The sequence below is a fragment of the Nocardia violaceofusca NBRC 14427 genome (assembly GCF_963869435.1).
GTDB classification, from domain to species: domain Bacteria; phylum Actinomycetota; class Actinomycetes; order Mycobacteriales; family Mycobacteriaceae; genus Nocardia; species Nocardia aobensis.
In genome coordinates this window covers 1-56,309 of the sequence record NZ_CAWMPM010000028.1, presented here as the reverse complement: position 1 = coordinate 56,309, position 56,309 = coordinate 1, and the positions used below count along the sequence as shown (strand labels likewise).

Annotated in this window: 55 protein-coding genes (1 of these 55 running past the window's edge); 27 read left to right on the top strand and 28 right to left on the bottom strand. The window is 68.2% G+C overall.

Annotated features, from left to right (window positions below; translation table 11 throughout):
• The 4 genes from AC5592_RS23110 to AC5592_RS23095 all read right to left on the bottom strand — a co-directional run.
• Window positions 1-792, bottom strand: the 5' portion of a protein-coding gene (locus AC5592_RS23110; protein ID WP_063065416.1) for an ROK family protein. Its footprint begins 171 nt before the window's first position; only the first 792 of its 963 coding nucleotides appear in the window; it begins with the start codon at window positions 790-792; its stop codon lies off the left edge, out of view.
• Window positions 793-871: 79 nt separating this feature from the next.
• On the bottom strand, window positions 872-1,375 hold the full coding sequence (locus AC5592_RS23105; protein WP_369974801.1) for a type III secretion system chaperone family protein: 504 nt from the start codon (window positions 1,373-1,375) through the stop codon (window positions 872-874).
• Window positions 1,372-2,724 carry a D-inositol-3-phosphate glycosyltransferase gene (gene mshA, locus AC5592_RS23100; protein WP_063065415.1) on the bottom strand — a complete coding sequence of 451 codons (1,353 nt, stop codon included), beginning with the start codon at window positions 2,722-2,724 and terminating at the stop codon, window positions 1,372-1,374. Before mshA ends, AC5592_RS23105 begins: the two co-directional genes overlap by 4 nt.
• A gap of 98 nt (window positions 2,725-2,822) precedes the next feature.
• On the bottom strand, window positions 2,823-3,647 hold the full coding sequence (locus AC5592_RS23095; protein WP_063065414.1) for an alpha/beta fold hydrolase: 825 nt from the start codon (window positions 3,645-3,647) through the stop codon (window positions 2,823-2,825).
• A gap of 58 nt (window positions 3,648-3,705) precedes the next feature.
• On the opposite strand from AC5592_RS23095, the gene AC5592_RS23090 reads away from it, so the two are divergent.
• Window positions 3,706-4,440: an SDR family NAD(P)-dependent oxidoreductase gene (locus tag AC5592_RS23090; protein ID WP_063065413.1), complete on the top strand. Its 735-nt coding sequence runs from the start codon at window positions 3,706-3,708 to the stop codon at window positions 4,438-4,440.
• A gap of 16 nt (window positions 4,441-4,456) precedes the next feature.
• On the opposite strand, the gene AC5592_RS23085 is transcribed toward AC5592_RS23090, so the two are convergent.
• Both AC5592_RS23085 and AC5592_RS23080 read right to left on the bottom strand, forming a co-directional pair.
• Entirely contained in the window at window positions 4,457-5,704 is a 1,248-nt protein-coding gene (locus tag AC5592_RS23085) for a L,D-transpeptidase (protein ID WP_036506027.1), read from the bottom strand.
• Between the two features lie 63 nt (window positions 5,705-5,767).
• Window positions 5,768-6,859, bottom strand: coding sequence for a UDP-N-acetylmuramate dehydrogenase (locus tag AC5592_RS23080; protein WP_083871306.1), 1,092 nt, complete (start codon window positions 6,857-6,859; stop codon window positions 5,768-5,770).
• Between the two features lie 41 nt (window positions 6,860-6,900).
• Between AC5592_RS23080 and AC5592_RS23075 the strand changes: the two genes are divergently transcribed.
• From AC5592_RS23075 to AC5592_RS23065, 3 genes are read left to right on the top strand one after another with little or no spacing between them, the layout of a single operon-like run.
• On the top strand, window positions 6,901-7,386 hold the full coding sequence (locus AC5592_RS23075) for a DUF2505 domain-containing protein (protein ID WP_036506029.1): 486 nt from the start codon (window positions 6,901-6,903) through the stop codon (window positions 7,384-7,386).
• Between the two features lie 37 nt (window positions 7,387-7,423).
• On the top strand, window positions 7,424-7,939 hold the full coding sequence (locus tag AC5592_RS23070; protein WP_036506031.1) for a DUF2505 domain-containing protein: 516 nt from the start codon (window positions 7,424-7,426) through the stop codon (window positions 7,937-7,939).
• A gap of 35 nt (window positions 7,940-7,974) precedes the next feature.
• Window positions 7,975-8,760 (top strand): hypothetical protein, encoded by a 786-nt coding sequence (locus AC5592_RS23065; RefSeq protein WP_036506033.1) that lies wholly within the window; start codon window positions 7,975-7,977, stop codon window positions 8,758-8,760.
• Between the two features lie 29 nt (window positions 8,761-8,789).
• Here AC5592_RS23065 and AC5592_RS23060 read toward each other — a convergent pair whose 3' ends face one another.
• Window positions 8,790-9,413 (bottom strand): type IV toxin-antitoxin system AbiEi family antitoxin, encoded by a 624-nt coding sequence (locus AC5592_RS23060; protein WP_036506035.1) that lies wholly within the window; start codon window positions 9,411-9,413, stop codon window positions 8,790-8,792.
• A gap of 115 nt (window positions 9,414-9,528) precedes the next feature.
• On the opposite strand from AC5592_RS23060, the gene AC5592_RS23055 reads away from it, so the two are divergent.
• Complete coding sequence (locus tag AC5592_RS23055) at window positions 9,529-10,284, top strand: LmeA family phospholipid-binding protein (protein WP_083871307.1); 756 nt, start codon at window positions 9,529-9,531, stop codon at window positions 10,282-10,284.
• An 8-nt stretch (window positions 10,285-10,292) separates the two neighbouring features.
• Here AC5592_RS23055 and deoC read toward each other — a convergent pair whose 3' ends face one another.
• Window positions 10,293-10,967 (bottom strand): deoxyribose-phosphate aldolase, encoded by a 675-nt coding sequence (deoC, locus tag AC5592_RS23050; protein ID WP_036506096.1) that lies wholly within the window; start codon window positions 10,965-10,967, stop codon window positions 10,293-10,295.
• A 109-nt stretch (window positions 10,968-11,076) separates the two neighbouring features.
• Between deoC and purU the strand changes: the two genes are divergently transcribed.
• Window positions 11,077-11,964, top strand: coding sequence for a formyltetrahydrofolate deformylase (purU, locus tag AC5592_RS23045; RefSeq protein ID WP_039781213.1), 888 nt, complete (start codon window positions 11,077-11,079; stop codon window positions 11,962-11,964).
• Between the two features lie 218 nt (window positions 11,965-12,182).
• Here purU and AC5592_RS23040 read toward each other — a convergent pair whose 3' ends face one another.
• The 6 genes from AC5592_RS23040 to AC5592_RS23015 form a co-directional block, all read right to left on the bottom strand.
• Window positions 12,183-13,199 carry an alpha/beta fold hydrolase gene (locus tag AC5592_RS23040; protein WP_036506039.1) on the bottom strand — a complete coding sequence of 339 codons (1,017 nt, stop codon included), beginning with the start codon at window positions 13,197-13,199 and terminating at the stop codon, window positions 12,183-12,185.
• A gap of 255 nt (window positions 13,200-13,454) precedes the next feature.
• Entirely contained in the window at window positions 13,455-14,483 is a 1,029-nt protein-coding gene (locus AC5592_RS23035; RefSeq protein WP_063065412.1) for an alpha/beta fold hydrolase, read from the bottom strand.
• Window positions 14,484-14,567: 84 nt separating this feature from the next.
• On the bottom strand, window positions 14,568-14,864 hold the full coding sequence (locus tag AC5592_RS23030) for a DUF2516 family protein (protein ID WP_030516156.1): 297 nt from the start codon (window positions 14,862-14,864) through the stop codon (window positions 14,568-14,570).
• A 117-nt stretch (window positions 14,865-14,981) separates the two neighbouring features.
• Window positions 14,982-15,662 carry a hypothetical protein gene (locus tag AC5592_RS23025; RefSeq protein WP_063065411.1) on the bottom strand — a complete coding sequence of 227 codons (681 nt, stop codon included), beginning with the start codon at window positions 15,660-15,662 and terminating at the stop codon, window positions 14,982-14,984.
• Window positions 15,659-16,276: a helix-turn-helix domain-containing protein gene (locus tag AC5592_RS23020; protein WP_051025211.1), complete on the bottom strand. Its 618-nt coding sequence runs from the start codon at window positions 16,274-16,276 to the stop codon at window positions 15,659-15,661. Before AC5592_RS23020 ends, AC5592_RS23025 begins: the two co-directional genes overlap by 4 nt.
• 106 nt (window positions 16,277-16,382) lie before the next feature.
• Window positions 16,383-17,774: a DUF445 domain-containing protein gene (locus AC5592_RS23015; RefSeq protein ID WP_084507041.1), complete on the bottom strand. Its 1,392-nt coding sequence runs from the start codon at window positions 17,772-17,774 to the stop codon at window positions 16,383-16,385.
• A gap of 183 nt (window positions 17,775-17,957) precedes the next feature.
• Between AC5592_RS23015 and AC5592_RS23010 the strand changes: the two genes are divergently transcribed.
• The 3 genes from AC5592_RS23010 to AC5592_RS23000 all read left to right on the top strand — a co-directional run bounded on the left by AC5592_RS23010 (window position 17,958) and on the right by AC5592_RS23000 (window position 21,490).
• Entirely contained in the window at window positions 17,958-18,680 is a 723-nt protein-coding gene (locus tag AC5592_RS23010) for a TetR/AcrR family transcriptional regulator (protein WP_063002172.1), read from the top strand.
• Window positions 18,681-18,779: 99 nt separating this feature from the next.
• Window positions 18,780-20,222 carry an ABC1 kinase family protein gene (locus AC5592_RS23005; protein ID WP_063065410.1) on the top strand — a complete coding sequence of 481 codons (1,443 nt, stop codon included), beginning with the start codon at window positions 18,780-18,782 and terminating at the stop codon, window positions 20,220-20,222.
• Between the two features lie 20 nt (window positions 20,223-20,242).
• On the top strand, window positions 20,243-21,490 hold the full coding sequence (locus tag AC5592_RS23000) for a saccharopine dehydrogenase family protein (protein WP_036506106.1): 1,248 nt from the start codon (window positions 20,243-20,245) through the stop codon (window positions 21,488-21,490).
• Between the two features lie 45 nt (window positions 21,491-21,535).
• Here the strand turns inward: AC5592_RS23000 and AC5592_RS22995 are convergent, their stop codons facing one another.
• A complete protein-coding gene (locus tag AC5592_RS22995; protein ID WP_063065433.1) occupies window positions 21,536-22,462 on the bottom strand; it encodes an AurF N-oxygenase family protein in 927 nt (308 codons plus the stop codon).
• Window positions 22,463-22,622: 160 nt separating this feature from the next.
• On the opposite strand from AC5592_RS22995, the gene AC5592_RS22990 reads away from it, so the two are divergent.
• The 8 genes from AC5592_RS22990 (at window position 22,623) to AC5592_RS22955 (ending at window position 27,889) form a co-directional block, all read left to right on the top strand.
• On the top strand, window positions 22,623-22,946 hold the full coding sequence (locus tag AC5592_RS22990) for a DUF4873 domain-containing protein (RefSeq protein WP_063065432.1): 324 nt from the start codon (window positions 22,623-22,625) through the stop codon (window positions 22,944-22,946).
• Window positions 22,943-23,578: a class I SAM-dependent methyltransferase gene (locus tag AC5592_RS22985; RefSeq protein WP_063065409.1), complete on the top strand. Its 636-nt coding sequence runs from the start codon at window positions 22,943-22,945 to the stop codon at window positions 23,576-23,578. Before AC5592_RS22990 ends, AC5592_RS22985 begins: the two co-directional genes overlap by 4 nt.
• 156 nt (window positions 23,579-23,734) lie before the next feature.
• Entirely contained in the window at window positions 23,735-24,124 is a 390-nt protein-coding gene (locus AC5592_RS22980; RefSeq protein ID WP_036506110.1) for a hypothetical protein, read from the top strand.
• Between the two features lies 1 nt (window position 24,125).
• Window positions 24,126-24,698, top strand: a complete 573-nt coding sequence (locus AC5592_RS22975) for a hypothetical protein (RefSeq protein WP_063065408.1) — start codon at window positions 24,126-24,128, stop codon at window positions 24,696-24,698.
• Window positions 24,698-25,423: an ESX secretion-associated protein EspG gene (locus tag AC5592_RS22970; protein ID WP_063065407.1), complete on the top strand. Its 726-nt coding sequence runs from the start codon at window positions 24,698-24,700 to the stop codon at window positions 25,421-25,423. The genes AC5592_RS22975 and AC5592_RS22970 overlap by 1 nt, the downstream gene beginning before the upstream one ends.
• Before the next feature lie 54 nt (window positions 25,424-25,477).
• The gene (locus tag AC5592_RS22965) at window positions 25,478-26,326 is read left to right on the top strand and encodes a polyphosphate kinase 2 family protein (RefSeq protein ID WP_063065406.1); all 849 of its coding nucleotides are present in this window, start codon (window positions 25,478-25,480) and stop codon (window positions 26,324-26,326) included.
• A 214-nt stretch (window positions 26,327-26,540) separates the two neighbouring features.
• Window positions 26,541-27,326: a DsbA family protein gene (locus AC5592_RS22960; RefSeq protein ID WP_232329507.1), complete on the top strand. Its 786-nt coding sequence runs from the start codon at window positions 26,541-26,543 to the stop codon at window positions 27,324-27,326.
• Window positions 27,323-27,889, top strand: coding sequence for a vitamin K epoxide reductase family protein (locus AC5592_RS22955; protein ID WP_051025213.1), 567 nt, complete (start codon window positions 27,323-27,325; stop codon window positions 27,887-27,889). The genes AC5592_RS22960 and AC5592_RS22955 overlap by 4 nt, the downstream gene beginning before the upstream one ends.
• Here the strand turns inward: AC5592_RS22955 and AC5592_RS22950 are convergent, their stop codons facing one another.
• Both AC5592_RS22950 and AC5592_RS22945 read right to left on the bottom strand, forming a co-directional pair.
• Window positions 27,890-29,002, bottom strand: a complete 1,113-nt coding sequence (locus tag AC5592_RS22950) for a S1C family serine protease (protein ID WP_063065405.1) — start codon at window positions 29,000-29,002, stop codon at window positions 27,890-27,892. It lies immediately after the preceding gene.
• An 82-nt stretch (window positions 29,003-29,084) separates the two neighbouring features.
• Window positions 29,085-29,903 (bottom strand): ZIP family metal transporter, encoded by an 819-nt coding sequence (locus AC5592_RS22945; protein WP_232329506.1) that lies wholly within the window; start codon window positions 29,901-29,903, stop codon window positions 29,085-29,087.
• A 20-nt stretch (window positions 29,904-29,923) separates the two neighbouring features.
• On the opposite strand from AC5592_RS22945, the gene AC5592_RS22940 reads away from it, so the two are divergent.
• Window positions 29,924-30,976 (top strand): NAD(P)-dependent alcohol dehydrogenase, encoded by a 1,053-nt coding sequence (locus tag AC5592_RS22940; protein ID WP_063065404.1) that lies wholly within the window; start codon window positions 29,924-29,926, stop codon window positions 30,974-30,976.
• Here AC5592_RS22940 and AC5592_RS22935 read toward each other — a convergent pair.
• Window positions 30,954-32,468, bottom strand: coding sequence for a phthiocerol/phthiodiolone dimycocerosyl transferase family protein (locus AC5592_RS22935; RefSeq protein WP_198163916.1), 1,515 nt, complete (start codon window positions 32,466-32,468; stop codon window positions 30,954-30,956). The two genes, AC5592_RS22940 and AC5592_RS22935, sit on opposite strands and share 23 nt — an antisense overlap.
• Window positions 32,469-32,553: 85 nt before the next feature.
• Between AC5592_RS22935 and AC5592_RS22930 the strand changes: the two genes are divergently transcribed.
• Complete coding sequence (locus tag AC5592_RS22930) at window positions 32,554-33,117, top strand: TetR/AcrR family transcriptional regulator (protein WP_063065402.1); 564 nt, start codon at window positions 32,554-32,556, stop codon at window positions 33,115-33,117.
• 85 nt (window positions 33,118-33,202) lie between these two features.
• Here AC5592_RS22930 and AC5592_RS22925 read toward each other — a convergent pair whose 3' ends face one another.
• Complete coding sequence (locus tag AC5592_RS22925) at window positions 33,203-34,114, bottom strand: SMP-30/gluconolactonase/LRE family protein (RefSeq protein WP_063065401.1); 912 nt, start codon at window positions 34,112-34,114, stop codon at window positions 33,203-33,205.
• 541 nt (window positions 34,115-34,655) lie between these two features.
• Here AC5592_RS22925 and AC5592_RS22920 point away from each other — a divergent pair.
• Complete coding sequence (locus AC5592_RS22920; RefSeq protein WP_063065400.1) at window positions 34,656-36,287, top strand: GMC family oxidoreductase; 1,632 nt, start codon at window positions 34,656-34,658, stop codon at window positions 36,285-36,287.
• A complete protein-coding gene (locus tag AC5592_RS22915; RefSeq protein WP_063065399.1) occupies window positions 36,284-37,783 on the top strand; it encodes an aldehyde dehydrogenase family protein in 1,500 nt (499 codons plus the stop codon). The genes AC5592_RS22920 and AC5592_RS22915 overlap by 4 nt, the downstream gene beginning before the upstream one ends.
• A gap of 71 nt (window positions 37,784-37,854) precedes the next feature.
• On the opposite strand, the gene AC5592_RS22910 is transcribed toward AC5592_RS22915, so the two are convergent.
• From AC5592_RS22910 to aceA, 4 genes are all read right to left on the bottom strand, one after another.
• A complete protein-coding gene (locus AC5592_RS22910) occupies window positions 37,855-38,052 on the bottom strand; it encodes an Rv0909 family putative TA system antitoxin (protein WP_036506129.1) in 198 nt (65 codons plus the stop codon).
• Between the two features lie 43 nt (window positions 38,053-38,095).
• Window positions 38,096-40,423 (bottom strand): 5-methyltetrahydropteroyltriglutamate--homocysteine S-methyltransferase, encoded by a 2,328-nt coding sequence (metE, locus tag AC5592_RS22905; RefSeq protein ID WP_036506130.1) that lies wholly within the window; start codon window positions 40,421-40,423, stop codon window positions 38,096-38,098.
• A gap of 283 nt (window positions 40,424-40,706) precedes the next feature.
• Window positions 40,707-41,576 carry a 3-hydroxybutyryl-CoA dehydrogenase gene (locus AC5592_RS22900; RefSeq protein WP_036506131.1) on the bottom strand — a complete coding sequence of 290 codons (870 nt, stop codon included), beginning with the start codon at window positions 41,574-41,576 and terminating at the stop codon, window positions 40,707-40,709.
• A 309-nt stretch (window positions 41,577-41,885) separates the two neighbouring features.
• Window positions 41,886-43,178 (bottom strand): isocitrate lyase, encoded by a 1,293-nt coding sequence (gene aceA, locus AC5592_RS22895; protein WP_030518801.1) that lies wholly within the window; start codon window positions 43,176-43,178, stop codon window positions 41,886-41,888.
• A 503-nt stretch (window positions 43,179-43,681) separates the two neighbouring features.
• On the opposite strand from aceA, the gene AC5592_RS22890 reads away from it, so the two are divergent.
• Complete coding sequence (locus AC5592_RS22890) at window positions 43,682-44,827, top strand: lipase family protein (protein ID WP_063065398.1); 1,146 nt, start codon at window positions 43,682-43,684, stop codon at window positions 44,825-44,827.
• Window positions 44,828-45,028: 201 nt separating this feature from the next.
• Complete coding sequence (locus AC5592_RS22885) at window positions 45,029-46,030, top strand: XdhC family protein (RefSeq protein ID WP_036506133.1); 1,002 nt, start codon at window positions 45,029-45,031, stop codon at window positions 46,028-46,030.
• Between the two features lie 23 nt (window positions 46,031-46,053).
• On the opposite strand, the gene AC5592_RS22880 is transcribed toward AC5592_RS22885, so the two are convergent.
• The 5 genes from AC5592_RS22880 to AC5592_RS22860 form a co-directional block, all read right to left on the bottom strand.
• Complete coding sequence (locus tag AC5592_RS22880) at window positions 46,054-46,530, bottom strand: hypothetical protein (protein ID WP_063065397.1); 477 nt, start codon at window positions 46,528-46,530, stop codon at window positions 46,054-46,056.
• A gap of 254 nt (window positions 46,531-46,784) precedes the next feature.
• Window positions 46,785-47,729, bottom strand: coding sequence for a hexose kinase (locus tag AC5592_RS22875; protein ID WP_063065396.1), 945 nt, complete (start codon window positions 47,727-47,729; stop codon window positions 46,785-46,787).
• Window positions 47,726-48,883 carry an N-acetylglucosamine-6-phosphate deacetylase gene (nagA, locus tag AC5592_RS22870; protein WP_063065395.1) on the bottom strand — a complete coding sequence of 386 codons (1,158 nt, stop codon included), beginning with the start codon at window positions 48,881-48,883 and terminating at the stop codon, window positions 47,726-47,728. The genes AC5592_RS22875 and nagA overlap by 4 nt, the downstream gene beginning before the upstream one ends.
• On the bottom strand, window positions 48,880-49,803 hold the full coding sequence (locus tag AC5592_RS22865; RefSeq protein ID WP_063065394.1) for an ROK family protein: 924 nt from the start codon (window positions 49,801-49,803) through the stop codon (window positions 48,880-48,882). The genes nagA and AC5592_RS22865 overlap by 4 nt, the downstream gene beginning before the upstream one ends.
• Window positions 49,800-50,729 carry an SIS domain-containing protein gene (locus AC5592_RS22860; protein WP_063065431.1) on the bottom strand — a complete coding sequence of 310 codons (930 nt, stop codon included), beginning with the start codon at window positions 50,727-50,729 and terminating at the stop codon, window positions 49,800-49,802. Before AC5592_RS22860 ends, AC5592_RS22865 begins: the two co-directional genes overlap by 4 nt.
• Window positions 50,730-50,916: 187 nt before the next feature.
• Here AC5592_RS22860 and AC5592_RS22855 point away from each other — a divergent pair, with 187 nt between their 5' ends.
• The 4 genes from AC5592_RS22855 to rpoB form a co-directional block, all read left to right on the top strand.
• On the top strand, window positions 50,917-52,161 hold the full coding sequence (locus tag AC5592_RS22855) for an extracellular solute-binding protein (RefSeq protein ID WP_063065430.1): 1,245 nt from the start codon (window positions 50,917-50,919) through the stop codon (window positions 52,159-52,161).
• Complete coding sequence (locus AC5592_RS22850; protein ID WP_063065393.1) at window positions 52,158-53,054, top strand: carbohydrate ABC transporter permease; 897 nt, start codon at window positions 52,158-52,160, stop codon at window positions 53,052-53,054. The genes AC5592_RS22855 and AC5592_RS22850 overlap by 4 nt, the downstream gene beginning before the upstream one ends.
• A complete protein-coding gene (locus AC5592_RS22845; protein ID WP_051025216.1) occupies window positions 53,051-53,902 on the top strand; it encodes a carbohydrate ABC transporter permease in 852 nt (283 codons plus the stop codon). The genes AC5592_RS22850 and AC5592_RS22845 overlap by 4 nt, the downstream gene beginning before the upstream one ends.
• Window positions 53,903-54,235: 333 nt before the next feature.
• Window positions 54,236-56,309, top strand: a 2,074-nt coding sequence (gene rpoB, locus AC5592_RS22840; RefSeq protein ID WP_084507031.1) for a DNA-directed RNA polymerase subunit beta, incomplete at its 3' end; no start/stop codon positions are given.

The following is a 56,309-nucleotide window of genomic DNA, read 5'->3' as shown; positions in this document are numbered from 1 at the left end:
ACGGTCGATGTCGAGCATCGCGGCGGCAGACGAAATGGCTTGTCCCAGAGCTGTCCCCGCGCGCGACAGCGCGGCCGCGGCGACGGCGTCACCCGCTCCGGCGGAGCGCGCCAGTTCCATCCCGGTCGTTCCCGTCCAGCCCTGTGCGCGTGCCCACCGGACCGAGGACATGCCACTCGCGACGGCCTCCACACATCCGACACCGCCGCAGGCACACGGCACATCCCAGCCCGGTACCACGATATGGCCGACGTGCCCGGCATTTCCGGTGCGGCCCACGAGAACTCGGCCGTCGCTGACGATGCCGCCGCCGATTCCGGAGGAGACCGTCATCGCCAATCCGGAACGGACACCGCGTAAACCACCGACGCGATACTCCGCCAATGCCAAGGCCGCGCCATCGATCGCGAATCGAATATCGGCCTCGGGGAACAATTCTCGCACCGCGGCGACGATCGAGAAGCCATCACGCCACTCGGCAATGTTCAAGGGCGCGGTGCTACCGGCACCGACATCCACCGGGCCGGCGGCGGCGATCCCGATCGAGGTCACCTCGAATTCGCCGGTGCCACAGGTGTCGTCGGCCGATGCGGCAGCTACCACCTGCCGCAGCAGCTCGCGGCAGGCATCCCAGGCTCCCCGGGAAGGCACGTCGACCCGGCGCATGTGCCGCAACAGGGACAGCGAACGGGGTCGCAATGCGGGGTCGTCGTACGGAACTGCCTCGATCGGCGCCGTCGCGACGGCCGCGGCGAGTTTCGTCGCGCCGATATCCACAGCCAGCACGCCCATCTCGCCACCGCCTCCTCAGCGCATCACCCGATCGGATGCACGGTACCCGGCGCCGGACATCGGGCGGGGCGGACGGTCCTCAGGACTCCTCGGTGTCGACCAGATGCTCGAACGCCCGCAGGTTCTTCAGCGATTCGCCACGCGAGACACGCCATTTCCATTCGCGCCGAATGGATTCCGCGAAGCCGAGCTCCAGCAGCACGTTGAAGTCGCCGTCGACCGCCTCCAGGATCTGACCGAAGACGCGGTCCAGTTCGTCCGGGGTCACGGCATGGGTCGCGATACGGCCGACCAGATAGATGTCGCCGACCCGGTCCAGGGTGTAGGCGACACCGTAGAGGCGGCGGTTGCGGCGCAGCAGGTACTTGTAGACGCCCTCGAAGTTCTCGTCGGGCTTGCGGCAGACGAAGCATTCGACGCGCACGCCGTGCTTGCCGACCGTCAGCATGACCGTCGTCTTCAGCTTGCGCTCACCGGGCAGCACCACGACGAAGGTGTCCCGGCCCTCGCGGGTGTAGTCGATCTCGCGCTCACGCACGGTGTCGTCGATCAGCTGCGCGGTCTGCGCGATGGTGTCACTCACCGGCGTACCACTCCCATCCGGCGCCGCCACAGCGCCCGCGACCTGGCTTGACTGCCCTCTGTCAGCAACGTACCCGGCATTCGCGAACGCACACCCCGATGTCCGGCCAACGCCTCGCCGTAGCAGTCGAGCAAACCGTCGGCCGTGTGTTCCCAGGAGAAGCCGGCCGCATGATCCACCGCGGCCGCGCCCATCCGCCGCAGCCGTTCCGGATCGTCGAGCAGGCCGCGCAGGGCCGCCGCCCACTCGTCGGCCCGGTGGCCCGACACCAACATGCCCGAAACACCGTCTCGCACAGCCGTACTCAACCCGCCGACGTCGGCGGCCAGCACCGGCGTGCCACTGGCCTGCGCCTCGATGGCGACCAGGCCGAACGACTCGTTGTAACTCGGCACCGCGACCATATCCGCGGCCCGGTACACCTGCACCAGACGATGGGGCGGCTGCGGCGGCAGGAACGTCACCCGATCCGAGATGCCGAGCGTGGCGGCCAACTCGATCAACGCGTCCGGACGATCCATACCCGTCCCCGAGGGCCCGCCCACGATGAGCACGCGTAGCTTGCGCTCGGGTTCGGCGCGCAGCACCTCGGCCGCCGCGAACACGAGCACATCGGGAGCCTTGAGCGGCTGGATCCGGCCGACGAAGGCCACCACCTGCTCGTCCGGCTCGATACCGAATTCGGCGCGCGCGGCCGCCCGGTCTCCGGGTCGATAGCGGGACAGATCCGCACCCGGCGGCACCACGTCGATGCGCCCGGATTCGGCGCCGTACAGCTCGACGAGCTGGCGGGCCTCCTCCGCGGTATTGGCGACCAGCCGATCCGATTCGGCGATGATCTGCTTCTCACCCACCACCCGCGACAGCGGTTCCGGTGAATCCCCCTCGGCCAGGAATGCGTTCTTCACCGCGGCCAGCGTGTGCGCGGTATGCACCAGCGGCACCCGCCACCGATCCCGGGCCAGCCAGCCCACCTGCCCCGACAGCCAGTAGTGCGAATGAATCAGGTCGTAGTAGCCGGGCAGCTGCCGGGCCTCCTGACGCAACACCTCCGCCGCGAACGGACACAGCTGAGTCGGCAGATCGTGCTTGTCCAGCCCCTCGAACGGTCCCGCCACCACATGCCGCACCAGCACCCCCGGCGCGGCCTCGACCACCGGCTCGTCGTTGGAGGACGTCGCCCGCGTGAAGATCTCCACCTCCACGCCGCGGCGAGCCAGCTGGAGCGCCGACTGCAGCACGTAGACGTTCATCCCGCCCGCATCGCCGGTACCCGGCTGCGCGAGTGGAGAGGTGTGCACCGACAACACCGCGATCCGATGCGGACGTTGATCCGGGCGATAACTCACACACTCCAGTGTGCACGCCTCGACGCGTCAACCGTTACGCGCGCGAGGCTCGAGTGAGCGTAGTCACACCCACCGCTGGGAGGTGGGTGTGCGCGGGATCACCGCAGCGACGCAACGAATTCGGTCAGTTCATCGGCGAAGCGCTGGGGGTCCTCGACGAACAGGCCGTGCTGGGCGTCGTCCCAGAACGAGGTGCGCGACTCGGGGGCCTGTTCGGCGATGTAGCGGCCGTTCTCGACGGGGACCACCGGGTCGGCGGTGCCGTGCATGACGAAGACCGGAACGTCCAGGTCGCGCAGGGTCTCGGTGTTGTCGACGGTGCGGTAGAACAGCGCCTTGCGAACCCGCGGCGGGGTCGCGAGGCTGCCGCCGAACAGGCGCTGGGCGTCCTCGCCCTTGTCCCGGCCCGGCCCGGTGTTGGCGTTGCCGAAGGCGGCGAATCCACGCATCGCCCGGCCGGCGCTCTCCTCGAACACGTCGGGAATGGCCTTCTGCATCGCCGGCCCGGGCTGGGCACCCTCGACGCCCCGGCCGATACCGGCCTGCGATCCGCAGTACACCACCCCGGCCAGAGCGCCGGTGCCGTACGCGGTCAGATAATCGCTGAGCACGATGCCGCCGTAGGACCAGCCCAGCAGCACCGCACCGGCCGTGATGTCTTCGGCGGCCAGCACCGCGGCGACGTCGGCCGCCCAGTTCTTCGGATCGTCGTAGCCGGCCTCGGGCGCACCGGAGTAGCCGTGTCCGCGCAGATCGACGGCGATCACCCGGAACGTCTCGGCCAGAATCTCCGCCGCACGACCCCAGCACCGCAACGTGCCGGCCCACCCGTGCAGCAACACCAGCGGACGTCCCTGTTCGGGTCCGGAGACCTGATACACGATATTGGTTCCGTCCGCGCTGACCACTTCCCGAATCGCCATGCTCGCCAGGCTAACGGGCCGGAATTCCGGCAATGCCCGCACGCTAGGCTCGGTTCCCATGAGCACCCGTCATGCCGTCGTCACCGGAGCGAGCTCGGGAATCGGTGAGGCCACCGCCCGCGAGCTCGCCAAACAGGGCTATCACGTCTACGTGGGGGCGCGCCGGATGGATCGGCTGCAGGCGCTGGCCGACGAAATCGGCGGTACCGCAATCGAATTGGATGTCACCGACGAGTCGTCGGTGCGCCTGTTCACCGATGCGGTCGAACGCGCCGACGTGCTGGTCAACAACGCCGGCGGAGCCAAGGGGCTGGCACCGGTCACCGAGGCCGATCTCGACGACTGGCGGTGGATGTGGGAGACCAACGTGCTGGGCACGCTGCGGGTGACCAAGGCGCTGCTGCCGAAACTGATCGACTCCGGTGACGGACTGATCGTCACCGTCACCTCGGTCGCCGCCCTGCAGCCCTACGACAACGGCGCCGGCTACACCTCGGCCAAACACGCGCAGGCCGTCCTGCACCGCACGCTGCGCGGCGAACTGCTGGGCAAGCCGGTGCGGCTCACCGAAATCGCGCCGGGCGCGGTCGAAACCGAATTCTCCCTGGTCCGGTTCGGCGGCGACACCGAGCGCGCGGCCAAGGTCTACGAGGGCATCGACCCGCTGTTCGCCACCGACATCGCCGAGATCATCGGCTTCGTCGCCAGCCGCCCACCGCATGTCAACCTCGACACCATCGTGGTGAAGCCGCGCGACCAAGCCGACGCCGGCCGCTTCGCCCGCCGCAGCTGAGCCGGGGCGGTGAGCGCTAGCTCCCGCCGCGAACCGGTCCCGGCGCCACCGGAGTCGCCGAGACCACCGGTGCGGGCTCGCCCTGGATCGCCGACATGGTCTTCCAGGTGTCCCAGTCGATGGTCCAGTCGTAGAGGTCGCCGTCGGCGGCGGACAGGGCGATCGATGTGCCGGTGACCTCGACCGGGTCGCCGTACATGGCCGTCGGGAAGTACTGCTGGGCGTCGCTGGTGCTCAGGTTGATGCAGCCGTTGGTGACGTTGGTATTACCTTGCGCGGACGCCGATTCCGGGTTCGCGTGGATGAATTCGCCGTTGTTGGAGATGCGTACCGCCCAGCGTTCGCGAACGTTGGTGTAGAACGGCGGATTCGACATCAGGAAGTCTTCGTACTTCTCGGTCACCACGTGGATACCCGAACGCGTCACATTGCGCGCCTCGTTGCCCTCGCCGTAACTGCACGCGAAGTCGAACAGCGTGGACCCGTCGCGGATCACCTGCACCCGGTGGCTGGGTGCGTACCCCTTCACGATCTGGCTGCGGCCGATGGTGAACTGCGAGGACAGATCCGAGTTGCCGTAGGCGCCGCCGCCCAGGTCCAGGCCGTACAGCTTGGCCGCGAAGGTCACCGCCGTGCCGGGCGCCCAATAGTTGCGCGGACGCCAGTGCGCGCGGGAGCCACCGTTCTCGTCCGGCAGCCAGGCCCAGCCTCCCTCGGCTGCCGGGGTGGTCGTCACAGTCAGCGCCTTCTCGACCGCTTCCTTGTTCTCGACGTGCTTCTTGAACTGCAGGATGATCGGCGCGGCGATGCCGACCTCCTGACCGTCGCCGATGTTGATGGTGGCCGACACGGTCTGCTTGGGGGCGAGGGTGGTGAATTTCGACTCGATCGACACGGGCTTGTTGTCGGTGCCGACCGCCGTGCCCGACCAGGTGTAGGTGACGCCGTAACCGAGCGGCTCGGTGACCGTGAAACTGCTCTTGTCGGGCGACAGGGTGCCGGTGACCTGCTTACCGTCCGGATTGGTCAGCGCGACCCGGTCGATGCGGCCGCTGGCGACCGTCACCGAGACGGGTGCGACCGGGTTCACGTCGGCGGCACCGCCGCCGGGCTCGAATGTCAGCTTCGCGACCGGGCCGGACTCCTTCGGCGCGGACGAACCGCCCCCGCCACTGCCCGAACATCCGGCCACCAGCGCGGCCACAGCCAGCTGGCCGGCCCCGGCCAGTACGGCCCGGCGGCCGGCAATTCCTCGAATGTTCACTTCCGCGAATTTACCGCGCCCCTCCGACAGCCCGGCCCGTTCGCGACGTGGCGCCCGCCACCCCTAGAGCTCGAGCCCGACGGTCACCGGTTCGGGTTCCAGCCTGATTCCGAAGCGCTGTTCGACGCCCGCCCGCACGGTGCGTGCCAGGTCCACCAGGTCCGCCGCGCGGGCAGAACCCCTGTTGGTCAGGGCGAGCGTATGTTTCGTCGACAACCGGACGGGAGCCTCCGGACCTGGGAAACCCTTACCGAAACCCGCCCGTTCGATCAGCCAGCCCGCGGAGAATTTCACCCCGCCCTCGGCGGCATAGGTCGGAATAGTGATATCTCCCACATGTGCCCGGATCGCGTCGAGGACGGCCGGCGCCCGATCCTGCGCCACGACGGGGTTGGTGAAGAACGAACCGGCACTCCAGGTGTCGTGGTCGGCCGGATCGAGCACCATGCCCTTACCGGCCCGCAGTGCGAGCACCGCCTCGCGCACGGCCGCGGCGGGACGGGACTCGCCGTCGGTGGCGTCGAAGGCGCGGGCCAGTTCGCCGTATCGCAGCGGCGCGCTGGCACCGTCCGGATTCACCGCGAACTCCACCGCCAGCACCACCGCTCGATCGGAATGCTTGAGCACGGAGGTGCGGTAACCGAAGCCGAGTTCCTGCGGTGCGGCCCAGCGGATTTCGCCGCTCACGCGATCCAGCAGCCGAATCCGGCGCAGCACCTGGGCCACCTCGACGCCGTAGGCGCCGACGTTCTGCACCGGCGTCGCACCGGCAGAACCCGGAATTCCGGACAGGCACTCGAGTCCGCCGAATCCGGCCGCCACCGTCGCGGCGACCACACCGTCCCAGTCCGCGCCCGCCTCGGCCGTCACGCTGCCGGATCCGAGTTCGACCGCATCGGTGGCGATGCGAACGACCACGCCGGCGAACCCGCTGTCGGCGATCAGCAGATTGGAACCACCGGCGACCAGCAACACCGGAACGCCCGCGGTGTCGAGGGTGCGCACCGTCTCGACGAGTGCCTCCGTGGTGCGACATTCGGCGACCGTCGCGGGTCCGCCGACCCGCAGCGTGGTCAGCTGGGCCAGCGGCACCGATTCGCGCACCCGCGCGCCGGTCGCGCTCAGCAACTCACGCACGTTGTCGAATGCCACCACTCGAGATGTCTGCACATCGAAAGACGGTAGCGTGTCACACCATGGCGACACCCCTGGCGTACACGGCTCACTACGCGCACCCCGCCGCGGCGGTGCGTGCTGCGCTCGCCGACGAGCAGTACTGGAAGGACCGCATCGCGGAGGTCGGCGGGCCCGGTGCGCGGCTGGACTCCTTCTCGGCCGACGGTGATCGGCTCCGCGTGGAGATGGTGCAGACCATCCCCGCCTCCGAACTGCCCCCCGCCATCACCTCGGTGCGCCCGGGCGATCTGATCATCCCGCGTACCGAGAACTACGAGGGCCTGTCCGGCGTTTTCGAAGCCCACGTCGAGGGTGCGCCCGCGAAGGTGCGCGGCACGGTCACCCTGACCGGTTCCGCCACCGCCTCCCAGGCCGTCGTCGACGGCTCGGTCGAGGTGACGATCCCGTTGTTCGGCAAGAAGATCGAGGCCGTGGTGGCCGAAAAACTGCTGGAACTGCTGGCCTCGGAGACCGACTTCACCAACACCTGGATCACCAACCACTGATCCGGGGCCGCGCCGGGGACCAGTACCCTGGTCCCCCATGGCCCGCCGACTGGACTATTCCGCTCGCTATCCGCTGCACACCACCGAAGAGGTGTACGCGGCGCTGTCCAACCGTGCCTACTGGGATGCGCGGATGGAGGAGATGCGCAAGCACTCGCCGAACGAGGTGGTCCACCTGCAGGCCGACGGAGACGGTATCGAACTCGAACTCCGGCACATCCTGCCGCGCGACATGCTGCCCGAAATCGCGCAGACCGTGATGCGCAAGGATCTCGTGATCACTCGCAAGGAGAGCTACGGACCGTTCGGCCCCGAGGTCGAGGGCGAGTTCAGCGCCTCGGTTCCGGCCGGTCCGGGCACGCTGACCGGCACCGTGCGATTGTTTCCCACCGAGACCGGCTGCACCCTGCGCACCTCACCCGTGGCGAAGGTCTTCATTCCGATGCTGGGCCCCAAACTCGAGCAGATGATGCTGGTCAACCTGGTGGACCTGTTCCGCGCCGAAGCCGAATTCACCCAGCAGTGGCTGGAAGAGCAGCGCCCGACGGTCTGAATCTCGTTGTTCCACCGCACGCCCGCGTCACCGCGATGACATCTCGAGCCCGGACCGCCCCGGTGGGCGCCATCACGCGCGGAACCACCGGAATCAATCGGCTGCGCCGCAGCGACCGCTGGCTGACCCACGACCCGCTGGTGGTGCGGCGGCTGCGGTCGGCCGCGGACCCGCTGGTGGTCGATCTGGGCTACGGGGCGAGTCCGGTGACCACGCTGGAGTTGGCGGCCCGGCTACGCCGCGTTCGCGGCGACATGCGTGTGGTCGGTCTGGAGATCGATCCCGCCCGCGTCGTTCCCGATCGCGACGGCGTGCGCTTCGCCCGCGGCGGATTCGAACTCGCGGGCCTGCGACCGGTGCTGGTGCGGGCGTTCAACGTGCTGCGGCAATACGACGAGAGCGAGGTCGCGGGGGCGTGGGCGACCATACTCGGCGGATCGGCGCCCGAGGGACTCCTGCTCGAAGGCACCTGCGACGAACTGGGCCGCCGCTGCGCGTGGATTCTGCTCGACCGCGAGGGACCGATCTCGCTGACGCTGGCCTGGGATCCGTTCACCGTCGACAAACCCTCCGATATCGCCGAACGCCTGCCGAAGGCGTTGATCCACCGCAATATTCGCGGCGAACGCGTGCACACACTGCTGACCGCCGCCGATCGCGCGTGGTCGCATGCCGCGCCGATGGCGGTGTACGGTCCGCGCGTGCGCTGGCGGGCGGCGGCGCAACTGTTGCGGGAGCAGGGTTTTCCGGTGCGGAACTATCGCCGCCGGATGCGTGACTGTGTGCTCTCGGTGCCGTGGGAGTGCGTGCGGCCCGGTTGAATCGGAAGGTCTTCGGACGACGGTGCGCCCTATGCCGCGGCGAGGGCCCGGCGCACCCGCGCGGCCGCGTGCGGCGCCAAACCCGCACTCGCCGAAGCGATTTCGTGCGGAATGCAGCGATGGATGGCGACCGCGTCGGCGACCACCTCGTCCAGCGCACCCTGACCGATCCCGGTCTCGGCGAGATCGAGGACGGTCCGCACGGGTGTGGTCACCAGGAACGCACCGGCCGATTCCACATCATCGCGGTGCAGCTCGCGGCGCAGGACCACCAGCCGGGGCGCCGCGGGCGGGCGGCCCGCACTTACGGACAGGTGCAGGAAGCGCGGGCGCAGCCGGCCCAGGCCGTGCAGTTCGGCGGCACTGTGGTGGGAGACGGCGGCGGCGCCGTCGAACCAGGCCGCCCACATGGCGTATTCGTCGAGTGGACCGTCCGGCCAATCGGCCATCCGCAGGATGCCGAGGCCGACGCGGATCACCGAACCGTCGGAGAGGGCGCCGCGGATCCGGTGCTCGCATCCGGCCCGCAACACGATGCGCGTGGTGAAGTATCCGGCGTGCCGGTCGGCGAGCTGGCGCAGCACCCACCACCCTTGCTCGGAATCCCCCGGTCGGCGCGCAGCCGCGGCATCCTCTGCATCGTGCGCGGACATGGGACCAGATTACGCCGGACCGATGTGCCTCATGTCACAATCGGCATGCCTCTGCATGACAAGCCTCACAGGCTCCACAGAGCGGGCTCAGAAAGCTCGGGAAGAATCGGTTGCCATGACCACTCCGGACACCGCGGTACCCGCTCCCGCACCGGCGGGTGAACCCCGACGCCGCAACGGGCGGCGCATAGCACTGATCGTCGGACTCGTCGTGCTGCTCGCACTGGTCGGCACCGCGGCGGGCGCCGAAACCTATCTGCGGCACAAGAATCAGCAGTGCATGGCCTCCCAGGTCGAGAAGGAGCTGGGATCGAAGGTCGATGTGGGATTCGGGCCGAAGCCGTTGCTGTTCACCGCTGTCGACCACAAGGTCCAATACATCACCGTCGACAGCGACGACGCCAAGTTCGGCCCGGCCGTGGACATGAAGGTGCACGCCAAGCTCAACGACATCACCCTGCTCGACGGCGGGCGGGGCGGCGCGAAGGTCGGCAGCAGCTCCGCCGACGCGACCTGGAGCAACGAGGGCATCGCCCAGACCCTCAGCGGTCTCGTCTCCGGCGTGGAATCGGATCCGGCCGGCGGCACCCTGGACCTGAAGGTCCTGGGCGGGATCGCCGATCTGAAGGTTCAGCCGCACATCGTCGACGGCAAGATCGAGGTCAGCACGCAGTCGGCGTCACTGCTCGGGCTGGGGCTGCCCACCGACCTGGTCGACAGCATCGTCGGTTCGATGACGCAGAGCCTGCAGAACTACCCGCTGGGTATGCAGCCGACCAGCATGAAGGTCACCGACAACGGGATCTCGGTGTCGTTGCGCGGCGGGCCGACCACCCTGCAGGGCGGTGGCGACACGGAGATCCGCTGCTGATCGCGGGCCTACTCCGGGAAACCGGCGAGGACATCCGCCGATCGGGACAACCCCAGCCGGGTCGCACCGGCGGCGATCAGTTCGGCGGCCGCGGCGGCGGTACGAATGCCGCCGCTGGCCTTGATGCCGAGCCGCCCGCCCACGGTCTCGTGCATCAACCGGACGGCTCGCACCTCGGCTCCGCCCGCGGGGTGGAATCCGGTGGAGGTCTTCACGAAGTCGGCGCCGGCGCGTTCGGCGGCGCGGCACACCTCGACGATCGCCGCGTCGGACAGCGCCGCGGATTCCATGATCACCTTGAGTAGCGCCCGGTCCTCGACCGCCTCGCGCACGGTGACGATATCGGCGAGCACCGCGTTGTAGTCCCCCGCGATCGCCGCGCCGACGTCGATCACCATGTCGACTTCGGCCGCGCCCTGCTCTACCGCGAATCGAGCCTCGGTGCCCTTCACCAGGGAGTGGTGTTTACCCGAGGGGAAGCCTGCGACCGTGGCGACGGCCAGCCCGGGAGCGGTCACCGGCAGCATCGACGGCGACAGGCACACCGCGTAGACGCCCAGGGCGCGAGCCTCGGCGATGGTGTTCGCGACATCGGCGGCGGTCGCCTCGGGGGCCAGCAGCGTGTGATCGATCATCGCGGCGACCTGGGCACGGGTGTAGGCGGTGGGGGCGGTGTCGGACATGAGGACCAAGTCTGGCACAGCACGCGAATTCGACCACCCCGGACCGGCTTTGCGGCCCGCCGCCCGGGTGCCGTGATCGAACTGCGCGCGACCTGCGAGGATCGTGCGCATGAGTGGCACCGTGTCAGCCGATGATCGGCGTTTCGTCCTGAGCCTGGGCTGTCCCGACCGACCGGGCATCATCGCCCGCATCACTTCGTTCATCGCCGAATTCGGCGGGTCGATCGTGGAGGCCGGTTATCACTCCGATCCCGACACCGGCTGGTTCTTCACCCGCCAGGCCATCGCGGCGGCGACCGTGCCGTTCGGCATCGATGAGTTGCGCGAGCGGTTCACCGTCGTCGCCGCCGAACTGGGCCCGCAGACCGACTGGCAACTGCTGGATTCCGGGCGGCGCCGCCGCGCCGTCCTGCTGGTCAGCCGCGACGGGCACTGCCTGCACGATCTGCTCGGGCGGGCCGCCAGCGGTGAGTTGCCGGCCACCATCGAAGCGGTGATCGGCAACCATCCGGATCTGGGCGAGATGACCCGCGCGCACGGTATTCCGTTCCACCACGTGCCCTTTCCCGCCGATCCGGCCGAACGCGGCCCCGCCTTCGAGCAGGTACGCGAACTCACCGACGCCCACGATCCGCACGCGGTGGTGCTGGCTCGGTTCATGCAGGTGCTGCCGGCCGACCTGTGCGAGCACTGGGCCGGGCGGGCGCTGAACATCCATCACAGCTTCCTGCCCTCGTTCGTGGGGGCGCGCCCCTACCATCAGGCCTTCGCGCGCGGCGTGAAGCTGATCGGCGCGACCTGTCATTACGTCACCGCCGACCTGGATGCGGGACCGATCATCGAACAGGACGTCAGCCGCATCGACCATGCCGACACCGTGCGCGACATGGTCCGGCAGGGCCGTGACATCGAACGGGTGGTGCTGGCGCGCGGACTGCGCTGGCATCTGGAGGGGCGAGTGCTGGTGCACGGGCGGCGCACCGTCGTCTTCTCCTAGCGGGGCCTTCTCGTCACGCGGCGGGCCAAGACCGGGCGCCCTTGACCGGCCTTGGCGGACAACACGATTCAGCATCGTGTTGCCGTCCTCGCCGCGCGGAGCCGGCAGTGCGGCTCCGCTACGACAGGTCTGGTGGCGACTTCCCGATCCGAACGTGGGTCACCAGGATGCACCCGCGCCGCGAGTACGTCCAGCCCCGGCGGGCCGTCGCGGGGCGCTCAGCCCGCCACCGCACGGCGGCCGAAGCGAGTGACCTCGATCAATCGGCGCAGTTCGGCGTTGAACTCCGCGCTCGCTTCGATATTCGCCAGATGTCCGGTGGCCAGGACCGAATAGCGATCCAGATTTCCCGCCGCGGCGAGCTCGTCGGCGATCTTGCGCGACATACTCTCCGGCAGCAGATTGTCGTAGGCGCCGGCCATGACGCTGGTGGGAATGCACAGATTCGCTGCGGCGCCGTGGATTTCGAGTTCGATCAGCGCCACGGCGTACTTCGCCCGCACCAGCGGACGGCAGGAGCGCACGATCGAGAGGCCGAAATCCACCTGGTCCGCCGTGGCGTATCGATTCATGATGCGCGCCTTGAAGATTCCGCGCACCGGGGCCCCGGCCGGGAACGGCACGGGCTGACCGAACAGGGCACGTCCCAGCCAGTTGGGGGCCGGGACGATGTCGTTGAAGATGGGGAGCACTCGCGTTTCGGCGGCGATATCGCCCGCCGTCGTGGTCAGCAGCAGGGCCGCGCTCGCGCGCTGCGCCACCTGTTCCGGGTGGAATTTGGCCCAGGCCTGAATCGTGATGCCGCCCATGCTGTGTCCCACCAGCACGGCCTTACGTCCCGCGGGCACCGCCGCGTCCAGGACGGCGCACAGATCGTCGGCAAGCTGTTCGGCGTCGAACCGGCCGGTTCCCAAGGTGCTGTCGCCGTGTCCGCGCTGGTCGAACGCGATGACGCGGTAGTCGCCGGCGAAGGCGTTGATCTGCGGGTTCCAGTACTCGAGACAGCAGGACCAGCCGTGCACGAAGACGATCACATCGCCGTCGGCCGGGCCGTACGCGTGGACGCGCAGCCGGGCACCGTCGGTGGTCGTGACCGAGAGGACCTCGGGGTCGGGTGCGCAGTTCAACTCGGCCGTGCGGTAGGTGCGCGAACGCATCTTCGCGCGATATCCGCCGGTCAGCGCGCCGATGCCGGTCCGCAGATCGGCAACGTTCTCGGGCAGGTTCACCAGCATGAGCACTCCTTTGTGTCCTACCGCACGTTACCGCGCTAGCAACGGTGCTTGCTAGTGCAAGCAGCGAAGAATTTCCGGTTTCGCACTTTTGTCCGGCCAAGCCGGCCATCAGCGCTGCTCGCACCCCCGCGTAGACCGAATACCCATTCCGCCCAACGGCATTCACGTCCGCCGACGCAACGTCCCACTACCCGCATCTATCGCTCGGCGCCACGGAAGTGCTACGCCGAATTCGCCACGTGATTGCCGAACCGGCTAAGCGGTCGCCTCGCGCAGGCGCCGCGCGACGTAGGTTTCGGCCAGTACCTCGGCGAGTTCGTCGTTGAACGCCTCGTATGCCTCGACGTTGCCCAGGTGGCCGGTCGGCAGTTCGACCAGCTTGCGGAACGCGCCGACCGAGCGCAGTTCCTCGGCCAAGCGCTCGGAGTGCACCGGCGGCGTCATATCGTCCGCGGAACCGGCGATCACCGTGGTCGGCACGGTCACGCAGCGGGTACAGCTCTGCAGGGCCAGTTCGGCCAAGAGGAAACCGAATCGCGAACGCACCATCGCCGGGCACGAGCGCACGATCGCCAGCGCGAAGTCGACCACCTCGCCGGTCGACGTCAGACTCATGATCTGGCGGCGGAAGATCCACTTCACCGGCCCGATCGGCGGGAACACCACCGGCAGGCCGAGCCCGAGGCGACCGACCGGGAACGGCAGCGCGAGCGGACCCCGGTTGAATCGCGGGACCACGGTGGTCTCGGCGATCAGGTCGCCCGAGGCGGTATTGGCCAGCACCACCGCATCGGCCCGCGCGGCGACCTGGCGCGGATACCGGCCGGCCCAGGCCTGAATGGTCATCCCGCCGAGACTGTGCCCCACCAGGACCGCGCGCTGACCGGGACGCAGGGTGGCGTCCAGCACGGCCGCGAGATCGTCGGCCAGCAGGTCGGTGGACAGCGGCGCGGTGCCGGATTCGCTTTCGCCGTGACCGCGCTGGTCGTAGGCGATCACGCGGTATTCGCCGGCGAAGGCGTTGATCTGGGGATTCCAGTATTCGATGCAGCAGGTCCAGCCGTGCGCCAGCACGATCGCCTCGCCGTCGGCGGGACCGTAGCTGTGCACGCGCAGCCTGGCGCCGTCGGAGGCGGTCACCGTCGTCACCTCACACGGCACCGCGGGCGGATTCAGTGCGGGCAGGTCGTAGGACCGGGTGCGCAGGGCGGCGCGATGAGCGGACAGCAGCCCGCGGAGACGCTGCGCGATCCCCGCCACCGTGCTGGGCAACGTTGCCTGCATGAGAACACTCCTTTGTGTGTTACTGATCGATACAGTAACCCGAAGGAGTGGGTGCTTGCTAGTGCAAGCGCGGGGACGGTGGGTTCACCAGCGCGGACCGCGCTGGATTTCGTCGACCTTCGGCCGCACATCGGCCAGATAGATGCCCGTGGCGATCACCGCGGCGATCCCCAGCAATCCGACCGGCGTGCGGGCGAGCAGCAGGAAACCGAGGGCGACCGCGAGGATCGAGACCCAGATGGGTTTGGTGAGCTTGTCCACGGCCGTGAACGCGTCGGCACGCTGCCGAATCGCGTGCACCAGCGCGAAGATGGTCGCAGCCATCGCGGCGAGCCAGAGCAGCCACAGGATTGCACTAGTCAGCTGGTACACAGCACCCATGATAGAAGCAACGCCCGCATGCGGCAGTGTGCATGCGGGCGTTGCGGGATCCGGTACGACCCGGATCCGTGTGACGGTTCCGGATTACCCCTCGGCCGGTTTTCTCCTGCGGCCGAATTACTTCTTGGCCGGAGTGGTCTTCTTCGCGGCGGTGGTGGTGGCGGGCTTGGCCGGCGCCTTCTTGGCGGGGGCCTTCTTCGCCGGGGCCTTCTTCGCCGGGGTGGGCTCCTCGGCGGCGGCCTCGGTGGTCACCGCGACGACCTCGGCGTCGACGACCGCGGCGGCCTCGTCGGCCTCCTCGGCCGCTTTGCCCAGAAACCCACGGGCCTGATCGGACACCTTGCTCAGGACGTCCTCGGCGCGAGTGACGACATCGGTGTAGATGCCCTCGACCTTGTCGAAACGCTCGTCGAAGCCGGGGTTGGAACGCAGCCGGTCGACGGTCTCCTCACCGCGCACGGCCAGATCCGAGTACAGATCCACCAGCTGGCGGTAGTACTGGTCGACCAGCTTGCGCAGCTCCTCCGGGGTGAACTTCTCGCGCAGTTCGGCGAGGTCGTCCGGCAGCTCGGAGGGCAGTCCGGTCAAGCGGCCGCGCAGCGTCTCGATCTGGTCCTGCACATCGGCAGGCAGATTCGACAGGCGCTCGCGAGCCTCCTCGACGCGGGAGTTCACATCGACGGTGGCGGCGCGGTCGCGGACACGGTCGACGATGTCGTTGACCGCCGCGTAGAGCGCGTCACCGGCTCCGACGGTCGCGTAGATCGGCTTGGTGACAGTGACGTTGGGCTGGGTCATGGTTGTTCGTTCTCCTGGCGTGGCGAGATTTCGGTAGTACTGCCATCGGTGGCATGGTGCGGAACCTCGTTGTCCCTTGGGCTTTCGGGTGCACCGCCCCTCGGGCTCTCGGGCACACCGCCCCTGCTCCCCCCTGGAACGCCCCCCTCGGATTCCCCCTGAACGGATTCCGAGACGTTCCCTCCGTCGTCGTTCCCACCGTTTTCGCGGCGGAACGACTCGTAGATGTCCAGGAGCACCTGCTTCTGCCGCTCCGTGATGTCGGTATCGGCCAGCAGTGCGTCCCGCACCGGGCTGTGCTCCCTCTGTTCGAGGTAGCCGGCCCGGACGTACAAGACCTCCGAAGACACGCGCAGACCCTTGGCGATCTGCGTGAGTACCTCGGCGGACGGGTTGCGCAATCCGCGCTCGATCTGACTCAGGTACGGATTGCTCACCCCCGCCAGCTGTGCGAGCTGACGCAACGAGACCTGAGCGGCCTCCCGCTGCGCCCGGATGAAGCCTCCGATGTCGTGCGCCGCGTTGGCTACGCGACCCACCCGGTCTCCGGGAACCGCAGACGTCTCTGCGGTTTCCCCCGTGTTCCGATCAGAAACCTCTGGTTCCTGTGCCATCACACTGCTCACCTTCCGGCGGTTGTACGGTCGATTCTAAATGAGGGTGCTAACTCTTGCAAGCACCCCTGTTAGCACTATTTCGGCAAACTTCCGGCAGCGGTTGTCAGAAGCCTGGGAACAGTAAATGCGATACGGCGTAAATCGCCAGGCCGGCAAGTGATCCGACGACGGTGCCGTTGATCCGGATGAATTGCAGATCGCGCCCCGCCTGCAATTCGATCTTGCGACTCGCCTCATCGGCATCCCACCGGGCAACCGTGTCGCTGATCAGGGCCGCGATCTCGGAACCGTAGTTGGCGACGAGATATCTCACACTGCGTTCGACCCAAGCGTCCACTTGTTTTGTGAGTTCGGGTTCGTCGACCAGACGCTGACCCAACTGCTGTACATTCTCCGAGATCTTGCGGCGCAAGGTGCTGCCCGGATCGTCGGCCGATTCCAGGATCATCCGTTTGGCCGCACGCCAGGTCGCGCGCGCCATTCCGGTAATTTCCTCGCGGCCCATGATCTCGGTCTTCACCCGCTCGGCCTTGGCGATCATCGCCTCGTCGTACTGCAGATCGCGGGCGAAATCCTCGAGAAATCGGTTCGCCGCCAATCGCACCTCGTGATCGGGTTGCGAGCGAATCTTCCAGGTGAATTCCACCAATTCCCGGTAGATCTTCTCCGACAGCAGGATATTGGCGAATTTCGGCGCCCACGACGGGGCATCGCGCATGACGATCCGGTCCAGGGTCTCCTGACTCGCCAGCGCCCACTGGTGGGCGCGCTCGGCCAGCAGATCCAGCAGCGGCTCCTGCCGGTTCTCGGCCAGCAGCTCGGCGAGTACCCGCCCGATCGGCGGCCCCCACTGCGGTTCGGCGATGCGCTTGACGATGGTCTGGTCGATCACCTGCTCGACATCGGAGTCGCGCAGCGCGCCGATCACGGCCCGCAGAATGGTCGAGGACTCCTCCGACACCCGCGCGGCGTGCCGGGGATCGGCCATCCACGTCCCCAGCCGCAACGAGATCTGCGCCGAGTTCACCTTCGTCGCCACGGTGTCGGGCGAGAGGAAATTGGTGCGCACGAAATCGCCCAGGCTGGTGCCGAGTTGATCTTTCTTCTTGCGGATGATGGCGGTGTGCGGAATGGGCAGGCCGAGCGGATGCCGGAACAGCGCGGTGACCGCGAACCAGTCCGCCAGCGCGCCGACCATGCCGGCCTCCGAGGCCGCGCGCACATAGCCGACCCAGCTGCCGCCGATATCGCGCGAACCGAGCCAGCAACAGATCAGATAGACGACCGTGGCCGCCGCCAGGAATCCGGTCGCGACCATCTTCATCTTGCGCAGATCGCGTTTCTTCCCGGATTCGTCCATCAGGTCGGCGAACGACGACGGTGGTTCCGGCGCACCGCGGCTCCCGGACCGTGTGGTATTTCCCACTCCCGCCCGGGTATCGGGATGCGCGTTCGCTTCCGCCAGGACGGGGGCGCTGCCGGCAGATTGCTCCATATCCCCATTCTGGCTGGAATATCGGCGCCGCCGACGTGCGCCCGCTCACCCCGCGGTCCGTCGCCGCCTCGGCCGAACGGCACGCGCCGGGGGCGGGCCCGCTCGGCGAACCGGGAACATCACCTCGGCGAAGGACTTAAGCTGGTGGTGCCCATATCCCCGGATCCAGGAGTCCCCTCGAGCATGACCACACATCGTGCCGCGAGCGCTGCCGTCGACACCCCTGCGGTGCGCCCCGGCCGGGTGGACGGTCGCAAGCGGCGCTGGCACCAGCACAAGATCGACCGCCGAGAAGAACTCGTCGACGGCACCCTCGCCGCTATCCGCAATCGCGGCGGCGATGTCGGAATGGACGAGATCGCCGCGGAGATCGGCGTATCCAAAACCGTCCTGTACCGCTACTTCTCGGACAAGTCCGATCTGACCCGCGCCACCATGGAGCGGTTCATCGAGACCACGCTGATGCCGCGGATCTACGAGGCGATCAGCGACGACGCCGACGAATACCAGCTCGTCCGCAACACTCTGGCGGCCTATGTGCATACCGTCGAGGCCGATATCGACGTCTACCGCTTCATCATGGGCAACGGCTCGACCACCGACAAGTCCAGCCTCGCCGATTTCGAGAAGCTGTTCGCCGACGTGGTGTCGGTCGTGGTGCAGACCAAGGCCTTCGATCGCGGCGTCGACACCGAGGGTGTGCTGCTGTATTCCTACGTCATCGTCGGCGGTGTGCAGCTGGCCACCGACTGGTGGATCAGCAATCGCTCGATGTCGGCCGATCGCATGCTCGACCATCTGGCGATGATGGTGTGGAGTGCCATCGAGGGCATGGTCCGCGCGGGTGGTTCGCCGGAGAAGTTCAACGCCGTGCCGCACGAACTTCCCGAGGCCGACCTGGGCTGATTCGCCCGCGAAGGAATCCGTGCTCGCCGTCTCTGGGCCGACGGCTCACGCTTGGTTACGCTGAAGACCGGCCAGGCGGGGCATCAACGGAGGTCATCAATGGCGAAAGAGCTGCCGACGTCGCGGCTGGCGCGGGGGACGAAACTGGGTGTGGCCGTCGCCGGCAACGTCTTACGTGCGCAGAAGACCCGCCGTTCCATGCGCGGACGCTCCGAAGCGGTGCGCGAGCGGATGGCCGAGGAATCGATGATCCGCGCCACCGAGCAGATGGTCATGGTGCTGGGCACCATGAAGGGCGTGGCCATGAAGCTCGGCCAGATGCTCTCGGTGCTGGATCTGGATCTGGTTCCGCCGGAACATCGCGAGCGATTCCAGCGCCGGCTCGCCGTCCTGCGCGACAGCGCGCCGAAGGTTTCCTTCGAGACCATGCGCGGCGTCATCGAGAAGGATTTCGGCCGCACCCTCGAGGAGTTGTTCGCCGAATTCGACGCCGAACCGATCGCGGCGGCCTCGATCGGCCAGGTCTATCGGGCGCGGCTGCACGACGGGCGCGCGGTCGCGGTGAAGGTGCAGTATCCGGGCATCGATACCGCCGTGCGCGCCGACCTGAAGAACCTCGCGATGTTCCGCCGCGTCCTGCAGTCGGCGATGCCGTGGGTGACGCCGGCGGTCCTCGACGAACTGCGCTTGAATCTCGAGAGCGAGCTGGACTACGTGGCCGAAGCGCATACCCAGCGCGAGGTCGCGGAACTGTTCGCCGACCATCCGTTCATCGTGGTACCGGCCACCATGCCCGAACTGTCGAGTACGCACGTGCTGGTCAGCGAGTATTTTCCCGGTCGCGGTTTCGAGGAGATCCGCCGCTTGCCCGAGGCCGAACGCGACCGGGTCGGCGAGATCATCTACCGCTTCTACGTGGGCTCGCTGTTCACCTTCCACGAGTTCTGCGGTGACCCGCATCCGGGCAATCTGCTGCTCGGCGAGGACGGCCGGGTCGCCTTCCTGGATTTCGGGCTGTTCAACCGGATGGACCCCGAACACGTCCGCTTCGAGGCCACCTGTATTCGCGCGGCGGCCGAGGAACGCGCGGAAGATCTGCGCCAGTTGATGATCGACCACGGCATCATCGATTCGCCGGAGGAGATCACCCCCGAGGACTGCCTGGAGTACGTGCTCGCGGCATGTGAGTGGGCGCTGATCGACCAGGATCTGACCATCACCCCCGAATTGGCCAGCGGCGCCTTCGTGCTGGCGGTCGATCCGCGCGCGAGTGAATACGCCGGGATGAAACAGCAGAATCTGCCGCCGGAGCATCTGTTCTCGCGGCGTGCGGATTTCCTGACGTTCGGGGTACTCGGCCAGTTGGAGGCGACCGCGAACTGGCATCGCATCGCCCGCGAGTGGCTCTACGGCGACGATCCGGTGACCGAACTCGGTAAGCAGCATCACGCCTGGCTGGCCCGGCGCGGCCTGCCGCGCAAACCGGCGAAGCGCTCGGCGCCACGCAAGGCCGCCGGCGGAAAACGAACCAGCACAAAGTAATCGGCCACCACGAGAATGGGATGTGCATGACCGACAGGGAATTCGACCTCGTACTGTTCGGCGCGACGGGGTTCGTCGGCCGGCTGACCGCGCAGTATCTGGCCGAGGCCGCGCCCGAGAACGCGCGCATCGCCCTCGCGGGCCGCTCGCCGGAGAAGCTCACCGCGGTGCGCGACGAACTCGGCGGCGCCGCGGCGATCTGGCCGCTGCTGGTCGCCGATTCCTCCGATCAGGCGGCGCTGGACGCGCTGGCGGCGCGGACCAAGGTCGTGGTCACCACCGTCGGCCCGTACCTGCGCTACGGACTGCCACTGGCCCAGGCCTGTGCGAACGCCGGCACCCACTACGCGGATCTGACCGGCGAGCCGCTGTTCATCCGCGAATGTATCGATCGGTTCGGTGAGCGGGCCGCCGAAACCGGCGCGAAGATCGTGAATTCCTGTGGGTACGACTCGATTCCGTCGGATCTGAGCGTGTATCGGCTCTTCCGGCGGTCCGTCGAGGACAACACCGGTGAACTCACCGACACCACGCTGGTGGCCTGGCTCAAGGGCGGCGCCAGCGGCGGCACCATCGATTCCGGGCGGGCGATGATGGAGGCCATCGCCACCGATCCGGCCAAGGGTTCGGTGCTGTCGCACCCGTATTCGCTGAGCCCGGACAAGTCGATGGAACCCGATGTTGGCCGGCAGTCCGACCAGGCTCTCTCGCGGGCCTCGGCCATCGACCCCAGCCTCGACGGCTGGGTCGCCACCTTCGTGATGGCCGCGCACAACACCAAGGTGGTGCGGCGCAGCAACGGCCTGCTGGGCTGGGTGTACGGCAAGAACTTCCGCTACCGCGAGGTGATGAGCGCCGGGAGCTCACCGGCGGCGCCTCTGGTCGCCGCCGGCCTGGCCGGCGGCATCGTCGCCGGCTTGACCGCCGGTGCGCTGCTCTCGCGCGTGTCGGCGGGGCGCCGGCTGCTGGATCGGATCCTGCCGAAGCCGGGGACCGGCCCCGGCGAGGACGCCCGCCGCAGCGGCTGGTTCACCATGAAGACCTTCGCCGACACCACCTCCGGCGCGCGGTACGTCTGCACCTTCGCCGGGCAGGGCGATCCGGGCTATCAGGCCACTTCGGTAATGCTCGGCGAGGCCGGACTGTGCCTGGCCTTCGACGAACTGCCGGAGCTGGCGGGCATCCTCACCCCTGCCTCCGCCATGGGCGATCCGCTCACCGATCGCCTGCGGCGGGCCGGGCTGACCATCGAGGTCGAGCGGGCCTGAACGACGGATTCGCTTGCGGCGCAGGCCCGTTCACAGGTCCTTCGGTCACAGGTCGTCGGGCAGTGAACGGGTCAGCCGCCACAGCGTGTGCACCGCCGCACCGTCGAGCATGCCGACCTCGTCGAAATAGCGCAGCATCGGCTCGGACAGGAAGCTCATCGTCCGCCGGTACTGCGGGCCGGTGAAGGCCGCGGCGAATCCACGCCGGGGGTCGATGCCCACCGCGCGATAGACCTGCGGATTGACGAGCATCGGATACAGCACCAGCGCGAAGTAGGCCAGCAGGAGTTGATGCGGCAGCCGCTGCCACCGCGAACGCCGGGCCATCCCGCGAGCCAGCGCATCGCGAGCGAAGCCGATGTGCCGCGCCTCCTCCAGTACGTGGATACGCATCAACTGCCGCACATGCGGCTGAATTCCGCTGTCCACCATGGCTTCTCGCTGGCCGCGATCGAGAATCTCCTCGATCAGCAGCGTGCCGGCGTAGACGACCGGGCCGATCGGGAAGTGTTCGGCGACGCGCAACTGCATCCGGTTCAGCGCGACCGGCCGATACGGCGGTATTCCGGTCTTGTCGATGAGCCGCGCGAACATGATCGAGTGGCGCGCCTCCTCACTCAGTTCGGTGAGCGCGTACATCGCGTGCTGCGAGGTCGGATCGCGCGCGACGATGCGCAGCAGATACTTGCTGAGCAGTCCCTCGGCGACGATCCCGAACGACAGCAGGCTCACCAGCTCGTGTTTGCCGAGTTCGATGCGCTGCTCGGGGCTGAGGCGATCCCACAGCGGGGTGCCGTAGAGGGAGATCCGGTGTTCGGGCAGCCAGGCCTTGTCCGGCTGCCAGGGCTGCTCCCAGTCGATATCGATATCGGCGTCGTAGAAATGTTCCGCCGACGAGCGAAGCAGCCGCTGGGCCACGCGCTCACGCCCGTCGGAACCGTCCCCCGCGAAATTCTCGATGTGCTGTGCCATCGGCTTCACCGTCCTGCCGCCCGACCGCGGCCCGCGCATTGTGCTCACGTCGGCGCATTTGCCGACCGATGTGAGCGGTGGCACACTCGATATTACCTATTACTCATTGTCACGGCTATAGTGCGGGCAGGGCGCTCTCGCGCAGCTCAGGAAGGTGATCATGCGGCAACCCGAACCGGATTACCAGGGGCCGGCCGTCGTCGTGCTCGGCGATCGGGAATTCGCCGTCCGGGTGCGGCTGCGCGGCCACTGCCAGCCGATCGACGGCATCTACCGCTGGTACGGACGGATCGATCCGGATCCCGCGCTGGATGCGGCGGCCGGCAACCGCAAACATCGCGTCGAGTTGCGGACCCCGGAAGGCACCGCGGCCGCGATCCTGGGTGATCGCGACTTCTGGGGTCGACTGCGGCTGCTCGGACACAGCGCACCGCCGTATCGGATCTCGACAGTGGACGACCTCGACGCGAGGATGACCCGGTGAATCTCGCACGCCGCACCATGAACAACCCGGTCTTCGCCCTGCTCTACGAGCGGGCGTGGCGGCCGACCAGTTTCCTGCTGGCCACCGGGCGGACCATGCACGCCGATCGCCGTGAAGCGGTGCGCGCCCTGCGCCTCGGCGCGGGCGACCGGGTGCTCGACATCGCCTGCGGGCCGGGCAATTTCACCCACTATCTGAGTGAACACATCGGCGACGGCTATGCGGTGGGCATCGATTTCTCGGTGCCGATGCTGCGGCAGGCCGTGGCCGACAACTCCGGACCGCGAGCCGGCTACGTCCGCGGCGACGCACGCCGGCTTCCGTTCCCCGACAACAGCTTCGACGCGGTCTGCTGTTTCGGTGCGTTGTATCTGATCCCGGATCCGCTGGCCGCTGCCGCCGAGATGATCCGGGTGCTCGCGCCCGGCGGCCGCATCGCGATCAGCACCAGCCATCGCCCGCAGGGCTGGGTGGGTCGGGTGTCGAGCGCGGTCGGTGGCGCGGGCGGGCTGCGCGTATTCGACCTCGACACCTTCCCGAAGCTGTTCGCCGAATACGGATTGGTGGATATCGAACAGGAAGTGCACGGACTGCTGCAGTACGTCAGCGCCCGGGCGGCCTACGCCGCCTGACAGCCGGTGCCTTGAAATATGTGGCGCCACAGTGATTTACACAGCTATACCGCTCATCGATGGGTGCGTATTCACAATGCGTCGCCGCGCGCCGGGCACCGGCCGCTCCGGTAAGCTCGCCGAGGGAAACTCTCGGGGCGGAAGGGGATCATCACGGTGCCGATTCCGGAGACCGGTCAGCATCTGGCGCGCGAGTTGTACGCCGCGGCAACAGGTTCCGGAGCCGAGGTGTTCGAGATCGCCGAGGACACCGCCCGCAATCTCGCGGCGGCCTGCGACCGGCTCGTCGAGGATCTCCACGCCGCCGCCCGCAGCGGTGGCGCGGTCCCGGCCGCGGTGCGCGGCTTCGGCGAACTCGCGTCCGGCCGGGCCCTGGCGCGCGGATTCTCCCGCAAGAGCGGCGAATACCTCGACACCGTCCTCTCGTTCCAGCAGACGGCGCTGCTGTTCAAGGCCGCCTATCTGGCCGCGGGAAAACATTTCGACGAGGCCGAGGCCGCCAACCGCGCGGCGCTGGCGCTGATCCGGCCCGAGCCGGGAGCCTGACGTGGCCGACGCGTCGCGCTTCGATCCGCCCTTCGTCGCGGATCGGGAGGTCTACGGCTCCTACAGCCACCGGCAACTCTGGGAGCTGGTGCACGAGGCACTGGACCCGGCCGCGCTGGGCGAGGCGGCGGCGGCCTGGCAACGGCAGGCGGACGCCGTCGCCGCGGCGTTCCGGACCTTCGCCGACACCACCCACGCCGAATTCGAGCGCTGGTCCGGGCACGCGCGCGCGGCGGCCGAGCCCGCGACGGCGGCCTTCATCGAAAGGGGCGCCGCCGCCGCCGAGGTCTGCACCCGGCTGCGACACCTGCTGGAGGCCGATGCCGAAGCGGCGCAATCCATTCGAGACGCGCTACCGGCACCGTCGAACTATGTCCCGCTGCCCGACCCGGTCGCCGAAGTGGTGCACGGCGGCGCCCGCCGGATGACACACGACATCGCCGCCGCCGCGGCCCTGGCCGACGCCCGCGACATCATGACCTTCCGCTACAACACCACCCTGGCCGCCTCCGGCGATCGGGTGCCGCGCTTCGTTCCCGCACCCCGGCCGGATTCGGGTGGGGGTCACCCGTAGTGAAGTGGGTGCTGACGCCGGACGAGTTCGCCCACGTGTGGGCCACCGAAACCGATCTCGACCGCCGCCCGTATCCGGTGAACATGATCCCGGAATCCACCGTGCGCACCGAAACCGAATATGCCGCACTGGGTTTGCGCACCCGCTACGCGCGCAACACCGATCCGGATCTCACCGCCGCACTGCTGCTGTGCACCCGGCCGGACGCCACCACGATCACCGTCTCCGGCCGGCGCTCCACACCGCCGGACGAGCCGGAACTGATCCTCGCCTTCGCCGCCGTCGTCCACCGGCACGCGGGATTGCTGATCGCGCGGCCCGATGCCGTCACGGTCGCCGTCTGCCATGCGCGCGGGCTGGGCGAACGGCTGGTGGCCGCGATCGGCTCGGCGCCGGCGGGCAGATGCGGGCCGATGCGCGAGCCGCAGCAGGCGGTACTCGACACCGGGACCGACGCCCGGCCCGGCGGCGATATCGGCACGCCGCAGGACCCCGGCGCCGCCCGTTTCCGCCGCACCCTGCGCGCGCCGGTCGACGCGCGCGGATTCATCACCGTCACCGTCGCACCGGACAATCCGATGTCGCCGCCGACGCGGCATCGCACCTGGCTCGACGTCACCGGCGACGGCCGCTATCTGCTCACCACGGCCGCCGAGCTGGTGCTGACCCCGGTCGACGACGCCGAATTCGCCGCGCAGTTGACGAGACTGGCCGGAATCGGCTGACTCGCGACCCGATCACCGCCCGGCTGTCGGGGCCGCCGACCATACTCGACGGTTATGGCGAAATCTCCGTGGACCGAACCTGCCACCACCGCGTTGCGAGCAGCCGGGGTCCGGCTCGATTCCTACGATCCCTCCGCTACTCCCGGATTCACCGGCGACAAGAAACGCGGCGAGAAATTGCTGTCCGCACGCGGCGAGGTGCTGTCGGATCTGCAGGAGATGCTGTTCGCGAACGGCCGCTCCGGTGACCATCGCAACCTGCTGCTCATCCTGCAGGGTATGGACACCGCCGGGAAGGGCGGCGTGGTGCGCCACGTGATCGGCATGGTCGACCCGCAGGGCGTGCGGCATGCCGCCTTCGGCGTTCCCACCGACGAGGAACGCCGGCACCACTATCTGTGGCGAATCCGCAACCGGCTGCCGGCCGGTGGGCAGATCGGCGTCTTCGACCGGTCGCATTACGAGGACGTCCTCGTGGTGCGGGTGCAGAATCTGGTGTCGCGCGAGGTGTGGGAGCCGCGCTACGACGAGATCAACGAATTCGAACGGGAGATCAGCGAGGCCGGCACGACGATCGTCAAGGTCGCGATGTTCGTCTCGCTGGACGAACAGAAACGCCGGCTCGGCGAGCGGCTGGAACGCTCGGACAAATACTGGAAGTACGACCCGAGCGATATCGACGACCGCGCCCTCTGGCCCGAATATCAGCAGGCATATCAGGACGTGCTGGACCGCACCGATACCGAGCACGCGCCGTGGTACGTCGTCCCGGCCGACCGGAAATGGTTCGCCCGCCTGGCGATCACCGAATTGCTCATCGACGCACTGAGCGGCCTGAAGCTGACCTGGCCCGCGCCGCACTTCGACATCGAGACCGAGAAGGCGCGGCTCGCGGCGAGCTGATCCGCATGGAGACACCGGTCACCGCCGGGAAGATTTCGATCGGAATCTCGGGGATCTCTCAGGTTGAGCGGGAATCATGTGGTGCCGAGTGTGCCCGGCGCGGCGGCCCGCTGATCATGCGGCACCGCGACGGCGCGGAGGACGGCCCGTACGATCGCAGGCGGCGCCCGGCCGCACGAGGTCGCACACATACACGTAACACAGGAAAGGCGTGGTGAACTCCGAGGTGAGCAAGAATCCGCGTGGGAAGAACTCGCTGACGGCGATGCGAGGCGGAGATCGCACGCGCACGATCCTGATTCAGGTGGGTGTCGCGGCCGTGCTGATCGCGCTCATCGCGGCCATCGGCATCAGTATCGCCGTCAAACAGTCCAACAAGAACGACACCGGGCCGGTGCCCTCGGTCGCCGCGCAGCCGGCCGCACCCGACGCGGTCACCGGATCGATCACCGACAAGGGCGAGATCAAGATCGGCAAGCCCGGCGCCAAGGTCGACATCCGCGTCATCGCCGACCTGCAGTGCCCGGCCTGCAAGATGTTCGAGAGCGCCAACGCCAAGGCCATCGAGGACGCGGTGAACGCCGGCACGGCCAGCGTTCGCTACAACATCATCGCCTTCCTGGACCAGTCCTCGGGCGGCACCCGCTACTCCTCGCGCGCGGCCAACGCCGCCTACTGCGTGGCCGGCTCCGACCCCACCAAATTCCTGCCGTGGCTGACCACCATGTACGAGCAGCAGCCTCCGGAGGGCGGCACCGGCCTGCCCGACGAGAAGCTGGTGCAGATCGCCCAGGCCGCCGGATACACCGATCCGGCCGTGGCCGAGTGCATCACGTCGGACAAGTACGACAAGTACGTGCAGAAGACCACCAAGGACGTGCTCAACAGCGGCATCAAGTCCACGCCGACGGTGTACGTCGACGGTAAGCAGATCACCAGCTCGCAGCAGCTGATGCAGCCCGACGGTCTGCGCCCGGTGATCGAGGCCGCGGCCAAGTGATCACCGCCCGGCCCCGCCCCGCGTGGCTGCTCCTGCTCGGCACTCTGCTGGGCTGGCTGGCCGCGGTGACACTGACGATCGAAGATTTCAAACTGCTGAAGGATCCGTCCTATCGGCCGTCGTGCAGCATCAACCCGATCCTGTCCTGCGGTTCGGTGATGGCGACCCATCAGGCGTCGGTGTTCGGATTCCCGAATCCGATCATCGGCGTGACGGGATTCTCGGTGGCGGTCACCATCGCGGTGCTCGCGGTCGCCGGTGTCGCCCTGCCGCGCTGGTTCTGGGGCGGGCTGTGGATCGGGCTGATCGCCGGAATGGGCTTCGTCTTCTGGCTGATCTTCCAGAGCCTCTACCGCATCGGCGCACTGTGCCCGTACTGCATGGTGGTGTGGACGATCACGCCGATCTGCCTGGCGGTGGTCACCGATCAACTGTGGGGCGGGGCCCGCGGGATCATGGGCATCATCGCGCAGTGGCGGTGGACGATCGTGGTGGTCTACTACGCGATCGTGCTGCTGCTGGTCTTCCTGCGCTTCCAGGACTACTGGCTCTCGCTGTTCTGATCAGTTGGGCGGGCCGGCGGCCAGCGTCACCGCGAGCGCGCGGTGAGTGCCGTCCGGCTCGACCAGATCCAGCCGGATCACCTCGTCCGGCCGGCGCACATTGAGTGCGGCCTTGAGGCTCCGCGCCGAGGTGACCGGAGTGTCGTCGACCGCGACGATCACCTCGCCGGAATTCATCCCGGCCGCGAAGGCCGGCAGCCCGTAGATCGCCACGTCCACCCGGGCGCCGGTGGGTTTGGCATCGGAGGTCAGCACACCGAGAGTCGCGGTCGGGCCGACGTGGACGGTATCGGTGGGAATGCCGGTGCGGATCTGGCGCACCACGCTCAACGCCCGATCGATCGGCACCGCGTATCCGCTGGCCCGGCCCTCGGAGCGGGACAGTTCTCCCGAGGCGGCGGTCACCACGCCGATCACCGCCCCGGACCGGTCGACCAGGGCGCCACCGGACTGCCCGGAAACCACCGGCGCGGCCACCTCGATCATGCCGATCAACGCCTTGCGCGACAGATCGGCGGCATCGCGCGCGACGATCGAGGCATCCAGCGCCGTGACCGTGCCCGGTGTCGCGGTCGGGGAACCGGTTCCGCCCGCATTGCCGATCGCCAGCGCCTGATCACCGACCCGGACCCCGGCGGAGCTGCCGATGCGGGCCACCGCCAGCGCCGTCGCGCCGGTCAGTGACAGCAGGGCGATATCGGCGTCGGAGTCGTAGCCGAGCACCGTCGCCGGATAGTGCCCGCCGTTGCCGAGATCGCCGACGGTGATGGTCTCCGCCCCCTTCACCACATGGTGGCTGGTCAGGATCTCCCCGCCGGGACTGAGCACGATGCCCGAACCGGCCGCGCCCATCCCGCTGGGCCGGATCGACACGTTGATGTTCACCAGTTCGGGTTCGACCGCCGAGGCCACCGCCGCGGGGTCCATCGGCGGCACGGGCGGGCCGAACAGCGCCGAGGTGGAGTGGCCGGCGGGTACCGCCCAGCGCGGCAGATCGCCGCGGTAGCCCAGAAACGCCGCGCCGACCAGGGCCATGACGAGCACGAAGACGACCGTCGACAGCCACCCGCCGCGAGCCGGACGCGATTGCCGGCCCGAATGCTGCTCGTCCATCGCCGCTCCCGATTCTGCATGCCCGGGGTGGGCTGGCGGAGTTTGTGCTTTTATGTGTACCAAATCGGCGGGGCGCCCGGTATCACTCCTGCAATGCCGCCACCGCGAACATCAGCGCGGCGCCCGCGATCGTGCAGAACAGCACGGCCCGCGACGGCCGGCCCGAATGTGCTTCCGGCAGAATGTCACTCGTTGCCAGATACAGCAGGAATCCGGCGAAATATCCCAGATACAGGCCCGCGACGTCGGCGGGCACCCGGATCACCGTGCCGATGACCGCACCCGCCACCGGCGCCAGCGCGTCCAGGACCAGCAGGGTCAGCGCCCGCCGCCGTGCGTTGCCGTACAGCGTGGGAATGGTGAAGGCGTTGAATCCGTCGGCGAAATCGTGCGAGATCACCGCGATCGCGACCGAGACGCCCAGGGCCGTCCCGGTCTGGAACCCGACGCCGATGCTCAGGCCGTCGAGCATGCTGTGGAAGATCAACCCTCCGGTGGCGACCAGGCCGACCTGGGGAAAGTCGTGGGTGTGGCGGCCGAAATCCTGTTCGTGACCGACGTGGATCGCCATCTCGCGTTCGATGATGTGAATGGTGAAGAAGCCGATCACCGCCGCCACGAGTACCCCGGGCACCCCCGCGACGAGCTGACCGGATTCGGCCAGCGCATCGGGAATCAGGTCGAAGGCGACCACACCGAGCATGATTCCGGCGGCCAGCCCGAGGATCAGCCGCTTGCGCTCGCCGATACGCGCGGCCACCAACCCGCCTGCCAGCGTCGAACACATCGAGAGCAGGGCCAGCAGGATCGCCACCGAATCAGCATCCGATATCGGCGCGAGCCCGCCGAGCACATCCGACCGGCGGGTCGCCTGGTGGGGATAGTTTGCATAGGCAACCATGCGGGGGTAGGCATGAACGCATGACCACAGCTGCCGCGTATTCCGTGTCCGCGCCCGACGGGCGGTTCACCAAGACCACCATCGAACGCCGCGCACTCGGCCCGCACGACGTGCTGATCGATATCAAGTACGCCGGCATCTGCCACTCCGACATCCACACCGCGCGCAACGAGTGGCACGGCACCAGGTACCCCTGCGTCCCGGGTCACGAGATCGCCGGCCTGGTCGCCGCGGTCGGTCCGGAGGTGACCGAGTTCGCGGTCGGCGACCGGGTCGGGGTGGGCTGCATGGTCGATTCGTGCGGACAGTGCGAGCCCTGCCTGGCCGGTGAGCAGCAGTACTGCGTGCGCGGCGCCACCATGACCTACAACGGCACCGTCCCGGAGGAGATCCAGGCCGGCGGCTACACCCTGGGCGGGTACTCGACTCAGGTGGTGGTGACCGACGGCTTCGTGGTGGGCATTCCGGAGGGCATCGGACTCGACGAGGCCGCGCCGCTGCTGTGCGCGGGGATCACGCTGTATTCGCCGCTGCGGCACTGGAACGCCGGTCCCGGCAAGCAGGTGGCCATCATCGGCATGGGTGGCCTGGGCCATGTCGGGGTGAAGATCGCCGCCGCGATGGGCGCCGAGGTGACGGTGCTGAGCCATTCGCTGAACAAGGAGGACGACGGCCGGCGGTTCGGCGCGCACCACTACTACGCCACCACCGACCGCCAGATCTTCCGTGATCTGCGCAACCGATTCGACCTGATCATCAACACGGTCTCGGCCGATCTGCCGATCGACACCTATATGCGCCTGCTGAACCTCGACGGCACCATGGTGATTCTCGGCCTGCCCGATCAGCCGCTCGCGGTGCGGCCGTTCACTCTCACCGGCAACCGCCGGTCGCTGGCCGGTTCGAATATCGGCGGCATCCCGCAAACCCAGGAGATGCTGAACTTCTGCGCCGAACACGGCATCGGTGCGGAGATCGAGGTCATCTCCGCCGATCGCATCGACGAGGCCTATGAGCGCGTGGTCGCCAGCGACGTACGGTACCGGTTCGTCATCGACGCCGCCACCATGTGAATTTCGAGGCGACGCCGGCGTCCGCGCGCTCGGCGTCGTCACCGGACGGCGAAACCGTGCCGTCGCCGGTCGGCGGCAGCGAGCCGGCGGCGGATCGCGCCCCGCTGTCGCCGGATGACGCTGCCGTGCCGCCGACCGGTGATGCTGCCGCGCCTGCGGCCGATGACGCTGCCGCGCCTGCGGCCGATGACGCTGCCGCGCTTCCGGCCGATGACGCTGCCGCGCCTGCGGCGGTGCGGTGCAGCAACTCCGTGAGATTGCGGCGCACCCGGCCCATCTGCGCCCGGCTGTGATCGTTGGTGTCGTATTCGACCTGCACCGTCAGCCGCTCGCCCAGGGTGAAGGCGGTCAGCTTGGGCGGCATCCCGGGCCCCATGGCGAGCAGGTTGTCGCGCACCAGCCGGACCCCTTCGGGGACGATGTGGTCCGGCACCCGGCCGATGTTCGACAGCGCGATACTGGGCTGTTCCGCGAGCATCCGGGCGGTGGCCTCGTCGCGAATGTATCTGCCCGCCAACGCCACCCGTGCGGGGTCGCGACGCTCGAGCGCCGCGCGGACATCGGCGTGCACCACCTTCCCCAGGTCGAACGGATCGGCGGATTCGGCCACCGCCAGGAGCGTGCCCCAGCCGGAGGCGCAGTTGAGCACCGTCTCGTCGGGCAGCCACGGGTCCAGGGCCGCCCGCATATCGGCGGCATAGCCGCAGACCATCGGTAGTGCGCCGACGCCGCTCAGTTCGGCTCGCACCGCGGCCAGCGCACACCCGCTCAGCAGGGCGTTCACCCCGATTCCGGCCGCGCGCGCCGCCGCGGCGAAGGCGGCGGTCACCTCCGGTTCCAGTTCGATCCGCTCGGCGACGAACAGTCCGCGTCCCGATCCGGCCGTGCCGTCGCGCGGCAGGCGCGCGGGCGGCTCACCGATGATCGTGCGCATCGCCGCGAGCAGTTCGGCGACCTCCGCTTCGGAGACGACGGCGGTGAGGTGCTCGTCGACCGCTTGCGGCAGTTCGTGATTCGCGCGCACCGGCAGCGGCGCGCCACGGCGGTGGGCGGTATAGCGCCGCCACATCTCGTCCAGCAGCGCGAAAGCCGAACGGCCGTCGGTGATTCCGTGGTGGATGACGAGCACGATGCGGGTCCGGCCGTCCTCGCGGAACACCCGCGCGAAGAACAAGCCGTCGTCCCACGGTTGCGGCTGATTGACGAAGTCGACGTATTCGATCTCGCCGCCGGGGCTTTCGGTGACCGGGGGACGGTAGCCCTCGACGTGGCGGAGCACGAGCATGTCGCCGTCGTCGACTCGGCCGCAGCTGAGCAGCGGATGTCCGGCGGCCAGTTCGGCGAGCGTCGTGCGTAGCAGTTCGGTGTCGAATTCCCCCTCGACGGTCGATCCGATGAACAGCGCCATTCCGCCGACCGGTACGGAACCGAAGGTGGCGTGTTCCTGGAAGTAACCCGATTCGAAGGGCGATATCGGACGTTGCGTGACCATACCGAGAACCATACAACCGTTTCAAACAGTTGTCACAAACATTTGTTTGAAACATGCGTCAGCGAGCACTTGCTACCCTGCCGACGTGGGAACACGCGAGGATCTGCTCTCAGCCGCCAAACACTGCCTGGCCGAACGCGGCTACGCCCGGACCACCGTGCGCGATATCGTCGCCGCCTCGGGGAGCAACCTCGCCGCGATCAACTACCACTTCGGCACCCGCGACGCCCTGCTCACCCAGGCCATGATCGAATCGTCCGCCGAGGCCGTGCAGCAGATCCTCGACGCGCTCGCCGAGAGCAGCGAACCGCATCCGGCCGAGCGACTGCTCACTTTCCTGAGGCGTCTCATCGCCACCTTCACCGACCAGCGGGCGCTGTGGGCGGCCAATATCGAAAGTCTCGCCCAGGCATTGCATTCCGGTGAGGTCAAGGCCGACATCGCGGCCAGACAGCGCGAGGGAAAAGCGGCACTGACTCGAATGTTGTTGCCCACCAGAGATATCGAGGACGACGACGGCGGTCCCATCGGCGTGCTGCTCTGGACGCTACTCGACGGCCTGCTCGTCCAGTGGTTGCTGGACCCGAAGTCCGCCCCCTCGGCCGAGCAGCTCGTCGCCGGTCTGCGGATCCTCGCCCCGATGCTGTAGCCGCCGGAAAGGACGCGGCCGTCGGCGAATCGCGCCGGTCACGCGGGCCGGCACACGGTCGTCGGCGCACCGGCACCGACGAACCTCACGCGCCGAGGACCACGCGAAACACACTCCCCGTTCCCGTGGTGACCAGCAGCGCACGGTCGTCGGTGGGGATTCTCGAGACCGAGGTGGCCGGCACGCCCAGGTCGGCGACCGTGCAGACCCCGCCGGTGGCCGGGTCGACGCGGACCACGCGAGCGGTCGTGGTCGCGACGTACAGCATGCCGTCCGGGCCCACGGTGAGATCATCGGGCAGGGCGGTCAGCGGGAGAGCGTCGACGGTTACCGAGGCGACGGTCGTCCGCGCCTGCGGAGCGTCGATGGGGATGCGGACGATGCGGCCGTCGAGGCTCTGATAGAGGGTCGCGTAGAGCGAATCACCCTGTGACACAATGCCGTTCACACCGGCGGCGGCCGCGCGTGCGGTCCAGTCCGCGTCGACGGAGCCGCCGGGCCGCACCTTCACCACGCCGTGCGCGGTATCGGCGACATACAGATTGCCCGCCCCGTCGAAGGTCGCGCCGTTGGCCATACCGAGACCGGAGACGTAGACCTGCGGCGCCGGATGGTCGGCGCCGGGATCGAATCGCACCACACCGGAGATGTGCGCGCCGGGCAGCAGTCCGGCCGACGAGTCGCCGAAGACGACGTACAACGCACCGTCGGGCCCGAGCCGGATGGCGCCGGGCGCGTCCACCGGCACCTCCGCGGTGACATGACCCGCGGAATCGTAGCGCTGCACCACATTTCGGAAGACCCGCGAAACCCAGAGGTCGCCTCGGGCGTCGTAGCCGAGGTTCTCCGCGAAATCCAGCAGCGGAGCCGAGGCGGGCAGCACCTGCTCCACCGATGCGGCCCGACAGCCGGGCGCCTCGGCGTGCACCGGGGCGAGCGTGGCCGGAAGCACGGCCGCGGCGCTCACCCACACTGTCGCGAGGACACCCACACCCACGACGTGTCCGACGCGGTTCGCACCGGCCCGGCCGAGCCGAGAGATCCGTCGCCGGCCGCAGTGTGCAGCCCACGGGAACGAACCACCCATCACGGCCCTCCTGCCGCTCGCCTGCGTACCCGTGCGACCGCCTTCGCACCCGGGCGTCGACGCCACCCGGACCGGTCGGCGGGTCCGGCAGAATCCTACGTGCCGCGGTCCGGAGACGCCCGGGCTCGGGCGCACCGACCACACCCGCACAGCCGCCCGCCGCAACACGGTGGTGCAGGCCGCGGTCGACCGCAGTCCGGCTCATATACGTCGCGTGGCTTGTAAGCGACTGTGTACCTTGATATTCCGACGCGCTACGACCCACCGTCCGCGCCCCGCGCGACCCCGCCGGCTCCCGCCCCGATTCGCCGGCACCGAACTCCGCTCCCGACCGCCCCGCACAGCGTAAGGTCGACCCTGGAACCGGTCCGGACGGTCTCTACGGCTGTCACCGCAGGTCGGCCCGGCCGGATCCGTGTCGGTGTTCGGCAACCGTGCTGGAGGTCCTCGCGTGCCCGACCGTGAATCGTTCGACTACATCATCATCGGAGCGGGGAGCGCGGGCTGCGTCCTCGCCCATCGCCTCACCGAGGATTCCCAGGTCTCGGTCCTGCTGCTGGAGGCCGGTCCCGACGACCGTGCCGACGAGATCAAGATTCCGGCGGCGTGGGGGAAATTGATTCGCACCCAATGGGATTGGCGATACGAGACCACGCCGCAGAAACATCTCGGCGGCCAGCGCGCGTACTGGCCGCGGATGAAGGCGCTGGGCGGCTGCTCGTCGATGAACGCGATGATCTTCATCCGCGGCAATCGCGCCGACTACGACGGCTGGCGGCGCGACTTCGGCGCGGTCGGCTGGAGCTACGAGGACGTTCTGCCCTATTTCGTGCGGTCGGAGACCAACACCGGCCTGCGTTCGCCCTATCACGGCACCGACGGCCCGCTGCACGTCGAGAACCGCCGCTTCACCCATGAGCTGACCGATGCCTGGATCGCCGCCGCCGCGGCCGCGGGCCTGCCCCGCACCGACGACTTCAACGGCGCGACGCAGGAGGGTGTGGGCCGCTACCAGGTCACCCATCGCAACGGCCGCCGCTGGTCCACCGCCGACGGCTATCTGCGCCCGGCGCTGGACCGGCCGAATCTGACGGTGCGGACCGAGGCACACGCCACCGCGCTGGTACTCGACGGCACCCGCGCGGTCGGCGTCACCTATCGCCGCCACGGCAGCGAGCACACGGTGCACGCCGAGGCCGAGGTGCTGCTGTCCGGCGGTGCGGTCAATTCGCCGCAGTTGCTGATGCTTTCCGGTATCGGGCCCGCGGCGCATCTGCGTGACCTGGGCATCGATGTGGTGGTGGACCTGCCCGGCGTCGGCGAGAACCTGCACGACCACCCGGTGACCCCGATTCTGTGGCGCACCCGCGGCGTCTCCGATCTCGCCGATTTCGAGACCCCGTTCCGGCTCGCGCAGTGGCAGGCCCTCGGTCGTGGGCCGCTGACCTCCAATGTCGGCGAAGGCGGCGGATTCGTGCGCACCCGCGAGGGCCTCGAGGGTCCCGACATCCAGTACCACGTCGCGCCGACGGCGTTCTACGACAACGGTTTTCACGAGAACATCGCTCCGATGTTCACCGCCGGGCCGACGCTGGTCGACGTGCACAGCCGCGGCCGGTTGCGGTTGCGGTCGGCCGATCCGCTGTGGAAGCCGGAGATAGATCCGGCCTACTTCTCCGACCCGCGCGATGCGGATGCCCTGCTCGCCGGCTGCCGGCAACTGCTCGAGATCGCGCGGCAGCAGCCATTGGCTGCCCACCTCGACCGCTCCTACCTGCCCGAAGACGCCAACCGGATCGACGAGGACGGCTGGCGGGCCCATATCGCCCGCTGGACGCAGACGCTGTTCCACCCCGTCGGCACGTGCGCCATGGGCACCGGCGAGACCGCGGTGGTCGACCCCGAACTGCGCGTCCACGGCGTGAGCGGACTGCGCGTGGTCGACGCCTCGGTCATGCCCCGCATCGTCCGCGGCAATACCAACGCGCCGACCGTCATGATCGGCGAGAAGGCGGCCGACCTGATCCGCGGCCGCACCCCGTCGGCCACCACCGGCACCGCGACGAAGGAGGCCACCCGATGACGACAGTGAACGAGATCCGTGAGCTCGACACGCACGCCACCTTCGACGTGCACGATCCCGGCACCGGCGAGGTGGTGGGCACCTACCCGATCCACACCGAGGCCGATGTCGAGGCGGCGGTGGCCCGGGCCCGCACGGCATTCGACTGGTGGTCCGGCCTCGACTACGCCGAACGGGCCCGGCGCCTGGCCGGATTCGCCGGACTGCTGGCCCGGCGGATTCGGCAGCTGGCCGCGGTGATGCACGACGAGACCGGTAAGCCGTATTCCGATGCCGCGCTCGAGGTGGCGCTGAGTCTCGACCATCTGAAGTGGGCGGGCCGCAACGCTCCGAAGGTGTTGGGCCGCAAGAGCGCCCGGGTGGGACTGCTCACGATCAACCAGGCGGCATCGGTGGAGTACAAGCCGCTCGGCGTCATCGGCGTGATCGGCCCCTGGAACTATCCGGTGTTCACGCCGCTGGGTTCGATCGTGTACGCGCTGGCGGCGGGTAACGCCGTGGTGTTCAAACCCAGCGAATACTCCCCCGGTGTCGGGCGCTGGCTGGTCGACATGTTCGCCGAGGTCGTCCCGGAACAGCCGGTGCTGCAACTGATCACGGGCGAGGGGCCGACCGGTGCCGCGCTGTGCCGCTCGGGTGTCGACAAGATCGCCTTCACCGGCTCCACCGCGACGGCCAAGAAGGTGATGGCCGCCTGCGCCGAGAGCCTCACGCCGCTGGTCGCCGAATGCGGTGGCAAGGATGTGCTGCTCGTCGACGCCGACGCCGATCTGGACGCCGCGGCCGACGCCGCGCTGTGGGCCGGAATGGCCAATGCCGGCCAGTCCTGTATCGGCACCGAACGGGTCTATGTGCACGAGCGCGTCTACGACAGCTTCGTCGACACCCTGGTGACGAAGGCGAAACAGCAACGCGCGGGCAATGATCCGGGCGCCAAGATCGGCCCCGTCACGATGCCGAAGCAGCTCGACGTGATCCGCCGCCACATCGAGGACGCCGTCGCGCGGGGCGGACGGGCGCTGACCGGCGGCGCCGACTCCATCGTCGGGCAGGTGGTGCAGCCGACCGTACTGGTCGACGTGCCCGAGGACGCCCCGGCCGTCACCGAGGAAACCTTCGGGCCCACCCTCACCGTCGCGAAGGTGCCCGATATGGATACCGCGATCGCCCGCGCCAACGACAGCCGCTACGGGCTGTCCGCGGCCGTGTTCTCGAAGGCACGCGGGCGGGAACTGGCCGACCGGCTGCGCACCGGGATGGTCAGCGTCAACGCGGTTTTCACCTTCCCGCAGATTCCGTCGCTGCCGTTCGGCGGTGTCGGCGACTCGGGCTTCGGCCGCATCCACGGACCCGACGGCTTGCGTGAATTCACCTACGCCCACGCCGTCGCGCGGCAGCGCTTCCCCTCGCTGCTCGCCCTGACGACCTTCGATCGCACACAGAAGGCCGACGACACCATGGCCACTCTGATGGCGCTGCTGTTCGGCCGGCACTGATTCACACAGCACGAAGGCCACGTCCGGCGCGGAGCCGGGCGTGGCCTTCGCCCGTATACGACCTGTGTGGACTACTTCCCGGTCTGCTCGTGCAGTGCCTTCTTCGCGGCCTGCTGCGCGGCGTCGACCTGCTTTTCGAACTTGCCGCTGGTCTGCTTGTCGACCAGATCGCCGACCTTGTCGATCACCGGGTCGAGTTTGTCGGCATTCTTGGCCGCCAGGTCGGCTGCCTTACCGGCGGCATCCTTGAGCTGGTCGAACATACCCATGAGCGGTTCTCCTGATCTCGAAACAGTATTCGTAGGCTAACGCCTATTCAGCCGCTTCGGCGCGGCGCCGCACCCGGCGAGCCGCGGCGACCATATTGCGCAGCGACGGGTCCAGCTGCCAATAGTGGCGGGTCTTCAAACCGCCGTCCGGATTCGCCCACAGCCGCTGCGGTGACACGGCTTCGGCTGCGGCGGTGAGCAATTCGTCGATCTCGTCGATGTCCGGAATGCGCGCCGAACGGCTCTCGTACACACCGGGACCCACGCCGTGGCTCAGGCCGTGCCCCTCCTCCACATCCTCGGTCAGCGCCTTGAGCACCCATTCCAGGGAGCGGGTCGCGACGATGGCGGTGACGTCGGCGTCGAGTTCCTCGATGGCACGCACGATTTCGGAGCGGGCCGAGTAGGCGATATGGGTGTGGATCTGAGTGTCGGGGCGCACCCCGGAGGTCGCCAGCCGGAACGCGTTGACCGCCCAGCGCAGATATTCGGTGCGCCCGTCGGGTCGCAGCGGCAACAGCTCGCGGACCGCCGGTTCGTCGACCTGGATGATCGCCACGCCGGCCTTCTCGAGATCGGCCAGTTCGTCACGGATCGCGAGGGCCACCTGATCGGCGGTCTCGTACAGCGGCTGGTCCTGGCGCACGAACGAGCGGGCCACCATCGTCACCGGACCGGTCACGATGCCCTTCACCGGCTTGTCGGTGAGCGACTGCGCGTAGGTGATCCACTCCACCGACATCGGCTTCGGCCGCGACACGTCGCCGTAGATGATCGGCGGCCGCACACACCGCGAGCCGTAGACCTGCACCCAGCCGAAGTGGGTGGTGGCGAAACCGTCGAGCAGTTCGGCGAAGTACTGGATCATGTCGTTGCGTTCGTGCTCACCGTGCACGAACACATCGAGGCCGATGTCCTCCTGCAGGCGGATGGTCGACTCGATCTCGGCCTCGATCCGCTTGCGGTACTCCTCGTAGGACAGCCGGCCTTCGCCCAGGTCGTAGCGGGCCTGGCGCACCGCGTCGGTCTGCGGGAAGGAACCGAGCGTGGTCGCCGGAACCAGTGGCAGATTCAGCCGCTCCCGCTGCGCCTCGGCGCGCACCTCGTAGGGTTCGCGCTCCCGCATCTGCGGGGTCACCGCGTAAACCCGTTGCCGCACAGCATGTTTCTGCTTGAAGTGCACCGAGGTCGGCCGCTTGGCCCACTTCGCCGCGGTCTCGCCCCCTTCCCCGCCGCGATGCACCTCCGTCAGCGCCTTCGCCAGCGAAACGACCTCGAGCACTTTCTGTTTCGCGAAGGCGAGGCGGTCGGCGACATTGCCCTCGATGTCGTATTCGACCAGCAGGTCGTAGGGCACGTGCAGCAATGTGGTCCCGGTGGACACGACGAGGTCCGGGCACACCTTCGACAGCGCGTTGAGGTATTCCAGGGTGACCAGCCGGTCGGCACGCCAGACGTTGGTGCCACTGATCACGCCGGCGTAGAGCCGCTTGCGCCGGATTCCGGGAATCTCGGCGAGTTCCTCGGGCCGGGTGCGGTGGCTGGCCAGGTCGAGCCCGATCGCCTCCACCGCGGTACCCGCCAGAATCCGCACGGCCTCGGCGAAATCGCCGTACTGGCCGGTGACGAGGATGCGCGGACGCAGCGCGGACGTCGACAGCCGCTGATAGGCCCGCTCGAACGCGGCCAGTTCCTCCGGGGTGCGCTCACTGGTGAAGCACGGCTCGTCGAACTGCACACAGGTGGAACCGCGCTTGGCCAGGATCTCGAGCAGCTGTTCGTAGACCGGCAGCAGCTTGTCCAGCAGGGTCAGCTTGTCGAATTCGGTTTCACCCGGCACCTGCCCGGCCTTCGACAGCAGCAGCAGCGACAGCGGGCCCAGCACCACCGGCCGCAGTTCGATACCGCGGTCCATCGCCCGATCCCACTCCTCCAGCAAAGCCTCGGGATGCAGCGAGAATTCGGTATCGGCGTCGAGTTCGGGCTGACGGTAGTGGTAGTTGGTGCCGAACAGCCGGACCAGCTCCAGCGGCGGCAGATCGGGCCGGCCGCGTGCCATCAGGAAGTAGAAGTCGAGCGGGTGCAGCTGTTCGCGATACGGCTCGAACCGCTTCGGGACCGCGCCGAACAGCAGCGCGTTGTCGAGGATGTGGTCGTAGAAGGAGAAGGTGTTACCGGGTACCTGCGTCAGTCCGGTCGCGGCCAGCTCGGAGAACTGGGTGTCCTGGATGTCGCGCCCGACCGCGAGCAACTCCTCGCGGGACAGGGTGCCGTGCCAGTAGGACTCCAGTGCGCGCTTGAGCTCCCGGTGCGGACCGATCCGCGGGTAACCCAGGATGCTCGATCCGAAACCGTCGGTGACGTTGACCATGAGCGGGACTCCCTTTCGAGCTGCGGTCGAGGACCTTACTGCAGCTTATGCCTGTGTTTTTCGGCCTCCGCTTCGCTCCGGCGTGTTCGCGGCCCCCAGGGCTCGTCGTTCGGGCACCACTGCTTGCTCCTTCGTCGCCTACGCAGCGGCACCCGAACGACGAGCCGGCCGCGAACGGTCGCTCGTAAGACTCGCTCCGTGCCGACCGAGAAGTCGACAAGCACGATTCCCGTCAACGGTTGGCGAGTCTTGCGGGGCGAAGCTCTGTCGAGAGCCCGATCGGTCAGCGGTTGTACTGGTAGAAGCCCGCTCCCGTCTTCTTACCCAGCAGCCCGGCCTCGACCATGCGCATGAGCAGCGGCGGCGCCGAGTAGAGCGGCTCCTTGAATTCGGCGTACATGGAGTCGGCGATCGACTTCACCGTGTCGAGGCCCACCAGGTCGGTCAGGGCGAGCGGACCCATGGGGTGGGCGCAGCCGAGCACCATCGCCTTGTCGACGTCTTCCTTGGTGGCGAAACCGGATTCGACCATGCGGATGGCCGAGAGCAGGTACGGCACGAGCAGCGCGTTGACGACGAAGCCGGAGCGGTCGGCGGAGCGAACGACCTGCTTGCCGAGGACCTCACCCGCGAAGGCTTCGGCGCGCGCGGACACCGCTTCGCTGGTCTTGAGGGTGGTCACGAGTTCGATGAGCGGCAGCACCGGCACCGGGTTGAAGAAGTGCATGCCCACGACCCGCTCGGGGTTGTTGGTGGCGACGGCGATCTTCATGATCGGGATCGAGGATGTGTTGGAGGCCAGCACGGCATCCGGGTCGGTGACGACCTTGTCGAGTTCACTGAAGATCGCGGTCTTGACGTCTTCGCTCTCGACGACGGCCTCGACGACCAGTTGCCGGTCGGCGAAGTCACCGAGGTCGGAGGTGAACCGCAGCCGCCAGGCGGCCTGTTCGCGCTCCCGCTCGGTGATCTTTCCGCTGCTCACACCGCGATCCAGCGATCGCAGGATGCGGGCGCGGCCGGCGGCAGCCAGTTCCCGGGTCTGTTCGAACACGAGCACATCGACATGCGCCCGGGCGCAGACCTCGGCGATTCCGGCGCCCATCTGTCCGGCGCCGATGATTCCGACGCGCTGAATCTTTTCGCTGCTCACGTCCCGCTCCTGCTGGTTGTGTGGCGGTGGATTGGGTGAAGGGACTCGCACCCTTCGGTCACTTCAGTTATAGGGAAAAGCCCTCCCCGCCGGGGCTGTTCGACGGGAAGGGCTTCGGACACTCGTTGCAGGAGTGCCCATGTCAGGTGGTGAAATACCCGGTTCTTGCGAAATCGGACAACCGATTTCGCAAGAACATGGGTAACTCACCGGGTACGGCCAAAACTCGAGGCCATACCCACCGCCGGCCGCGTACACGACCGGCGCGGCTCCCAGTCTGGCTAAAAGACTCGGAGAGGCGGACCAGCCTCAGTGGAACTGACCCTCTTCGGTGGAGCCCTTCAGGGCCGCCGTCGAGGTGTTCGGGTCCACGGTGGTGGCGATGGTGTCGAAGTAGCCGGCACCGACCTCACGCTGGTGCTTGATGGCTGTGAAGCCACGCTCGGCGGCGGCCTTGAACTCGCGCTCCTGCAGGTCGACGAAGGCGGTCATGCCCTCGCGGGCGTAGCCGTAGGCCAGGTCGAAGGCCGCGTAGTTGAGCGAGTGGAAGCCCGCCAGGGTGATGAACTGGAACTTGAAGCCCATCGCGGCCAGCTCGCGCTGGAACTTCGCGATGGTGGCGTCGTCCAGGTGCGCCTTCCAGTTGAACGACGGCGAGCAGTTGTAGGCCAGCAGCTGGTCCGGGAACTCGGACTTGACGCCCTCGGCGAACTTCCGCGCGACCTCGAGGTCCGGAATACCGGTCTCCATCCAGATCAGGTCGGAGTAGGGGGCGTAGGCCTTGGCACGCGCGATGCAGGGCTCGATGCCGTTCTTGACGTGGTAGAAGCCCTCGGCGGTGCGCTCACCGGTGATGAACGGACGGTCGCGCTCGTCGACGTCGGAGGTGATGAGGGTGGCGGCCTCGGCATCGGTGCGGGCGATGACGACGGTCGGGGTGTCGGCGACGTCGGCGGCCAGGCGAGCCGAGGTCAGGGTGCGGATGTGCTGCTGGGTGGGGATCAGCACCTTGCCACCGAGGTGGCCGCACTTCTTCTCCGACGCCAGCTGGTCCTCCCAGTGGGTACCGGCGGCACCCGCGGCGATCATGGCCTTCTGCAGCTCGTAGACGTTCAGCGCGCCACCGAAGCCGGCCTCACCGTCGGCGACGATCGGCACGACCCAGTTGTCGACGGAGGTGTCGCCCTCGACCTTGGCGATCTCGTCGGCGCGCAGCAGCGCGTTGTTGATGCGGCGCACGACCGACGGCACCGAGTTGGCCGGGTACAGCGACTGGTCCGGGTAGGTGTGGCCGGACAGGTTCGCGTCACCGGCGACCTGCCAACCGGACAGGTAGATGGCCTTCAGGCCGGCACGCACGGCCTGCACGGCCTGGTTACCGGTCAGAGCGCCGAGCGAGTGGATGTACTCGCCCTCGGCGTTGACGCCCTCCCACAGCAGCTCCGCACCCCGGCGGGCAAGCGTGTGCTCTTCCACGACATTGCCCTGCAGCTGCACGACCTGCTCGGCCGTGTACTCGCGGGTGATGCCCTTCCAGCGCGGGTTGGTGTCCCAGTCCTTCTGGATCTCCGCAGCGGTCTTCGGGGTGCCGACGTTCGACATCTGATGACTCCACTTCTTCGTTCGGTCTCGGTTGCCCCGCTCGCCGGACATCCGCGCCGACTACGGGTCGCGATGTCCGAACTCTGCTGGAGCGGCAATTTGCAGGGTTGCTATGCCCAACGGGTGTACTTCCACACGATGGCACAACTAAAAATTGCCGTCTACCTGTTGCAAGTGTGAATCTCCGCTAGCTTTGCGGGGGTCTTTGCTAAGCCTGCAAAATTTGCCTGTTAATTGCACGCCCCACTTCTACTGGCGAGTAGGGCTGACATGCGGTTTTACGTAACGCCCGTACTGTTTCAGTGAGCCTTACCACCACGACGATTCGGGAGCACGCATTGCCGACTGTGAGGACCTTCACAAGCGAGGGCAGCCGCCCTCGGTGTGCGCCGCGCCACTCCCGGCTCCGTACGATTCGGACATACCTCGGCGGCCCGGCCGACCGGCTGCGACACTGATCGTCGTGCCCCGGGGGTCGGCACCGGAACCCGGAAAGGAACACGATGCGCACACTGTGGACCGCGATCGCGGGCGTCGCCTGCTCCCTGACACTGGCCGCGACGGCCGCCGTGATCGAGGCGCCCGGCGCCGCGGCGGACACGCCGGCGGTGCAATCGGTGGAGCCGCTGTCCGCGGCGGCGACGCCGCCCGGCTCCGTCGATTCCCAGCGCATCCTCTATACGACGAGCACGGTCGGGAACCAGCCGACGGTCGCGAGTGCCGCGGTGTACTTCCCACCGGGACCGGCCCCGGCCGGTGGCTGGCCGGTCGTCGCCTGGGCGCACGGCACCGTCGGCCTGGGTGACAGCTGCGCCTACAGCGTCGCCGGCCCCGGCGATGTGGAGCGGGACTGGGCCTATCTGGGCACCTGGCTGAAGCAGGGCTATGCGATCGTGGCCGCCGATTACGCGGGCCTCGGCACGCCCGGCGACCACCCGTACCTCAACGGCGTCGTCGAGGCGCACAACGTGGTCGACGCCGTGCGAGCCGCCGTCGGCCACTATTCGCAGCTGTCACGCAAATGGGTGGTGGTCGGCCAGTCGCAGGGTGGCGGCGCGGCGATGTTCACCGCGCGCTACGCGACCGAATTCGGCGGGCCGGAGCTGGACTACCGAGGCGCGGTCGGCACCGGCGTGCCGGCCTATATCGAGGACATCCTGATGCCACTGGGCCCGGGCATCCCGCCGGTGAAGCTGAGCCCGCACACCACCGGCTACGTGCTCTACATCCTCAACGGCCTGCGCACCACATTCCCCGAACTCGGCATCGAATCCTTCCTGAACGACTCGGGCCGGTACTGGCTCGACCGCGCGAAGGACGAATGTCTCCTTCCGCTCGGTGACGATCTGGCCACCGCCGGTGTGGTGATCGGCGATCTGTTCACCCGCCCGTTGGCGCAGATTCCGGATCTGCACGGTTTGCTGGCCGGATACCTCGGGTTGCCCGAAACCGGTTACGACAGGCCGCTTTTCATGGGCCAGGGCCTGCGCGACACCGATGTGATCACCCCCGAGACGCTGCGCTACGCGGGAGTTCTGACCGCCAACCGGCAGCCGCTGACCTTCCGGGTCTATCCCACCGATCACAGCGGCACGGTCAACGCCTCACTGGTCGATTCGTTGCCGTTCGTTCGCGGCCTGTTCGCCTGACAGGACAACCCGGTCGGTTATTCGGTTGTGCTATGTCACAGCCGGATTCCCGCGCCGATCGGTGCCCGTCGGGGAATTCCCATTACCGACACGACGCCGCGCACGAGAGCGGTTATCCTCGCCCTCACGTGTGACGATCTGGCGACGGGACGCGACGACCGGCGGGCCCGCCCACTCGCGCACGCTGATCGGGAGCATGTGATGCGTGACATCGTCGAGGACCTGCTACGGGTCTGGCACAGCGGCCGCACGGGCGGCCTGGCAACCCTGGTCCGCTCCTTCGGCAGCTCCCCCTTACCGGTGGGCTCGGCGATGCTCGTCGACCCCGACGGCGGTGTGCACGGATCGGTCTCCGACGGCTGCTACGAGGCGGCCGTCTACGAGGCCGCGGTGGAGGCCGCGCGCACCGGTCACCGGGAGTTGCGGCGTTTCGACGCGACCTCCGGATTCGAGGTGAGCGCCGAATGCGGGACCATCGACGTGTTCGTGGAACCGTTCTCCCGCAACGACTTTCCGGAATTCGCGGCGGTGGCCGGGGATATCGCGCGGCACAAGCCGGTCACGGTGTTCACCGTCGTGTGGCACAGCGATCCGGAGGTGATCGGCCAGCATCTGGTCACCGACCGCCGACACAACACCGAGCTGGTGTCACTGCCGGAATCGGATGTGTTCGTCTCCTCCCACACCGCGCCGCCGCGACTGATCATCTTCGGCGCCAACACCTTCGCCGCCGCCTTGACGACGCAGGCCCGGCTGCTGGGCTATCGGGTGACCATCTGCGATCCGCGCGAGGCCTTCGCCGTTCCCGCGTCGTTCCCGGGCGCGGAGGTGGTGGTGGACTGGCCGCACCGTTATCTCAACGCCCAGGCCGGCGCCGGGACCATCGACCGGACCACCGCGATCGTCGCCGCGACCCAGGACCCGAAGTTCGAGATCCCCTTGCTCACCGTCGCGCTGCGGCTGCCCGAACTGGGCTATCTGGGTGCGCTCGGCTCGCATTCGGCCCACGACCATCGGCTCGAGGCCTTGCAGGCCGGCGGATTCGGCGCCGACACACTGGCGCGGTTGCACGCGCCGGCCGGCTTCGACATCGGCGCCCGCACTCCGATGGAACATGCCGTGGCGATCGCGGCCGAACTGCTCGCGGTGCGGTCCGCGGGGTCGCGCCGGACCCCGGCACACGCCACCGCTGCCGCCTCCTGATCGGCGCCGCGGGTCGGCGACTTCTAGGGTTCGAACCAGTCACGTGCCGAACGTCGCAGCAGCAACCCGACGACCAGCACCGAGACCACGGGACCGAGCCAGCCGGGCGGGCGGCCCACGACGATCGAGGGCACGGTCCACAGTGCGTTGAGAATGGCGAGCAGCACCGCGCCGATCCGGATGCTCGCGCCGACGGCGCCGAAGGCCAGAGCGACCGCGCCCAGGACCCAGCTCGCGATGAACGACAGCCCGGTGATCAGCGCGACATGCGAGCCGGACAGCCAGCCCGCGGTGACGGTGCAGCCGATGCCGACCGCGGCCAGTCCGAGCGCGAGTACCTGCGCCGCCCGAACCGCGAAGGGCATCCGGTAGGCCGATACGTCGTCGGCCGGCGGTGCGGCGACCGGGTCGGGAGCGGACTCCAGGGCGGGGCCAGGGCTCGGGTCGGTGTCTGCGACCGGCTCGGGGGTGGCAGCGGGGTCTGGTGCGGGGTCGGGCATCAGCTCACCTCTTCCGGAACTCCGGTTCGACGATCCTGATGTTTCGGCGATCCTTGTGTTTCGGCGGTCCGGGGCACCGGACATCGGCCCTCGGCGCGCGGACGACGACGAAGCCCGTTCGAAATGTACCGCTCTGCGCCGCCCCGGCCTCCGCATACGCACGGCGCGGCGAAATCCGTGCGCGGCCGTGTGACCCGATGCGGTGCGCTCCGAGGCGGTGTGACCCGACGCCCCGCAGCGCCCGGCCGGCAGTGTCAGCGGTCGCCGGCCGGATCGGCCAGCTTCTCGACCACGACCTGTGCGAGCACCCGCTGCCGCAGCGACAGGTCGATCTCGCCGGCCACGGCCATCACCACCGCCGCCGCCGAGGTGGCAACCGCGTCGGCGAGGATCGCGGGCCATTCCGGCCGGTCGGGTCCGGCCAGCGCGGCGATCACCGCGGCGGCCGCGGCATCACCGGCGCCGGTCGGATTACCGGACAGCGGCTCGGACAGGGCAGCCGACCACGCGCCCTCCGGTGTCACCGCGACCATGCCGTCCGCGCCGCGGGTCACGATCACCGCTGCCGCGCCCGCGTCCACCGGCACGGCGGCCGCCGCGGCCACCTCCTCGGTCGTGGTCGGGTGCGCGCCGGTCAGTCCCGTGAGTTCGTCGAGGTCCGGCATGAGGATCACCCCGGGCACCCGGGCGGCGGCCTCGAGGGCGAGACCGTCCACATCGCAGATCACCGGAACTCCGGCGTCGATGCCGATGCGGGCGAGGTCGGCGGGCAGCGACGCGCGTACGCCGCCGGGCAGCGATCCGGAGACGACGATGCCACCGGCCTCACCGACCAGCCCGCCCACCCGCACCAGCAGTTGATCCACCGCGTCCGGATTGGTGAGCCGTGCCCCCGGTTCCCACAGCGAGGTCGCCGAACCGTCGTGACATTCGCTGATCACGACGGTGCGGCGCACCCACGGCAGCGCGTGCACGAAATCCACCGGCAGTTCCCGTTCGGCCGCCGCGGAGAACGTGTGATCGGCGAAACCCGTTGCGCGCGAATACTTCCCGATCTGGTTGAGCACGCGTGTGACATTGATGCCCTTACCGCCGACACGCTGCTCGACGGACGAAACCCGATGCGCCCGTCCGGGTTCGAAGTTCTCGACGCGATAGGTCATATCGTAGGCCGGGTTCAGCGTCACGGTCAGAATCACCTCAACCACTGTCCTCGCCGCAGCACCGCACGCAACTCCAGATCCGAATCCACGACCAGTACGTCGGCGGACATCCCCGGCCGCAGATCACCGACCGCCGTCGCGCCGATCGCGGCCGCCGGGGTGGCGGCCGCCGCGCGCACCGCGTCGACCAGGTTCACACCGCATTCGTGCACCGCCCAGCGCAGGCACTGCAACTGGGTCGCGGTCCCTCCGGCCAGCGCACCGCCCGGCACCCGCGCCACCCCCGCCTCCACCCGGACCGCCTGCGGTCCGAGACGGTAATCGCCGTCGGGCAGGCCCGCGGCCTGCATGGCATCGGTCACCAGCGCCACGCGGTGCCGAGCGGTCGCGAAGACCAGTGCCGCGAAACCGGATTCGATGTGCACGCCGTCTCCGATCACCTCCACCACCACATCGCCCGCGGCCGCGGCCACCAGGGCGGCGGCGACCGCGCCGGGCGAGCGATGATGCAGCGGCGCCATCGTATTGGCCAGGTGCGTCACCAGCGTCCCGGACCCGCTGGGCGCCAGCGCTTCCCGGAACCGTTCGTATCCGGCATCGGTATGGCCGAGCGCCACCACCACGCCGTGCTCGGCGAGTTGCCCGGCGGCAGCGGCGAATCCGGGGCGTTCGGGCGCCAGCGTCATCACGCGCAGATATCCGCCCGCGGCATCGAGCAGGCGCCGGATCAGGCCGGGATCGGGGTCCAGAAGATAGCGCGGATCCTGTGCCCCGCAGCGTCTTTCGGACAGAAACGGTCCTTCGACGTGAATTCCGGCTATCTCACCGCTCGTAGCCACCTCACGCAGCGCCGCGACCTGGGCCACCATCGTGTCGGGTGCGGCGGTCACGATGCTCGCCAGTACCGTCGTGGCTCCCTGCCGATGGTGATAGCGCGCCGCCGCGCGGGCCTGTTCGGAATCGGTGGTGTCGAATCGGTGGCCGAATCCGCCGTGGTTGTGGATGTCGACCAGGCCGGGCAGCAATGTGCCGAGATGCGCCGGTGGTTCGGCGCCCCGATTGCCGAACGTCCATTGCGCGAGCGGCCGCACCGCCTCGATGCGCCCGTCCAGCACCTCGATCACCGCATCGTCGATGATCCCGGTCGAGGTGACCACGCGACCGCGAAGCACCGGCTGTCCGCCGTTCATTTCAAGCCCCCCAGCCGGGCGTACCGGGCCGCGCCGACGAGCCCGGCCCGTGCGCCGAAGGCGCCGGCGACGACCTCGGGCACCGGCGCCACCCGCACCAGCCGCTCCAGTCGTGCGCGCAGTCCGTCGATCAGCACCGGCCCGGCGCCGGCCAGTCCGCCGCCGATCACGATGCGCTGCGGGCAGACCGCGTGCACGACGCCCAGGAGTCCGTCGGCCAGTGCGGCGATCGCGTCGTCGATCACCGCGCGGGCGTGCGGGTCGTCCGGCGCGGCCGCGAAAACCGCTTCGGCGCCGTCGATGTCGCGACCGGTGCGCTCGCGGTAGGCCCGTGCGATGGACGGGCCGGAAGCCAGGGTTTCCACACAGCCGATATTCCCGCACGAACACCGCCGACCGTCGCGGCGCACCGGAATATGCCCGTATTCACCGGCCTGCCCGGCGCCACCGCGCACCAGCCGGCCACCGACGGTCAGCGCGCCGCTGATTCCGGTGCCGAGATTCACCACCAGCACGTCGTCGACGCCGCGCCCGGCGCCCAGGCGCCACTCCGCCCAGCCGGCCACGGCCACATCGTGTTCGATCAGCACCGGGAATCCCCACCGGTCCTGGAAGCGGCTGCCCACCTTCACATCTCGCCAGCCGATATTGCTGCTGAACACCGCCACCGACCGTGCGGCGTCGACGATGCCCGGCAGCGCGATCGCCCCGCGACGCAGGCCGGCCCGCGTATCGGAGGAGACCTCGGCCAGCAATCGGTCGCCGAGTTCGGCCATGGCGTCGAACGCCCGCTCGCCGTGCGGGGTGGGCACCGCCGCGGCGGCGGCGATCCGGCCGTCGGAGTCGCTGATCTCCGCCTTGATCGTGGTACCGCCGACATCCATGGCGAGGACCGGATCGAGTTCTTCCGCTTCCCTCATCGCAGAATCACCGATCGCCGGAGTCCGCGCGGGTGATCGGGATCGACCCCCAGGTCCGCGGCCCGCAGCAGGCACAGCCGATGCACACGCACCAGCTCGGCCATCGGATCGATGTCGCGATGTTCGAAATGGACTCCGGTAGCGAGTATTTCGTCGCGGAGGCCGGCGATGACGGGCCCCAGCGCCCATACCGCACGTCCGGGAGCCGCGATGCTGATGGGGCCGTGCCGATATTCGTTCGCCGGATATCCTTCCGTCCAGGCTCGGCAGGATTCCCGCAGTTTCAACCCCGCCTCGTCGGCCAGTGCCGCGGCGAAACCCGTTCCCACGAAGGTGATCTGCTCCGCACGCCGGAGCGCGGCCGGCACACTCGACTCGGCGGCCTCGGCCAGGACCGCGCGGGCCTGTTCGATCGCCGGAGCGAGATCCTCCCCCAGATGCCACCGCAGGATCGCGAGAACCGTTGTCGCGAAACGAGTTTGGACCACCGACCGCTCGTCGACCGCGTCGATCAGAATCGGATCGGCGAGGGCGAGGACCGGGGTACCCGGGCTGGAGCAGATCACGGTACGCGCCGCCGCGGCGGGCATCGCCCGCATCGCGTCGACCACCTCGGTGGTGGTGCCGGAACGGCAGATCACCAGGTAGCGGTCGTATTCACGCCCGGTTCGCACCGCACTCGCCGGCCAGGCGTCGGTGAGACCGTGTCCGGCCGACTCCCGGAGTTCGGCGATCGCACTCGCCATGAAAAAGGAGGTGCCGCAGCCGAGGACCGCCACCCGTTCACCGGGGTTCGGTAACAGCGTTCGGTGCTCTGCCGCGACCTCCGCCGCCCATGCCCAATCGTCGGGCTGGGTGGCCACCTCGGCAGCCAGATGGGGCCGGGGCGGATGCGTGCGATCAGAGCTCTCGGTGGAGGGCGGCACGGTCTCAGAATCGGACCCCGATTCGATCATGTCAACTTCCCCCGTGCCGACTTTCCCGCGAATCGTCCCCCGCGGCCGGCGCCGCGGTTAGATTCGGACGAGCCGGACCGGTCACCACCCTCCGGCATCCGCCGATGTCCCGCGAATGCCGCAGGTGACGGTCGTACAGAGGGAAAGGTTGACGCTGGTGTCCGGTCAGCCGCGCGCTGGATTCGCGCTCGCCGCGCTGCTCGTGGTGCTGTCGGTGGCCGTCGCCGCATGCGGTTTCCGGGGCCGCAGCGCCGACGATTCCGATCCGAACGCGCTGGCGCTGCTGGTGCCCGCCTACAGCGACGCGACCCGTGCGGAGTGGAGCACGATCATCGCGAACTTCCGCGCGCAGAATCCGGCGATCACGATCCATCTGCAGGTCGAATCGTGGGATTCGATCAACGAGGTGGTCCGCACCGATCTGCAGTCGGTGACCACCACCCCCGACATTCTCGGCATCGATGCCTACTCCGCATATGCCACCGACGACATGCTCTATCCGGCAACCGATATCGCCGACCCGGCGGTCCTGCACGACATCGATCCCGGTTTCGCCCGCAACGCCTCCAACGACGGAACCCAGTGGGCGCTACCGCTGTTCGCCTCGACGCGCACGCTGTTCTACAACACCGATCTGTTCGCGCGCGCCGGCATCCCCGCCCCGCCGAAGACCTGGTCCGAACTGCGGGAGGACGCGCACCGCATCCAGGCCCTCGGCGGCGGCATCTCCGGGTACGGCCTGCCGTTGGGCAGTGAGGAAGCGCAGGGCGAGACGTCGATCTGGACCTTCGGCGCCGGCGGCAGCTGGTCCGAGGGCGCCACCCTCACCGTCGATACCGACGCCAATCGTGAAGGAGTGCAGGCGATGTCGGCACTGGCCGCGGCGGGCGACACCCAGCCGAACCCGGGCTCCACCGATCGGAAGGATGTGATCAATGCGTTCGTCCAGGGCCGGATCGGCATGATCGAAGGTCTGCCGCCGGTGCTGGGCATGATCGACCGGCAGAATCCGGCGCTGCGCTACGCCACCGCGCCGACACCGACGAAAACCGGTGCGCCCGTGACCCTCGGCGTCGCCGATCATCTGATGGCCTTTCGCAAACACGGCAACAAGCGGGCCGCGATCCGGCAGTTCCTGAACTACTTCTATTCGCCCGCGGTCTACGCCGATTTCGTGCGGGCGGAACACTTCATCCCGATCACCGCATCCGGTGCGCGCGCACTCGCGCGGGATCCGGTGACCGAGGCCTTCGCCGCCACCCTGCCGGTTGCCCGCTTCTACCCGTCCGCCGATCCGAAGTGGGCCGCGGTCCAGGGCGCGATCCGCCAGCAGATGGGCACGGTGACACAGGGCGCGGACCCGGCAGAGGTCCTGCGCCGCATCGCGCGGGCGGCGCGATGAGCAACCCACGCGGACACACCGGATCGGCGATCCGCGCCCTGCCGTGGATCGGCCCGGTGATCATCCTGATCGCCGCCGTGGTCGCATTTCCCGCCGGGTACATGATCTGGACCAGCACCCGTGACCTCAGCCCCTACGGTCGCGATCGGGGCTTCGCCGGGACGGCCAACTTCCGCCGGCTGTTCGGCATCGAGGAACTGGGCAGCGTCCTCGCCCACACCGTCGTCTGGGTCGTCGCCGTCGTGCTGATCACGCTGGTGCTCTCGGCGGCGCTGGCGCAATTTCTGGCCTTGGACTTTCCGGGCCGTACCCTGATCCGGCTGGCGATCCTGGTGCCGTGGGCGGCCTCGGTGGTCATGACCACGAGCATCTTCGCCTATCTGCTGGATCCGGAGGTCGGACTCGCCAATCGCCTCCTGGTCGATACCGGTGTGCTCGATCGCGGTTTCGGATTCACCAAGGAGCCGGGGCCGGCCTTCGCGGTGGCCATCGCGGTCGCGGTCTTCGTGTCGATTCCGTTCACCACCTATACGATTCTCGCCGGGCTGCACTCGATTCCGGTGGAAGTGGGTGAGGCGGGCCGGGTGGACGGCGCATCGGCCTGGCAACGCTACCGGTATCTGACGCTGCCGCAGCTGCGTCCGGCGATCGCGGTGGCCACCGTCGTCAACATCATCAATGTCTTCAATTCGCTGCCGATCCTGCAGGTGCTGACGGGCAGTATCGCCGGATTCTCCGCCGACACCACGACCACGTTGACCTACAAGCTGATTCGGCAGAATCAGCAGCTCGCCACCGCCGCGGCGATGAGCGTGCTGAACTTCGCCCTGATCGCGGTGATCATCGCGGTCTACGTGAAACTGGTCCGGCCGACCGCGGAGTCCGACACATGACCACCCGGGAGCGCGCCGCGCGGAAACCGACGCGGCGCTGGGGACTGACGGCGGCCGGCGTCGTGATCGCGGCCGTATTTCTCGTCCCGTACGTCGTGATGGTGCTGGGATCACTGAAACCCCGGTCGGAGATCCTGCGCATTCCGCCGTCCTATCTGCCGCATCGGTGGCGGCCCGGGAACTACGCCGATATGTGGCACACCCCGGAGACGCCGCTGCCGTTCAATATCGTCAGCACTCTCGCCATCGCCGTGCTCGCTACCCTGCTCGTGCTCGCGGTGGCCGTACCGGCCGCGTATCACACTGCGCGACGGCGGTTTCCGGGCAGGGCGGTCTTTCTCGGCGCGGTGCTGGTCACCCAGATGTTGCAGCCGGCGGTGCTCGTGACGGGCCTGATCCGGGAGTTCTTCGCCGTCGGCATCAACGACACCTGGTTCGCGATGATTCTGGTGAATGCGGCGTTCAACCTCTCCTTCGCGGTGTGGATCCTGCACAGCTTCTTCGCCTCCGTTCCGGTGCAGATAGAGGAAGCCGCGCAACTCGACGGATTGTCCCGGCCACACATTCTGTGGCGGATCAGCCTGCCGCTGGTATGGCCCGGAATTGTCACCGCGACGATTTTCGTCTTCGTCTCCTGCTGGAACGAATTCGCGGCGAGCCTGGTGGTATTGACCACTCCGGAAAATCAGCCGCTCTCGGTGGCGCTGACGAAATTCGTCGGCCAATACGACACCGCCTGGCAGTTCGTGTTCGCCATCTCCACCGTCGGCATCGTGCCGGTGGTCGTGCTGTTCGCACTCATCGAGAAGCGGCTGGTCGCGGGCCTGACCGCGGGAAGTGTGAAGTGACCGGCACGACTCGCCGGCCCTGACGACAATCGACTTGACGAATCGCATATACGGCTGCCATTATAGAAGTGGGAAGACACCGAATATGCGGTGTCTGATTCTTGTCGTTCTCTCGACAATCTTCTTATTGCGGTGTACTTTGGGACCTCCCGCAGCCCGGATGCCCGCCAACTCTCGAAATACGAAACAGTCGTGAACAGTGATGCAATCTGCGCGTCGCTGTCCATCGGCTCGGCCGAGGCATGTTCGGACGACATCCGGTGCGGATTGTGCAGACAGCCCCTACAGGACAAGCAGATCTCGTACCGGTCACCCGTGGCGTGACCGCGCGAGGTGCTGGAAGGATGCGCCTTGACAAGCTCGCAACGACTCTCGTTCGCGAAACTGTCCGAACCCCTGGAGATTCCGGGACTGCTCGAGGTTCAGACCGAATCGTTCGCCCGGCTGGTCGGAACGCCCGAATGGCAGCGGCGCGCGGCCACGCGCGGCGATGACACGATCGGCGGACTCGCCGAGGTGCTGGCCGAGATCAGCCCCATCGAGGACTTCTCCGAAACGATGTCGCTCACACTCTCCGATCCGCGCTTCGAAGAGGTCAAGGCCTCGATCGAGGAGTGCAAGGACAAGGACATGACCTACGCGGCACCGCTGTTCGTGACCGCGGAGTTCGTCAACAACAACACCGGTGAGATCAAGTCGCAGACGGTCTTCATGGGTGATTTCCCGATGATGACCGACAAGGGCACCTTCGTCGTCAACGGCACCGAGCGAGTTGTGGTGTCGCAACTGGTGCGTTCACCGGGTGTGTATTTCGATGAATCGATCGACAAGGGCACGGAGAAGACGCTGCATTCGGCGCGGGTGATTCCGTCGCGTGGTGCGTGGCTGGAATTCGATGTCGACAAGCGCGACACCGTCGGTGTGCGTATCGATCGCAAGCGTCGTCAGCCGGTCACCGTGCTGCTCAAGGCATTGGGCTGGAGCAGTGAACGGATCGCCGAGCGGTTCGGCTTCTCCGAGATCATGACCACCTCGCTGGCCAAGGACAACACCGCCGGCACCGACGAGGCGCTGCTCGACATCCACCGCAAGTTGCGGCCGGGTGAGCCGCCGACCAAGGAGTCCGCGCAGAACCTGCTGGAGAACCTGTTCTTCCGGGACAACCGCTACGACCTCGGCGCGGTGGGCCGCTACAAGATCAACAAGAAACTCGGGACGCACGGTGGTCGCACGGGCGGTCCGCGCGTGCTGACCGAGGACGATATCGTCACCATCATCGAGTACCTGTTGCGTTTGCGCGCAGGCGATTCCACGATGACCGCACCCGGCGGGCCGGAAGTACCGGTCGAGGTCGACGATATCGACCACTTCGGCAACCGGCGGGTCCGCACGGTCGGCGAGTTGATCCAGAATCAGATCCGCATCGGGCTCTCGCGGATGGAGCGAGTGGTCCGGGAACGGATGACGACCCAGGATGTCGAGGCCATCACCCCGCAGACGCTGATCAACATCCGCCCGATCACGGCGGCGGTCCGGGAGTTCTTCGGCAGCTCACAGCTATCGCAGTTCCTGGACGAACGCAATCCGCTGGCGAGCCTGACCAACAAGCGCCGGCTCTCGGCGCTGGGCCCGGGCGGTCTGAGCCGGGAGCGCGCCGGCCTCGAGGTCCGCGATGTGCACTACAGCCACTACGGCAGGATGTGCCCGATCGAGACCCCGGAAGGTCCGAGTATCGGCCTGATCGGCTACCTCTCGGTGTACGCGCGGGTCAATCCGTTCGGTTTCCTCGAAACCCCGTATCGCCGGGTGGTCGACGGCGCCGTCACCGACGAGGTCGACTATCTGACCGCCGACGAGGAGGACCGGCACGTCGTCGCACAGGCCAACGAACCGCTCGATACCGGGGGCCGCTTCGTCGCCGCGCGAATTCCGGTGCGGCGCAAGAACTCCGAAGTCGAGCTCGTCGATTCGACCCTGATCGACTATATGGATGTCTCGCCGCGCCAGATGGTGTCGGTGGCGACCGCCATGATTCCGTTCCTCGAGCACGACGACGCCAACCGCGCCCTGATGGGTGCGAACATGCAGAAACAGGCGGTGCCGCTGCTGCGCACCGAGGCGCCTCTCGTCGGCACCGGTATGGAGCGACGAGCCGCCGTCGACGCCGGAGATCTGATCGTCAACGAGAAAGCCGGTGTGGTGGAGGAGGTTTCGGCCGACTTCATCACCGTCGCGCACGACGACGGGACGCGCCGCAGCTATCGGCTGCGGAAGTTCTCGCGCACGAATCAGGGCACCTGCGCCAACCAGCGTCCCATCGTGGACGAAGGGCAGCGGGTGGCCGGCGGAGATGTCCTCGCCGACGGCCCGTGCACCGAGAACGGTGAGATGGCGCTGGGTAAGAACC

Excerpts from the sequence above, each read along its gene's own strand:
- AC5592_RS23095 (WP_063065414.1), bottom strand. The coding sequence starts at position 3,647 with ATGGCGATTCGGGAAGTGGTCAGCGCGGACGGAACCAATATCGTGTAT.
- AC5592_RS23090 (WP_063065413.1), top strand. The coding sequence starts at position 3,706 with ATGAGCACCCGTCATGCCGTCGTCACCGGAGCGAGCTCGGGAATCGGT.
- AC5592_RS23075 (WP_036506029.1), top strand. The coding sequence starts at position 6,901 with ATGGCGACACCCCTGGCGTACACGGCTCACTACGCGCACCCCGCCGCG.
- AC5592_RS23070 (WP_036506031.1), top strand. The coding sequence starts at position 7,424 with ATGGCCCGCCGACTGGACTATTCCGCTCGCTATCCGCTGCACACCACC.
- AC5592_RS23065 (WP_036506033.1), top strand. The coding sequence starts at position 7,975 with ATGACATCTCGAGCCCGGACCGCCCCGGTGGGCGCCATCACGCGCGGA.
- AC5592_RS23060 (WP_036506035.1), bottom strand. The coding sequence starts at position 9,413 with ATGTCCGCGCACGATGCAGAGGATGCCGCGGCTGCGCGCCGACCGGGG.
- AC5592_RS23055 (WP_083871307.1), top strand. The coding sequence starts at position 9,529 with ATGACCACTCCGGACACCGCGGTACCCGCTCCCGCACCGGCGGGTGAA.
- deoC (WP_036506096.1), bottom strand. The coding sequence starts at position 10,967 with ATGTCCGACACCGCCCCCACCGCCTACACCCGTGCCCAGGTCGCCGCG.
- purU (WP_039781213.1), top strand. The coding sequence starts at position 11,077 with ATGAGTGGCACCGTGTCAGCCGATGATCGGCGTTTCGTCCTGAGCCTG.
- AC5592_RS23040 (WP_036506039.1), bottom strand. The coding sequence starts at position 13,199 with ATGCTGGTGAACCTGCCCGAGAACGTTGCCGATCTGCGGACCGGCATC.
- AC5592_RS23035 (WP_063065412.1), bottom strand. The coding sequence starts at position 14,483 with ATGCAGGCAACGTTGCCCAGCACGGTGGCGGGGATCGCGCAGCGTCTC.
- AC5592_RS23030 (WP_030516156.1), bottom strand. The coding sequence starts at position 14,864 with ATGGGTGCTGTGTACCAGCTGACTAGTGCAATCCTGTGGCTGCTCTGG.
- AC5592_RS23025 (WP_063065411.1), bottom strand. The coding sequence starts at position 15,662 with ATGACCCAGCCCAACGTCACTGTCACCAAGCCGATCTACGCGACCGTC.
- AC5592_RS23020 (WP_051025211.1), bottom strand. The coding sequence starts at position 16,276 with ATGGCACAGGAACCAGAGGTTTCTGATCGGAACACGGGGGAAACCGCA.
- AC5592_RS23015 (WP_084507041.1), bottom strand. The coding sequence starts at position 17,774 with ATGGAGCAATCTGCCGGCAGCGCCCCCGTCCTGGCGGAAGCGAACGCG.
- AC5592_RS23010 (WP_063002172.1), top strand. The coding sequence starts at position 17,958 with ATGACCACACATCGTGCCGCGAGCGCTGCCGTCGACACCCCTGCGGTG.
- AC5592_RS23005 (WP_063065410.1), top strand. The coding sequence starts at position 18,780 with ATGGCGAAAGAGCTGCCGACGTCGCGGCTGGCGCGGGGGACGAAACTG.
- AC5592_RS23000 (WP_036506106.1), top strand. The coding sequence starts at position 20,243 with ATGTGCATGACCGACAGGGAATTCGACCTCGTACTGTTCGGCGCGACG.
- AC5592_RS22995 (WP_063065433.1), bottom strand. The coding sequence starts at position 22,462 with ATGGCACAGCACATCGAGAATTTCGCGGGGGACGGTTCCGACGGGCGT.
- AC5592_RS22990 (WP_063065432.1), top strand. The coding sequence starts at position 22,623 with ATGCGGCAACCCGAACCGGATTACCAGGGGCCGGCCGTCGTCGTGCTC.
- AC5592_RS22965 (WP_063065406.1), top strand. The coding sequence starts at position 25,478 with ATGGCGAAATCTCCGTGGACCGAACCTGCCACCACCGCGTTGCGAGCA.
- AC5592_RS22950 (WP_063065405.1), bottom strand. The coding sequence starts at position 29,002 with ATGGACGAGCAGCATTCGGGCCGGCAATCGCGTCCGGCTCGCGGCGGG.
- AC5592_RS22945 (WP_232329506.1), bottom strand. The coding sequence starts at position 29,903 with ATGGTTGCCTATGCAAACTATCCCCACCAGGCGACCCGCCGGTCGGAT.
- AC5592_RS22940 (WP_063065404.1), top strand. The coding sequence starts at position 29,924 with ATGACCACAGCTGCCGCGTATTCCGTGTCCGCGCCCGACGGGCGGTTC.
- AC5592_RS22935 (WP_198163916.1), bottom strand. The coding sequence starts at position 32,468 with ATGGTCACGCAACGTCCGATATCGCCCTTCGAATCGGGTTACTTCCAG.
- AC5592_RS22915 (WP_063065399.1), top strand. The coding sequence starts at position 36,284 with ATGACGACAGTGAACGAGATCCGTGAGCTCGACACGCACGCCACCTTC.
- AC5592_RS22910 (WP_036506129.1), bottom strand. The coding sequence starts at position 38,052 with ATGGGTATGTTCGACCAGCTCAAGGATGCCGCCGGTAAGGCAGCCGAC.
- metE (WP_036506130.1), bottom strand. The coding sequence starts at position 40,423 with ATGGTCAACGTCACCGACGGTTTCGGATCGAGCATCCTGGGTTACCCG.
- aceA (WP_030518801.1), bottom strand. The coding sequence starts at position 43,178 with ATGTCGAACGTCGGCACCCCGAAGACCGCTGCGGAGATCCAGAAGGAC.
- AC5592_RS22890 (WP_063065398.1), top strand. The coding sequence starts at position 43,682 with ATGCGCACACTGTGGACCGCGATCGCGGGCGTCGCCTGCTCCCTGACA.
- AC5592_RS22885 (WP_036506133.1), top strand. The coding sequence starts at position 45,029 with ATGCGTGACATCGTCGAGGACCTGCTACGGGTCTGGCACAGCGGCCGC.
- AC5592_RS22880 (WP_063065397.1), bottom strand. The coding sequence starts at position 46,530 with ATGCCCGACCCCGCACCAGACCCCGCTGCCACCCCCGAGCCGGTCGCA.
- nagA (WP_063065395.1), bottom strand. The coding sequence starts at position 48,883 with ATGAACGGCGGACAGCCGGTGCTTCGCGGTCGCGTGGTCACCTCGACC.
- AC5592_RS22865 (WP_063065394.1), bottom strand. The coding sequence starts at position 49,803 with ATGAGGGAAGCGGAAGAACTCGATCCGGTCCTCGCCATGGATGTCGGC.
- AC5592_RS22850 (WP_063065393.1), top strand. The coding sequence starts at position 52,158 with ATGAGCAACCCACGCGGACACACCGGATCGGCGATCCGCGCCCTGCCG.
- AC5592_RS22845 (WP_051025216.1), top strand. The coding sequence starts at position 53,051 with ATGACCACCCGGGAGCGCGCCGCGCGGAAACCGACGCGGCGCTGGGGA.